This window comes from Rhodohalobacter halophilus (assembly GCF_001715195.1).
GTDB lineage: Bacteria > Bacteroidota > Rhodothermia > Balneolales > Balneolaceae > Rhodohalobacter > Rhodohalobacter halophilus.
On sequence record NZ_MDWE01000001.1, the window covers coordinates 1 to 57,671 of the forward strand.

Below are 57,671 nucleotides of genomic sequence, written 5' to 3' on the forward strand. Positions count from 1 at the left end.
TTATTCAAAACTCCCATCTCATCATTACGTTGAGATTTTGTCCCGGCATGGGGGCGTTCCGGTTTTCTACCCGGCTTAGGTGATCTCGGTATCTCTCATTAAGTAAATTATCCAGGCGCAAGCTGAGCGTTAACCCTTGCCCAAAGCGATACCCTGTATCTGCTCCCAGCAGGATATATCCGTCCGTTGGCTCTTCATTTGGAGCGGTTTTTTCCTGCTTGTTCACAACTCTGATACGCGGACCTGCATAAAACGAGCCATTATCGTACATCACCTCGGCACTGGTTCGAAATGGAGGAATAAAGGTGAGGTTTTCCCGGTTCCCGGAGCGTTCCCGGCCTCTCACATAGTCAAATCCCAGACCGGCAATCCAGTTGTTTGACAGCCGCACATCCGTGGTAAATTCAAAACCGTACATCAACGCCTCTTTTGAGCGGTATTCAAACACCGGAAGCCCACTGGGTTGATGCGTATCTCCTGTCGGCGAAAAGTCTACAAAATGATCAATCCGGTTTGCAAACAGTGAAAGCTGCCCTGATATTCTGTTTGAGAGATACTCCACAAATGCATCCGTGCCCAGGCTGAACTCATTGTTCAGAGAAGCGTTCCCGATATCAAACGAACCCGCCGCTGCATGAGGCGCAAACGAGTAGAGTTCTTCAATTGTTGGGGTTCGGTAGGCTCTCGCAAATTGCAACCCGGCGGTCCAGCTTGATGATGGAGAATAATTCAGGCCCAATGCACCTGAGAAAATCAGATCTGAACGGTCTTCAAAATCATCAGCGTTGGTAAAAAGATCGTTGGTCGTTACAAACGTCTCTTTAAACTCCAGACGGGTACCGGCTTTTAACGTCAAAGTTTGGGTAAGGCTCAGCTCTTCATAAAGGTATCCGGCAATAAAATAGCCGTTGGCGTTGGGAGTGAGGGCTTCCTCTCCGCCCACTTCTATTTCAGAGTAGTTAAAACTGAGTCCAGCTGCTCCCTCCAGCTTTCCAACGGGACGGTGCCTCAATACCAGCGAACTGCTCAATGATTGTTGTGCAAAGGAGATACCGATATCCTCTGTTGTCTCACTACCCATTCGCTCAATTTCAAACTCATCGTGTTGATAATCGCTTAGGTGCAGACGAAACTCGGCATGGTCAAAAAACCGGTCCATCTTCAGGGTCGAAATGCTCTGAATATTTGTGCGATTCATTCGGATTTCAATCGATTCATTCGGATCCTCGATCGCCTCCGGCAATCCGTACGTATAATCCATGCCTGAAATGGACAGGCCGGTTTCAAAATCACCCGCTCGATATCCGGCTCCACCGCCAAAGCTGATATTTTGTATAGCGGTATCCGGCAGCCTGCCATCCGGTGTTCTGAGGTCTCCTCCATCGCGGTAGATCAGGCGGCCTGTAACCGCAAAACGATCCGTACCATACTGAGACCTAAGAAGTCCGGCACCCATCTTATTCATCGTTGAGATGTGAGTAGCAATGGATGATGACGTTCCGCTTTCCCACTCTCTCGGCAAATCGTTGCTGAACATATTCACCACACCACCGATTGCGCTGGAACCGTAGAGTAAACTGGCCGGTCCACGTATTACTTCCACACGATCCATCGCCAGCGGATCAAGAGCCACGGCGTGATCGACCGCCGTCCCGGAGAGATCTCCCATCCGTTCACCGTTTTGCATAACCAAAACACGATCCCCGTCAAATCCGCGTATGACCGGCCTCGCGGGAGCAGAGCCAAATGATCGTGTCGTTACTCCCGGGGTTCCGTCCAGAATCTCACCCAAACTTGGAGCCGCCTTCTGCTGAAGCTTTTCCGCATTAATTGATTGAGCTGGCTGATACTGGATGTTTCGGCCAATCGGTGAGCTGGTTACAATTACGTCATCAGACTGAATCGTCTCAATTTCCATCTCTATCAAAAGATGATTCTCCAAAGGAAAATCAACCTCAAGTGTTACGGTTTTAAAACCGACTGATGAAACAATCAGAGTATAAACTCCTTCCTCAAGTTCCATGAATTCAAATTCACCATTTTCGTCTGTTGAAACTCCCAACCCTTGGTTCTCCAATACGACAGTTGCTCCCGGAATTGGCTCTAAAGCAGATCCTTCCACTATTTTCCCTTTTAATACAGAATCTGCCGGAGTCGCTATTGATCTTTCTATCACGGATAAAAAGATCAAGGTGACAAAAAATATCGTTGCTGAAACAGTAGAACTATTCTTGCCACTCATAATTTTTAGATTAAATAATATTATTTTTAGTCTTGTCTAAAAATAATATTATTTATACGAAAGAACAACATGGAAAAGCGGGAACATCTCTATAGATATTAAAAAGGGTTGAGATGTCTACGTCTAAAACAACGGTGTAACAGACTAGTGATCCCTTGAAATTATGTGATCCAAGATATCGCTGCTCAACAGGGAGGCTGGCTTGTAAATTCTAAACTTCGATCAGACTATAACAATGAATACAGCTTACGATTGACTCTCCACACAGACCGAACACTCCACCCACTCCTCACTCGGAATTTCCCGAATGGCACGGGGACTGGTTCCTCTCTCAAAAACCGGTTTAAACAGAATCTCTCCCTCATGTTTTGAGGTACCGCAGGTGTGGCAATTTACATCATGATCAGCCTTTACAGGTGTGTACCCGCTGATTACCCATCCGTCGTGATTCTGGTGTGTGGCTAAACTTTCCAGTGCGGCACGTACTGTCTGAGACTTATTTCCGCCATAATATTTTTCGGCAAGTTTACTTAGCAGTTCAACGGTAGAATTATCAAGTGTGAAGTTGAGTCGTTTCATAATCAGTCCTGATGAATGTGTTCTTCTGCTACCGGGTGATGTTTATGGGATGCTACTTTACACGTTCGGTGATGCTTGTAGTTTTTCCAATGGCCGGCAATCAGTATTGTACTCCCGATGATTGTTGAGGTCGTTTCAAACCAGTAGCCGATCCAGAAGTGCCCGGCCAGCCAGCCAACCAGAATCAAAACAAACCCGACTCCAAGAAGCCTTACAATGTCACGGTCGTAGTGGCTTCTGCGTGCCGCATAAAATATTGTAGGGGCAATGAGCAAGATAAAAATAGGATGAGCCCAATCATGCAAAATCGGGGATAGTGAGGTTAGCGGTAGAACGGCAACAAGCACAGGTAAAAAAAGGCAATGAATTGCACAGATTACAGAAACGCTAATGCCAAATCGGTCCCACAGAACCGAATTTGTGATACTTTTTTCAGACAAGGAGTGGAAATTTGGGTCTTGTTTTTAGTGTGTACTAATATACACACTTTTATCACACTTTATCAATTCCCACTTTTAGGGCTCCCTTCATCTGAATCATCGGGATTCTTTTCACCGGATAGTTCTTCAGATTCCTCACCATTTTGTTCAGGATCTTCCCCTTCGTGTTCCCCAAATTTATCGAGAAACTCTTCCAGAATTTCATCGGCTTCATCGGTCTCGTCTATCTCCATTTGCCGTTCCATCAGCAGTCGACGATGCTCGGCCATGTCATCATCTTTCAGAATTTCATCTATTTCACGCGGTTTCGGCAGTTCTGTCACCGAGTTTATCCCAAAATGCTTCAGAAAATAGTCGGTGGTTTTATAGAGCAGCGGTTTACCGGGAGAGTCTGCCCTGCCGGATACTTTTACAAGCATTTTTTCCAAAAGCTGACGCAGGATATACCCGGAGTCCACCCCGCGGATCTGGTCTACTTCGGGCTTGGTAATAGGCTGACGGTAAGCAACGATTGCCAGCGTTTCAATGGCCGATTGTGAGAGCTTACGATAGGCATTCTCATGCTGAAAAATACTGAGCCAGGGATGATAACGCGGCTGGGTGACGAATGTATACCCACCGCCTGTTTTTTCAATCCGAAAGCTCAAATCATTCTCTTCATACCGATTATTGAGTTGATCCACGATTCTCTGAATGACTGTTTCATCCGGCTCTATCTCCTCTTCACTTTCGTGAATGATAGATGATAGCTTATCCCATGATATGGGATCAGGACTGGCAAAGATCAATGCCTCAACTACGGATGTGAGCCGGGTACCGTCAACAAATCGAAAATCTAACATTTCTCAGAAGTAAATTGATATGTGTGAATCGAGTGTGCAAAAGATAGTGCGAATCAGTTTAAGGCAAAAGTAAAGATCAAACCTCTCTGACGATAAAAAAGCCATCATCTCCCTGGTCCTGGTAAAGCGGCATCAGCATGTAACCTTCGCAGGGTGAAAAGATTTGCCCCGACTCGTCATTCGCCAGCCACTCACCCTTTCTCACCCGCTGAAAGTTCTCGAACCCCGGACGCATGACAAACTGATCTTCCGGTTCAATAATGTGTTTGTACACAAGTTCAACCTTTTGTGGCAGATGCATTGCCTCTTTCCGAATATGCTTGCGATACGCCCCAAAATCCTTGAGCAGGGCAGGCTGAATCAACCCAAATCGTTCACTCAGCAGAAGCAAAAACGCAACCATGTTCGTCAGCGTACGACTTTCGTGGTGCATCCCTCCCTCAAATGCCATGGCTGTGTGTCCCCGCTCGTGGAAATATCGAAGAGCCGTACCCTGCAGGGCATCATCAATCCCAAAAATCATTGGGGTTGATAACCCAACCAGTTTATCACTCCGTTCTCCACGCGGGGTAATGAGAAATAGCCCACCCGGGGCCGAAAATGAGTGCAGGTCCACAAAGATAACTTCACGTTCCGATTGCAGAATGTAGGGGTCGAGCTCTTTCAGTAGCTCTTTGATCTGTTGCCGTTCGCTGGTCAGCATCTTCCCTGTTGGGGTTCTTCGAATTTTATCAAGGATGCTTGGATACCAGATACGGTTCATATCCTCATCCAGATATCGCACCCGTTTTTGCAGTGCCGGCATATTGGCTGCAATCCCCAAAAATTCACCGGCGGTTAATCCGCCCGACTGCTCCAGCAACTCATTCACTTTTCGAACGGCGGCCACACCGTAATTTTCATTTCCATGCATGCCGGCCAGTGCCACAATCACAGCACCGTCCCGATCCTTTTTGAAATGGGAAAGCAGCCGGTAATTCCGGTCTACTTTTTCTTTTTCAGCTGCCTGACTCATTCCTGCTCGTTTTTCCGTTTATCCAATACCCTGAGCAATCTTTTGGTGATTGTCATGTAATTCTGTTCCGTAATTACTCCTACTAAACGGTTATTCTTCACTACCGGGAGGCAGCCAATCTGCTGTTCATCCATAATTTCGATCGCTTCCAGAATGGATGCCTCCGGGTGAATCGTAATCGGGTTTTTGATCATAATATCGTCTACCGAGGTACTTTCATCCGATTTCCCGTGGATCACATTGTTGTATTCGCGAAAAACCTTCCGCATGGTAATCAGCCCAACCAGATGCTTGCTGTCGTCCTCAACCGGTACGTAACGAATTCGACGCCAGTCGATCAGGTTTGCCACAAGTTCCAGAATGTCATCTTTTTGAACAGTGAAAAGATCGGTCGTCATAAACTCCTCAACCAGCAGTGTATGAGGCTGCCAGTTCTCCATATCGTCCACTTTGGCAAGTCCCCATTTGTGAACCGGTTCACCCTTTTTCTGATTTTTCACCATGGCGTTGGTCACCGCTGTTAACGCCTGTTCACGAGATACCTTTTTCGAAAGCTCATTATACGACTTGACCATCCAGAAACTTCCGGTCTGCCCCGAATCTGCCCGATCTTCAATTATATCGAGATAGCTGGAAATATCGCCGCTGTCTACGCCGGCCTTCTCCAGACCTTCACGGGCGATAGGAAGCAACTCTTCATTGATCAGCTCCACGGCAGAATAGCGCTTATCGTTCATCCACCGGAATTTCGTATCCAGCCCCATCTTGGAGGCTGCAAAAAAGTTCATTCGAACATCATCAAAATCGAGTTTTGTGTGAATATTGGGATAGTGATCCCCCATTCCGTTCAGCAATCCGAGCCAGAATGCGGCATTGGCAATTTCGTCGGATACGGTTGGCCCGGAAGGAAATACCCGATTTTCAATTCGAAGGTGAGGTTTTCCGTCACTAATACCGTAACACGGACGATTCCACCGGTATACGGTGCCATTATGAATTTGCAGAGCCCGAAGCTCCGGGATCTCACCCTTTTCCAGCATCTCCTCTACATTTTCATTTACATCGGAGCTCAAAATTACACGATACCGCGCAATATCTTCGCGATAGATCTCCAGAATACTCTCCTTCACCCAGTCATTCCCAAAGGTTACCCTTGGGCTGGAATCGCGTAGATGATCTCCAACCTGGCGTGTATCCACAGACTGATGAAATAGGGCAATCCGGGTTTCACTCCATAAACGCTTTCCAAACAGTAGCGGAGAGTTGACCGCCGCCGCCAAAACCGGTCCGGCAATAGCCTGTGCCAGATTATACTTTTCTACAAACTCGTCGGGACTCACCTGAAGATGAACCTGAAAACCGGTATTTGAGGCCTCCAGAAGTGGCGTATCAAAACGCATCAGAAGTTCATCAGCTCCCTGAATTCTGAGGTCATACTCCTCACCTCGAAGTTTGTTGATCGCATCACAGAGTGCACGGTAGCGCGGCAAAGGAGTCAGGTTTTTGATATCAAGATCAGACTTACGAATGGTCGGCAAAACTCCGGCCAGGGCTATATCCCCTTTCATCTGCTGAATGGCATTTCGAATCTTCTCAAGCTTTTCAAGAATTTCATCTTCGAGCTTGCTTAGACATTTCCCCTCAAACCGCTGCGGGGTCAGATTGGCTTCCAGGTTGAATCGGGCAAGCTCTGTAGTGAAACCATTCCCGTCCAGCTTATCCATCAGCTCCATGGCAATGGGCGACGGTTTTGCATGTTCATCAATCAGGCATACTTCCTGCTCTGCTCCTATCCGAATATTGTCGATTTCGAACCAACCTTCGTTCAGCATTTTTTCCATTGCACGAACGTCGCGCAGCAGATATTTAAGAAATTGCTGCGACTGCTCTTTCGATTCCGGTAGTTGTACTCGTTCGTCGCCCATAGACAATTATTTTAAGGTTGTTTCAATAATTGAATAAATGCGGCGTAAAGCAAGTCTATTTTTTTGAAGGGGTGTTAATTATTACTTTGTCCTCTACTAAACATTTCGAGATACTACGGAGCCATTTTGATCATTCACTTTGAATGAAATATTGTACGATGTTCCATCTATTGTAGAGAGCTCAACATCTGCCTCCAATTGGCTGATAAATGTATCAATCAACGTATGGCCAAGTGATGAGGGGTCGCGGTTCTCCGAGTCAAACCCTACACCGTTATCCGAAATATTAAGAATTACCCGCTCATCTATTTGTTTTAAATTGATGTACACTTTCCCATTCTCTCTGCCTTTAAAGGCATGTTTCAATGAGTTGATTAAAATTTCGTTGACCAGTAACCCAACCGGCATGGCCTGATTTATACCGATCGATACATCGTCCAAGTCCAGTTGAAGGTCAATGTCTGTAGAGTACTCATCATCAAAAACATCGAAAATACTTTCAGTCTGTTTTAGGATATTCTCTTTCAGGGAGATATCGGAAAAGTTTTCAGACTGGTAGAGCTGTTCATGAATAAGCGCCATCGACTTGATCCGGTTGATGCTTGAGTTTAATATATCTGCAACTGCATCATCTTTGGCTGAATAAATTTGCAGTTGCAGTAAACCGGAGATGACCGCAAGGTTGTTTTTTACCCTATGGTGAATTTCTGATAAGAGTGCCTCCTTCTCCCGGAGTGACTCAATGACTTTTTGTTCTGCTATCTTCCGGTCGGATATGTCACGCCACACTACATACATCTGTTCACGCCCACTCTGTTCCGGCAACATCGTGATTACAACTTCAACATGTACAGGAGTCCCGTCTTTCTTTTTATGAACCCATTCAAATCGTTGAGATTCATTCTGCTCAGTCTTATTGAGAATCTCTTGCTGCCGCACTTCCGATAATGTTCCGTCCGGCTGTTTTTCCGGAGAGATATCAACCGGAGTCTTGCCTACGAGATCATGTTTCTTTTCATAGCCCAGAAATTTAATTGCTGCCCGGTTACAGTCTACAATGGTATTCCCAAAAAAGACTAAACTGGGATCAGATGAACGCTCAAACAGATTCCGGTACTTTTTCTCAGACAGCTGCAGTGCCTTTTCGGCCTTCACTCTCTCGGAAATATCAATATGGGTACCCGAAAGACGGATCGGATTCCCCATTTCATCCCTCTCCACAATTTTGCCCCGATCATTAATCCACACCCAATGCCCCTTTTTGTGCTGCATTCGAATTCGGGTTTCGAAGTAGGGACTTTCATCATCCCGAAGTTCATTAATCAACCTCACCGTTGACTTTAAATCAGTGGGGTGCATCAGATTTTTCCAGGTATCGATATGAAATTCAAGCTCTTTCAGATCATACCCGAGCATTTTTGCCCACCAATCGTTTATAATCAGCTCATCAGTCCGTAAATCCCAATCCCATGTCCCTGCTTTCATCGCCTCCAGCGCCAACTCAAGGCGTTCATGCGTTCGATTGATTTCTTGCCGGAAATTAACTTCTGAGGTGATGTTTCTCGACACTCCAAGAATATCCGTTCTTCCACCATGCTCCAGCAGATTCAGACGGGTGTGATAATACGTTTTAGCCTCTTGATCCTTCTCAACACTCCATTCATAGCTTAAGGGCCGGCGAGTTTGCAGTACCTGCTTTACGGCATCCAGGTGAACTCTGCCCCTCTCCTCACCAAATATTTCAATCGCATCCTTACCGATTAAAAAATCCGTATCAATCTCATCTGACCACGCCCCATAGAGGGCTGTGTGCCGTCCCTCAGAGTCTAATGTAAAGACGATGTCATCAAACGAATGGACCAGTTTTTCAAATTTTTCGACATTCCGGCGTAGCTGTGCCTCGCGCTCAACCTCTTCTGTCACATCCCGCACCGAGCCAATAATCCTGATGACCTCCCCTTCCCGGTTTTTAACCGCCCTGCTTTTGGTTCGAACCCACTTCTTATTTCCTTTCAGATCTATGAATTGAACGGTCAAATCGTAATCTCTGCCATCATTCAAACATGCTCTAAACGCTTCCTAAACTCTCTTTTGTGCTTCAGGCGGGTAACACTTCAAACTCTCCTTATCATGCTCTTTAATATTCCGTTTTTCAAAACCATGGATCCGATAAAGCTCTTCTGACCAGAAAAACTCACCTTCTGCAACATCATACTCCCATCCGCCCGTATTACTGAGCTGCTCAATGCTGTTTAAAATCCTCTCGCGTCTTTCCGAACTCTGCAGACGTTCTTTATCTTCGGTTACATCCTGCTTAACGGCAATATAATTAACTACCTCATCCGCTTCATTCAATACCGGCTTGATGGTAGCTTTCTCCCAGTAAAGTGAGCCATCCTTCTTTTTATTGAGCAGTTCACCTTTCCAGGTTTTTCCGGACTCTATTGTGCTCCATAACTGTTTATAAAGTTCATCAGACTGATAACCGGATTTTAATATCCGAGGATTTTCACCCAGTAACTCATCCATAGAATATCCGGTCAGTTCGGTGAAAAATTTATTCACATAGATAATCTTCCCATCTCTGTCTGTAATCACAATAGAGGCCGGAGTCTGTTCCAGTGCCGAACGGAACAGTGTAGAATTTAACTGTAAATGAGATTTCATTTGAGAACTTGGTTTCCCCTCTTCAAAGAGAGTGATCTTTTATAGTAACTCCCTCATCTCTATTAACCTAATAAAACATTGTTAATATTTTATAAACCAAACTTTCATTGCCTGCCTTTAGGCTCATTCACCTTACCCGTACACCTGTTGTTTGATTAACCCCACTTTTTAATTTGGAACATTTTCGCCTCTCAACGAATAAAATCCCAAACGTAAACCCCAACAAACGATTACTTGATTATGCGACGTTTTAGCTACATAACCACACTTTTTGCAATAGCAGGATCCCTTCTGCTCATGTCGTGCAGCAACACTACCGGTTCGTTCGAAGATCAACCTCCACATTTACCGCCGGCAGAGTCGATGAATATGGATTTCTCCCTATTTGAGGATGAAAATTCTGATACCGGTAAAGAGAATCTGAGCATTAATAACGAATCGTACAGCCATTTTTTGAATGCCGCCGTTCGGGCAGCTGTTTTAAAAACTATTGTTGATGTAAACCTGATCATTCCTAAATCGCTGTACATCGCTGCAGAAAATGCAGACCCTGAATTAAACGAAGACGGTGAATGGACCTGGACCTACTCATCACAGGCAAGTGGTAACACTTTTAATGTTCGTCTGGTCGCTTCAGAATCAAACGGTGCAATATCATGGCAAATGTATCTGACCGGCTCAGCCATGGAGTTAGATAATATTCTTCTTTTTGACGGTGAGGTATCACCGGACGGAACCGAAGGTCGATGGACCTACTATGCCATCTTTTGTGATCATGCAGGAAGTGCCGTATCCCGGGTTGATTGGTCTGTTGATAATGAGGAGAACCTATCCCTAAGACTGGAAGTTCTATCCGATCGAAATGGTAATCTGGGAGACTACATCGAGTACATTTTTGATGCACCTGTTAAAACAGCCACTTATTACAACGCCGGAGAAGATCAACTGACAGAAATTGAGTGGAACAGCGAAACCAAAGCCGGATTCCTGATTGCACCCAATTACAATAACGGAGAACAGGCGTGCTGGGATAGTAATTTTCAGAATGTAGAGTGTGGTTAAGTTTCTAAAGCAAATATAGTTCTACTAAAACCGCCAGATTAATTCCCCTCCTTATGAAGAGCCTGTCCCGAAAACTATCGGGAAGGGGTTCGAGGTGGTTGGGCCGGTATTTTCTTCTTCGGAAATAGATGAAAATTTATTTTTTTCTTGTTTGAACCACCCCTTAATCCCCTCCTTGGAAAGGAGGGGAAATCTTCTTCAACAAAAGAAAATGTGATGTTGACGCTATGAGATCAGAAATAGCTGACTCATATTGCTGCTTTACTTGAATACCGAGCAGCAATTTATCAATCCTGCTTCTCAAACCTGAGATCATACACCCTTCCCGAACTGTAGATAAACTCCATGACTCCATTACTTCCCGGCACAAATCGGATCAGTCCCAATCCCCGGGCCGAGAAGGTGTTCTCATAAAGCGGTTCGAGTTCAAAGGTGTCGGCCGGTCTGCGATGCGCTATCAGTTGATCACCCCGCAGTTCAATTCTGATTTCTGTTTCTGCATCCGAACTCACATAAACACCTTCAAAATTGGACCAGGACTCATCAAATTCTGGCGCAGGTTTTTCAGGATTCAGAATCTCCTCTTCAAATCCTTCCCGAATCACCTGAATGTGCAGATCTCCACTTCCCTGATCAACGAAGCGATATAAGGTGTCTGAATTTCCGACCCGAACTTCACTGCCGGAAATCGGATAAAGTGTTGTATTGCCGTTCAGTTTTAACTCTCCAGCTTCCCAGGTTATCTCCGTAGCCCGGTAGTTTCTCGGGTCGCTCCAGATTCCGGTCCACTCTTTAAGTTGTTCATCACTGCGGCGAACCGTTCCTTTTTCAGGTTGGGATTCATCACCGTCCGGTTCCTCAAGAAAAACATCCGAAACGGCACTGCCCAGGCTTCCCGGACTAGCACCCGTAACGTTACATAGCAGGGCAACCGCAAGGTCAGATTCCGGGTAGATGCTCAGATAAGCTCTGTACCCGCTGGTGGCTCCGGTGTGGGTAATCTGACGATATCCATGATCCTCATCCACGCGAACACCTGAGGCGTAGGCAATGGTTCTTCCGCTTTCGAGCACTCCCTGTGTTACAAGTTCCTCATGAAAATCCTCACCAAAATAGTTTGATTGAATAGCAGACGTCCAGGTTAGTAAGTCACCAATTGTTGTCAGCAATCCCCCATTTCCGTGCACGTGTTCAATGGGGCGGTTGATGGTGTACTCCTCATCACCCGCACGGCCGCTATAGGCTGAACTTCTCCCTTTCACAATCCGGGTATAGTCGTCCCTCCACTGAGTAGACGTCATACCAAGCGGATCAAATATTTTACGATTGGAATAATCCGCAAACGATGTTCCTGTGATTCGTTCAATCGCAATCGCCATCAGGTTGTATCCGGTGTTGCTGTAGGAGTAGCGTTCACCCGGCGGAAAATTGAGCCGAGTCTGCCGGCTCACAATATCCAGCACATGATCGTGGTTATGGGTTCGGTTAGAACGTCCCCAGCCGGAAATGGACGCCACACTCCCCCAGTCTCTCAGTCCCGATGTGTGGTTCAACAGATGACGCCAGGTTATGGTATCTCCGTAGTCGGGAAGTTCGGGGATGATATTCCGCACATCATCCTCCAGCGAAATCTCACCTTCAAGTGACAACAGAATCAACGAGGCAGCCACAAACTGTTTGGATACCGATCCCGCTTCAAAAATGGTAGAGGGTGTGTTGGGAACCGGGTTTTCCAGGTCCGCCATCCCGTAGGCTCTCATAACGAGTGGGCGTCCTTCCTGCGAGATTCCAACCGCGCAACCGGGTGTGGTTTCAGAATTCCAGTCACTGAAAATGGAATCGAGCTGAGCAATAGAAGAACTGTCGGCAAAGGTTTGAGAAAACAGATCCGACGGAGCAAACAGTAAAAACAGACCGATCAGATTTATTAGTAGAATTTTAATAGAGGCCATTGAATTGGAGTATAGATTGAAAGGTAACCGTTAATCGTAAACCAGCCTTAAATCTAACAAACCTTACTGATCAATCAAGGCCCTTTGCAACTTTTGACAGACTTTCGGTTCGATATAAAGTGGGAAATGAGATTTGAGATTTTTCTTTTGGGAACTAACGGTTCGCCAAATCCGGCATCGAGATTCGAAACCTCGCTGCTTGCTTATAGTCATAAATCTACTGTAGAATTATCCCGAAAGCTTATGGGAGCGTTGATTTGCCTTGATATAATGCGATTCCCCCGATTTCATAGTATCATTGAGCTATGAAATACCACACCTAAATCTGAAGATGAGATTCTACCGAATAAGCTCGGATTAAAAATCCCGAGAAAATCGCAGAAGAAGAATATCGTGGATTTTTGCGAGCTGAAATCAAGTTCGAATCGGAACTGGATAATATTAGCCATTTTAACTGGGAGCTTATTTCATCGATTCACAAAACAGCCTTTAATCATCTGTATGAGTTTGCAGGAGAGTTGCGGCAAATTAATTTGTCAAAAGGTGGATTCATGTTTCCCGCTGTAAAATTTCTCCCATCTGTTGTAGAGGAATTTGAAATAGAATTCCTAAATGCATTACCAGACTCATTTGAAGAGTATGAGCAACTAATCAATCATGTTGCACCACTCCATGCGGAACTTCTATTTATTCATCCATTCAGGGATGGAAATGGACGTACAGCATGGTTTTTTGTCGACCTGATTGCTTTAAAAAGTGGATTCGACCACTTTAATTTTGAAAAGATTACCGAGGAAAGAATGCCGGAATATATTGAATCGGTTCAGGCTGCAGCAGATAAGAATTATGAACCAATGACCCGGCTTTTCAGGAGTTTGAAGAAGTAGAACTTTTTTGAAACTCCTGTACCACTTCACGTCGAATTTGTTCAGCTCTCTTCTTTGGGATATTCATCCCTTCAATTTGAAATGAAGCTCTTTGAGACATCATAGCTTCACGGGAAATGGTATCGATATTTTTCTTTTTGGAAGCTGATTTCATAAATACAATACACGAAAATTTGAGCTCAAACTGTAGAAGTTGATGAGCATTATAACGGTATGGTGTTTCTGCGGCGGGGCTAGATATTAACCATCGAGCTAGCAAATGCTTACCGATCGCACGAACCGCTGGTTATGCCTGAACAGTTTTTAGGGATTTAATGTGTCTATTTGGACGATTTGATGACAGATCGTGCATAGACTGTAAATTCAGCCAAAATTCAGGAGAGGTATCGAACGCCTCGGATAGCAGCCAGGCTGTATCCGGAGAGACTCCTCTTTTACCTCTCACAATTTCATTAACCCGCTGGATCGGTATGTCCAGATGATCCGCCAACTCCTTCTGAGTTAGTCCCATTGGCTCAAGATATTCTTTGAGCAGAATGGTTCCGGGATGTGTGGTTACTCTATTTTTTGGAATCATGATGATTCACCCATGTTATTCATTAATGATAATCGACAATAGCAACGTCATAAGCATTGGAATCCTGCCAGCGGAATACGATTCTCCATTGGGCGTTGATACGAATGCTATGATAACCCTTGTAATCAGCCCGCAATGCTTCTAGCCTGTTGCCGGGTGGAGATCTCAAATCGTCAAGAGAAGTAGCTGCATTCAGTATATCCAGTTTATAGGTGGCGGATTCAAGAATTTGGGTCGGGAGCTTCCTGACTTTGCTGCTTGAAATGCCATGAAACAAGTCTGACGTTGCTTTATCTTCGAATGTTTTGATCATTCTTCAATTTAATGGATTAACGGTATCCATGCAACGAAATTGTTTAGTGAGGGCATAACGGTCTGCGGTTTAACCGGCTTGGCCTTATTGACAAGTAATGTAACTAAAACTGGGAATTTTTATCAGCCAACAAATTTTGAACCGGCAAACAGCGGCCAAGTCCGCGTTGAAACCGTTGTTATGCCCACAAGATAGACTGCTTATAATTTAATGGAAGATCAATGCTCGTGTCCACCTTCTCCTTGTTTCATTTCGGCCAGCAGGATAAGTACAACAGCGTGGTGTTTTAAGGTTGTTGACCTTAGAAATTAAAATCAGCTTTTATACCCCAACAACCTCAACGCATTAAACACAACCACCAGCGTAGACCCTTCGTGAGCCATCACGGCCGGGCCAATACTCAATCCCAAAATTGTTGCGGGTATCAGGATCACAACCATGCCCAGGCTTATCCACAGGTTTTGTTTAATAATGGTTTTGGTTTTGCGGCTCAACCCAATGGCAAAAGGAAGTACGGAAAGCTTGTCGGCCATCAATGCTACATCAGCAGTTTCGAGCGCTACATCCGAACCGGCAGCCCCCATCGCAATCCCTACGGTGCTGTTGGCCATGGCGGGAGCATCATTAACACCATCACCTACCATTGCAACTTCACCCTCGCTATTTCTAAGTTCTTTTATAGCTTCCACCTTGTCCTCCGGCAGCAGGTTCCCTTTGGGATCATCTATGCCTATAGTTTTGGCTACGGCATCGGCTACCCGCTGGTTATCGCCGGTTAGCATAATCAGGTGCGAAAGCCCGATAGTTCGTAATTGTTGAATGACCTTTTTGGCGTCTTCCCGCGGAGTATCCATCAGTCCGATGATTCCAAGGTAACGCTCATTGTAGCGTACCACCATGGTTGTCTTTCCTTCCTCTTCAAGCTTTTTTACCTGGTCTTTTAATTCGTTGGGAATTTTTGTGCCTTCGGCTTCTTCAAAAAGCTTTAAATTTCCAATAAAAACCTGAGCACTATGTAGTATGGCTTTAACCCCCTTACCGGTAACAGATTCCAAATCTTCTGCTTCGGGAAGTTCCGTTCCATTCAATTTATCTTTTCCATCTCTGACTACCGCAACCGCAAGGGGATGATCACTAAGGCTTTCTATTGCTACGGCCGTAGAAAGCAGTTCCTTCTCATCGGAATCGTCAAAAGGAATTACATCTGTTACCCTCGGTTTTCCCTCGGTCAGGGTTCCGGTTTTGTCAAAAGCCAGAGCTTTGAGGCCCCCCAGATTTTCCAGCGGGCGTCCTCCTTTGATGAGCACTCCACCTCGCGCCGCACGCGCCACCCCGCTTAGTACCGCACTGGGTGTGGAAATGGCCAATGCGCAGGGACTGGCAGCTACCAGCACGGCCATTGCCCGGTAAAAACTGTCTGCAAAAGGTTCATCAACGATCAGAAAGGCAAAGTGAAGTACGACCACCAATACCAGTACCGAAGGCACGAAATATTTTTCGAATTTATCGGTGAATTGCTGAGTGGGTGATTTTTGTGTTTCGGCTTCGTTCACCAGCGTTATCAATCGGGAGAGCGTTGAGTCTTTTGAAAGTTTGGTGACTTTAACTTCCAGGCTACCGTTCCCATTGATAGTCCCGGCAAAGACCCGATGCTTGTCTTCAATCGAATCCGGTTTTTGTTCGATGGTGTCCATGTCGGCGAACTCCATTTTGTCTGCCGGTACGCTTTCGCCGGTAATGGGAGCTTGGTTTACGCTGCTTTCGCCGTTGATGATGACTCCGTCAGCGGGAATTTTGCTGTTTGGTTTAATGACAATCACATCACCGATATCGAGCTTTTCCACAGGAACTTCCTCGGTATCTCCGTCTGTTTTTCTCAACGCGGTTTTGGGAGCCAGGTCGGCAAGGCCCTTAATGGCATCGCGAGCGCGACCCATGGCATAATGTTCCAGTGAGTGACCGAGGCTGAACAGAAACAGCAGCAATGCACCTTCGGCCCATTCACCAAGAATAGCAGCTCCAATAGCAGCCACAACCATCAGGAAGTCAATTTCAAAATTTCCTTCTTTTACTTCGGTAAACGATTCCTGCACCAGGTAAAAACCGCCAAAGAAATAGGCACCGATATATATAGCCAGGGAAGCCCATTCAGGAAATCCGTCCACAAACGAAAGTCCGAAGCCTACCCCAAGAAGTCCTCCAGATATCAGCGAAAAGATTAACTCCGTTTTCTCTCCAAATATACCGCCATGTTCGTGTTTGTGGTCATGATCATGAACTTCCGCTGTTTCTTCGTGTTCTTTCTCTTTTGAAGAAGGCGTTTTTTTAACGCTCTTTGAGCGAAACCCCATTTCATACAGTTTACCAAGCAACGCATCATCAAAGGTTGAATCGCGGTTGAACTCGATACGAATCCGGCCCGTCGCAGAGGCGTATGCATCCACAACACCGGGTAGTTTGTTCAGGCGTTGGGTGATAGAGCGTGCGTGGCGGGATTGACGAATGCCGGATACTTCTATCATCAAGTGACCAAAAGTATCGTGAAGTTTGGCTCCAGTAGTTTGGGCTATTTCTTTGATGCGTTGAAGGGTAACCACGTTAGGATTGTAGTGGATGCAAAGAATGGTGTCTCCATCCTCATCCGATTTTACATGAGCGTAAGAGATACCGTTCCTGCTTTCAAGGGCGCCGATGAGACGTGGAACGCAGGGATCATCGCTATCGGGGATATCCGGCAGCAAAACCGGCAATTCAATGGTTAATTTTTTCATAATACCGTAAAATTTTGGGATAGTAGGGTAAAAAACCTGTCAGGTTTCAAGGTTTGTTCGCTGATAACGGATTGCCCAGGCAGCAACCTGACAGGTTTCGTGGATCAATGTTCGTGTCCGCCTTCTCCTTTCTTCATTTCGGCCAGCAGGTAATATGCGCCTTTGGTTACAAAGCGGATATCTTCCGGAAGGGGTTCAAAGAACCGGACTTCCGTGTACCCGCCATCGTTTATACCCGGGCGGACCATAATCACTTCAAATTCCATCTCTTCCTCTTCATGGGCGTGGCCATGATCCTCTTCTGTCTGATCGGGTGTATCTGCCTCATGAAGAGCAAAAACCAGATATTCATCCCCATTGCGGACAACAGCATCTTCCGGAAGTACCATTGACTGAGTAGTCCCGGTTACGATTCGGCCTTCCACAAACATGCCCGGTAAAAGGCCATCTTGTCGTTCTTCAATTTCGGCATGTACTCTTACCGCTCTTGGGTTATCCTCAAAAGCTTTGCCCACCGAGAATATTCGCGCCCGGTAAAATTGGTCATTGGGTTGATTAGTGTACTTGAATAGTACTTCCTGATCCACACGTACTCTATGAATATCCTTTTCATACACTAACAGATCGATGTGAATATGCTCATTATCCACGATTTCAAAAAGGTCTATAGTGGGATCGGCATATTGACCAATGCTGGTTTCGATCACACGCACAAATCCTCCGATAGGGGCTTTCAATTGAATACTTTCCGCTATTTCAGCTTCTAATACTTTTTCTGGATCCAGATTCAGCATTCTTAACTTCGATTGCAGTGATTGCATATCTGCCAGTGCTGATTCATACTCGGAACGAGCAAGCTGAAGTTCTCTTTGAGAACCGATTTCATCATTTACAAGGCGTTCTTTTCTTCGAAAATCTGTTTCCAGGTACCCGATTTGTCGAGCCGTTTTGCGGTATTCGGCTTGCATTTCAGAAAATAGGGGATTTACCAAATCAGCCAGCACATCACCTTCATTAACAGAGTCTCCCTCTCGCACGTAAATGTTCTTGACGATTCCACCCAAAACCGCACTTATTTTGGCCTGATTTTGGGGAGGTAGCTCAAGAAAACCGTTGGTTTTAATGGTCCCGCTTAGTGGTAATGATTCCAATGTACCGAATTCGATTCCGGCAGTTTCTATCTGAAGACCGGTCAGGTGCACGGATTCTTCTTCAGCGTGTTCATCTTCACCTCCTGCTTCAGATATCTCGTTAGATTTAGTTTCATTTCCATTGGCGTGATCATTCGAGCAGCTTGAAAATGTAAAGCCGAGGGTAAGTAAAAGTGCAAATAAATAAATTGTTAGTTTCATAGTTTTATAATCTGATGTTAATGAGTTTCCTGGAAATAATTGAGTTCAATAATGGCCTCATTCAGGCTCAATACTACTTTTTGATAGGTTTGTTCGATCCTCACAGCTTGATTTAAATACTGGGTAAACACGGTATAACTGATGCTTCCCTCTTCATACTGCCGTGTTGCGGATCGTTGGATCTCAGCCGCATCGTGCTCTCGCCTGATCTTATAAAGTTCATATTGACGCCACCATTTATCAAGGTTTTGCTGTGCCTCTTCATATCGGCTATCCAGATTTAGTTGAAGCGTCTGAAAATTGGCTTCGGCGATGCCTTCTTCAATGCGGCTTGCTTTAACTCGTTGGCGCTGGGGACCAAACCAAAGGGGAATTCGAATGCCGACTTCCCAGGCGTAAAATCCATCAGAACCATTTACTCGCTGCCGTTTATACCCTCCGTAAATATTTGGCCAGAACCGCGAACGTTCGATGGCGGTTTCTTTTTCTTTGACTTCCACTAAACTTTGCCCGGTTTCCAGTAATGGATGAGAGGCAGCTATCGAATCATCTTGAGCGCCTGTTATATTCAACGGCTCATAATGATCATCCGACGGAGATAATGGGAGATCTGTCATTATCAGGTTTTGAAGCCGTCGTTCAGCAATGGAAACATTAGCTTTTGCTTCCTCCAGTTTGGCCTGCACTTCGTCATATAATGACTGAGCACTAATCCGCTCCAACCGGTCAATGTCACCGGTTTCATATCGGATTTCTGCTGCCCGGGAAAAGTCGCGGTAGGTTTCGGCAAGCCGTTCCTGCACCTCCAGAATCGACAGGCTGTATCGCCATTGCTGCCATGCCAATCGAACCTCTTTTCGTAGTTCTGCGCGTGATAATGAGAATCGATTACGGGCCAGATCTGTGCGTGCACGTCCGGCCTGTTGCTTTCGGACGGATATCAACGGAAATTCCAATTCTTGTTCAATCCCGAAATTTTCAATGCCGCTATTGCCATTTCCTGCTTCTTCCTGAGACATGTACAGCCGGGTGGCAAAAGGTTCAAATGCAGTTCGCGAAAGGGCCGCTTCTCTGTCAATGGTCAATTCACTTGCTCGAAGCTCGGGATAACGCTCAAGAGCCATCTCCACAGCCTGTTCCTGATGAAGTGTAAGCGTAGAGTCGGCATTGGTTTTTTGTGCTAAAATAGGAGTAGCTGTACCAACAAAAAGCAAGACAATTGTAGTAGCAACTACGGGTTTAAAGTTCCAGCTCCACGAACGATTTTCTACCAAACTGTATAATACAGGTAGCACAATCAGGGTAAGCAGTGTGGCCGTAATCAAACCGCCAATCACTACAGTAGCCAATGGACGCTGTACTTCGGCTCCGGCGGCTGCGGAAAGTGCCATTGGTAAAAATCCAAACAAGTCAGTAGCCGCTGTAAGCAGGACAGGCCTTAAACGCTGACGAGTACCCATCAGAATCTGTCGATTCACATCAGAAATACCGGCTTTTTTTAGTTCATTGAAAAAACTGATGAGAATAATTCCGTTGAGTACGGCAATTCCAAAGAGCACGATAAATCCAACTCCCGCAGAGATACTAAAGGGCATACCCCGCAGCCATAAGGCAAATACCCCCCCAATGGTGGCTAGCGGAATGGCTGTAAAAACCAAAAGGGCCTGTTTTATCGACTTCAGGGAGAAGTAGAGCAGGATAAAAATCAAGGCAAGTGATAGCGGTACTGCAAATAACAAGCGTGTCTGGGCACGTTGCAAATTTTCAAACTGTCCTCCGTAGGTAATGTTATATCCCGTCGGTAGATTCAATTCACGCTCCAGATTTTGCTGGATTTCTTGTACCAGCGATTGTACATCCTGGCTACCTGCATTCACACCAATTACAATTCTACGACGCGTATTATCCCTGGAAATTTGTGCGGGGCCGTCTTCATAGCTGAATTCGACCATTTCTTGAAGCGGAATCTGATCTCCGTCATAAGCTATAGCGTAAAGATTTCGGATAGATTCAAGGTCACTTACATGAGGTTCGGCCAAACGAACCACAAGATCAAACCGTCGTTCTCCCTCATAAATAACACCCGCCTTACCTCCCGCATAAGCGCTTTGAATCAGGTCATTAACCGTTTCAATGTCTACGCCGTATCGAGCCATCTGGTTGCGGTTATACTTCACTTTTAGCTGTGGTAGCCCGGTGGTTTGCTCCAGATTGATATCTGATGCACCGGGTAGTTGGCTAATAATCGTACGAGCCTGTTCGCCAAGATCAGCAAGAATTTGTAGGTCTTCCCCATAAATTTTTACAGCGATATCTTCACGGATTCCTGTCATCAGTTCATTAAAACGCATTTCAATGGGTTGTGAAATAGCAATTTCAATTCCAGGTAGCTGAGTGAGAGTAACACGTATTTTATCCAGGAGTTCTTCTTTAGTGTCCGCACTTACCCATTCATCTTTGTCTTTTAAAATGACAAACATATCCGACATCTCCAGTGACATTGGATCGGTAGGAATTTCTCCCGTTCCGGTTCTGGATACTACCTCAGTTATCTCCGGAAATTCATCCAATAGCATTTGCTCCATTTTGGTATTGTTATCGATGACTCTACTCAGAGAGGTTCCGGGTTTTGTAATGGGGTGAATAGCTAAATCTCCTTCGTCAAGCTGGGGTATAAATTCTCCACCCATACGACTGTATATGAATAAGCTTGTGACCAAGAGTAATACAGCACTTCCGACAACCAAACCTTTATTGCGAAGTGCTGAAATTATTAAGGGACGATATATTCGGTAGGTCATAAAGTCCATAAGGTTCTGCGAAAACTTAAGTTCGCCCTGACCTCCGGGTTTAAGAAAAAGCGCCGATGCAGCGGGTACATAGGTAAGACAGAGCAGAATGGCTCCGATCATTGCAAAAGCGAAAGTTAAAGCCATGGGTTGAAACATTTTTCCTTCAACTCCGGTGAGTGTAAGAATGGGTACAAATACGATTAAGATAATTAACTGACCAAAGAAGGCTGAACTCATCATTCGTCCGCCCGATTCTATGGCCAAATCATCGATACGTTTGGATAGGTTTCTCCCTTTCAATTTTTGGAGTTCCGGTTTTTGAGAGCTGATCAAATAAGCGGTAAACTCCACTATAATGACTGCACCATCAATAATAATTCCAAAGTCAATGGCCCCGAGGCTCATAAGGTTAGCGGTAATCCCAAATGTATTCATCATTCCAATAGCAAAAAGCATAGCCAAAGGGATCACTGAAGCTACAATCAGACCAGATCGAATATTTCCCAAGAGAAGTACGAGGAAAAAGATAACAATCAATGCTCCCAAGATGAGATTTTCTGAAACCGTAGAAGTGGTTTTATTAATAAGTTTCGTTCGGTCAATAAACGGTTCTATGGACACTCCCTCAGGCAGAGACTGCTGAATTTCTGTAATGCGTTCTTTTACATTTTTAACAACCTGATCGGAATTCTGACCTTTCAGCATTAATACCTGTCCACCAACAGCTTCCCCTTCACCGTTCCGGGTCATAGCTCCATAGCGTACGGCATGACCAAACTGAACGTCTGCGATATCCCCAATCAAAACCGGAATCTTATTTTGGGTATCCACCACTATTTTTTTAAGATCATCGGTATTTTCGGCCAATCCCTCACCGCGAATGAAGATTGCTTCCGGGCCTTTTTCTACATAGCTGCCCCCAACATTGCGATTATTACGTTCCAGCGCCTCCATAACATCGGAGAACGTCAAGTTCATGCTCCGTAGTTTTTCCGGGTTTACGGCTACCTCGTACTGCTTTACTTTCCCTCCAGTACTGTTGATTTCCACTACACCGGGAACACCTGCAAGCTGGCGTTTGACAATCCAGTCCTGGATCGTGCGAAGGTCTGTAATGTCGTATTCATCTTTAAGAGCATCATCTACCACAAGTGTATACTGGTAAATTTCTCCTAATCCGGTAGTTATAGGCATAAGTTCAGGCGAACCAAAGGCTTCGGGAATATTGGCTCTTGCCGCTTCCAGTTGTTCGCTGACTAACTGGCGAGGATTATAGGTACCCATATCATCTTCAAAGACAATTGTAACAACAGAAAGGCCCATTTTTGAAACGGAACGCATTTCTTTTACGCCAGGCAGATTTGCCATAGCAAGTTCTACAGGGTAGGTAACAAACTGCTCCACCTCCTGTGTGGCCAGGGTTGGGGTAGTGGTAACGACGCGTACCTGGTTATCGGTGATATCCGGTACGGCATCAATGGAAAGTTGGGTTAGAGACCATGCGCCCCAGCCTATCCAGGCCAGCATAAACAAACTGACAATCAATTTATTGCGCACGGAATAGCGGATGATATTCTCAATCATATCTATTCGTTTAAGGTTAAAAAATGTTGGGAGACGGATTAGAGACCGTATGATTCTCGGGGCTGTTCTATCCGGGATAAAAAATGAATGGGCAGTGTTTTATACTGCCTGAAAAGGAAAGGCGGGTATCAAATAAGCAGGCGGGTAACGCGAAGTACTTTAAGCGAAGCCTTTGGAGGAGGTAAAAATCTTTCTAAAAGGGTAACTGAACCTCTTTCTGATTGGAAAGTTGTAGTAAAAAGAAGTTTAGGAATGGGAATATATTCTATTTGATGGTCAACTTCTTTTTTGGTCTTTACCCAAAAATCATCGTAGCAGCAGGAGCTGTGAAAAGAGTGATATTCATGTTCTTCGTCCTTCGTTAGGTGATTTGGGTCAAGATCTTTGTGATGATCCATGACCAGTTCGTAACAACCTTCATCCGCATTGTAGATGAAGAATATCTGGTGTGATTCACCCATAGCGGCAACTTGCATGGGAACCGCTAAAACAAGTAGTGCCCATGAAAAGGAGAATGAGCCAAGTGCCAACTTAAGAATCGGGTTGATATGTGAACGAATGAATTTCATCAGGTGTGAAGATAAGGAAAAACTGTTAAAGTTAAATTGCGCGATTAAGTGGGCATAACGGCTCAGGGCTTAAGCGGCGAGGCAATCAACTTTAAATGAGGCAAAATCGTAAACTCGTCCGCTTGAAGCCCTTGTTAACCTTCTTTATCGCTGATTTCAACGACATTCTCACCGCTTTGAAGCAACTCTATAGCTTTACGTAAGGCAGATGATAAAATTTCTCTCATCCTGGCGTTAGAAGTGTTGCCACATGTAACCCAGATAAGCTTAGGCGGCGTACCCCTTTGTTCAATAAGCTGTATGAAATCGTCGTCTTTACTCATGACAATCACATTTGCTTTCTTTGCCTCTTCAAAAATCTCAGGATCTGTTGCATCACGAAGACCAAGAGAACGAACCGACTCTGCTTCTATATCATCAAAGGTGCGGTTAATCCACGCTGCTATTGCTGGTGAGAGCTGTGCATCAATCCAAAGTTTCATGCCGCAACGATCGGGTGATCAATTTTCCCACGGGCATACTTGATGGAAGCTTCAATATCTTCTTTTTCCAAATCAGACAATTCTTCCAAAATCTGCTCATGACTGAGACCGGCTGCAAGCAGATCCAATACGTCAACGACACGGATTCTCATGCCCCTTATGCATGGCCTTCCACCACATTGATCGGGATTGGTAGTAATGCGTTTTCTCCAGTCTTTCATTTTGGTAAAATTTTGTTGAACTCTATTGAAATCTACTTAAAACACGGCAGATATCATAGATTGAGGAAAAGGAGGTTAACGACCTTGCGCATAAGCTGCACGCGAATGAACGTTGAATTAGCAACTAACGAAAGACGAGACTCAAAACCAAGAGGGGCAAAGAATTGGCGATGCGTGTCCGCTTAATGCGCGGGTTAGGTTGCTGGCTAAACATTGATTTAAGCTATACTACTCCCAGAATAGAGCTGGATAGTTTTCGGTGGTAACCCAAATTTCTGTCCAGTCGAACTCGGTCATATTATCTTCTGCTGAATTCCCAGTCATTTCAGAAGTTGTAAGACCTGTAGTGCCATCTGATACTCCTCTACCTATACCTTCATTTTGGTTAGAGTTTTCTTTATCCCAATAGCTTCCATTAATAGTAGAACCATTAGTGCCAACTAGACCACCAATATCCGTGTTTCCTAAAACTTGACCTATAGAATAAGAATTTGAAATTGTTCCATCATCCATATTTATGCCTGCTAAACCACCAACTTCTTCATCACCTTCAACCTTACCAAGAGCATAAGAGTTTTCAATTGATGAATTAAGGCCATTTTGGCCAACTAAACCACCAATTTTATTCTGCATGCCTATTACATTCCCGCTAGCAAAGGAGCTAATTATATCTCCTCTTTGATTCATTCCAACTAAACCACCAACCCTTTCTTTACCGTGTACACGCCCTGTTGCATACGAATTCTCAATGTTTCCATCATTCCATCCAGCTAATCCACCAACTGAATATCCACCACTTTCATGGTTTTCGCCTATGTTTTCAACATTTCCTTTTGCATATGAATCTATAATGGAACCTGTATTGCTGCCAATTAGACCACCTGTTCGTCCATATCTACCATCAGCTTTTACAGAAACATCAGCTGAAGAATTAAGAATTTCCCCACCAAATTGAGAACCAACTAAGCCACCAGTTTCTGTACCAGAACTGGAAACTGTACCACTGGCATGAGAATTTTCAATACTCCCTCTTGAATAACCAGCTAAAGCACCAACATTTCGATTATTACTGTGAATCGTGCCATTTAAGGAAATATTTGAAATTGAACTAAAATTTCTACCAACTAAACCACCAACAAAACTGTCTCCCATAACATCAATATTAGTAATATTAATATTCTCAATATTACCATCTTCTGTATACCCAAATAAGCCTACGTTTTCTTGATTAAGCCTATTTATATAAAGATTAGAAATATTAAAATCGTCACCGTCATAAGACCCAGTAAATTTAACGACTTCATCACCTATTGGGTTAAAACCTTTGCCGTCATTCCAATTTTCTGTTGCACTAGCATCAATATTATTGATTTGTACGAAATGATCATTTGTATATTCATTAATGGATTGCAACTGTTCAACAGTTGAAACCTGGAATGGATTTGCTTCTGACCCATTCCCCCCTGCAAATATAGAATGTGTAAATAATGCGTCAATATTAATCGTACTGTCAATTGAAACAGTTATAGGATTGTTGGTTGATGTAGTATCACCATCCCAAGATTCAAACTCCCAGTCTGATGAACTTGGCTCAGCCAATAATTCAACTTCAGTTCCATATTCATATTCTTCCTGATCTGGTGTAACAGCAACAGAACCTTCACCTGATACCTCAATTGAAAGGGGATAAGTAGCAACTTCAAATACCGCCGTTACTTCTTTTGGGTTATCAATTGTTATTTGAGATGGATTTTCGGTTCCACTAAGATCTCCTTGCCACTCTACAAACTCATATCCTTCTTGTGGCTCTGCTGTTAATTCTACTACGGTTCCATGGTCATATTCTGTAGATTTCTGTTGAACAATTCTTTCATTTACAGATCCTTCTCCTTCTTTATTAATCGTTAGTTCATAGCTTTTTATTTCAAAATTTGCTGTAATATTATAATCCTGATCAACAGTTAGCGAGTGTGGATTGTCGGTAGATTCAATATCTCCTGACCATTCTGTAAAAACATATCCATCATTTGGATTGGCTTGTAGTTCAATTTCTTCTCCCTCTTCATAATCATCTTCAGCAGAGGGGGATATTGAACCTGCTTCAGATGGTGATATATCAACAGATACTGAATAAGTGGTAGTATCTTCATTATTGGGACCAGTTCCACTGTCGCTGCATGAAATGATTGATATGCTAAACAAAAGAATAAAGGCAAATAGTAGCTGTCTCATCTAAATATTTTCTTTCTTGAAAATTTGCACCCGTTCAGAAGGTAAACCTTGTGTAGTAGTTAAGCAACCTAACGGTTCTCGGTTTGTGCTGCCGGGCGACCAACACTTAAGTAGGATGAGAATCCTGAACCGGTCAGCACGAAACCGTTGTTATGCAATCTTTTAGGGGGTTTTGAGCAAGTTATTTAAACTCGATCTTTTGAAGTTCCGATAAGAACTGTTCGTCTTCATTTCCAACTGCATTCTGAGGTTCAAAAGTCACCATCCAAACATATACATTGCCTTTGTATTCAAAAGCTACAGCATTCCAAGTTGCTTTTCTTGGAGTATCTGCATCTAGCTTTACGTAAGTTCCTGAAACATTCGCTATTTGAACTTCTCTTTCAATAAGAACATTATGCCCGCGAGTAAATCCTCTCAATATTGTTGCTGTCGGGTTTTCAACTTCAGGTAAATTTTCATATACAATTGAAGCATAATTTAAATGTGAATTGTTGGGAGAATAAACATAATTCGCCATTATGATATCCCCTCCCATATTTTGTTTTGTTTCATTTGGAGTTCCTGGAAAAGGTAATATTACATCATAAACTTGGAATCCATCTTCAATAATATTGTACTCATTAAAGTCAGTAGCATTTATTGCAAATATGGAAGCAATTAGAAGTAATGGCAATTTACTTTTTAGTCCTTTACTATTTTCATGAGTATTATCGCTTACATCTGAAGTTTGCTGTTTTTCATCCTCATCTTCTTTTGATTTTTTTGAAAACGCACTCAAAAAAATAAGAGCAGGAATCACCATCCAAGGTCCATCAAGCCCTATAGCAACCATTATAGGGACAAGAAGTAAACCTGTAATTAGTTTTGGGTAGTTTATATTCATGATTTTTAGATTTACAGGTGTTTGTTTAAGAAGCAAGGTTTCCAATAAGGTTCAAAAATCCTATAAGTAACCAAGCTACAAGAAATGTCCATTTAAAGGATGTTTTATCGAATGACCCTCCAAATATTTTGTAAACTCCCCCCACAATGAAGGATAGAATAGCAGGTATGGCTAATAAAGCAAGAAGGTATCCCAAAAGTGAAGCGATTGCCATATCGAATGTTGTTTGTTGAAAATGTTTAAGGTTCACAAAAAATGAGAAGGCCAAACTCAAAAGAATGATTACAATCCAAAATTTATTTGTTTTCATAACTGAATTAATTGTTTTGATTTACTGACAATCAGATGGATGGACTTCAACTGATCCAATTTCATTTCCATCAAGAGAAAAATAAGTGTACTTGAGAGTATGATGAGATCTTAATTCTTTGATCTTATCATCATTGCAAACATTTGAAGAAATGTAATTTCGAGCCATTTCCATATAAAATTCTCTTGAAAACTCGTCAAATGTAAAACCCTCAGTATTTAAATCGGTATGGTACCAAGTAAAAGTACCGAGAGTGCTATTATCACCAGTACTAAAAGAAACGCTGTCCTGACTTATTCCGTCAATAACCTTTGGTAATTCTAAGTTCAGGTTCTTTGCAACATCAAAGTTATTACGAATTGCGGCCTTTTCTCCCAACAGTCCACCCACATATCTCGAAAGCAAGATCAAAAGAATTACAATACCCCAAAATTTAATAGCGTTCTTCATTCCTCTTAATTAATGGAAAACTGCCAACGATTAAAAGTTGCATAACGACTTTGCGCGTAACCTGCGCCACCAAAGGACACAAAACTAAAACACTAATTCGAGTGGCGTCAGAGTTGACGCGCTTGTTATTTGACGAACTAACCAAAAGCAAAGAATAAGATTATGGAAAACTATAAAATAGCTGAAATGCTAAAAGATAAAATTTATAATGTTGAAGAAAGCAGAAAATCAGAAAACCCGAATGACAGAATAAGCACAGTTCATTTATCGCCAGAAGTATTTTTGAAAATGGCTTATCTGTTTGTAGGCATTCACGGCAAATAACGATTTGGCAAATAAGCGGCGCGGCTAAGTAATTGAATGTAAGCAACTAAAAGCAAACGCGTCCGCTTAATTTGCTTTGTTATATGGCGATTTATTTCAGTCTATGTTAATACTATATAGTATTGATCCCATTTTAAGTTTGAGAGGTGAAAATGTACGATTACAAAAACAGAAACACCCAATTAGTTAACAGGTAAGAGCATTCCTTCTTTGTCCGTTACAAATACAGAAGTATAGTCACCATCTTCCTGAAATTTAGCTTTCAGGGTGTCCCTTCGAATAGAAAAGCGAACATAATTGACCTCTCCTTGGCGCCTTGCTAACATTATACCTGGCAGTCCAATTTCTGAAGGTAATTTAGTAATAGGTTCAAGTCTTCTTTCTCGATCGATACGAAAATGCCGATGATTAATTAATACATCATAACAATCTCCACCTTTTTCACAGCCACTCAATTGAAGATATAGGTTGTTTTGATCATCGAAACCAACAAAGTGTCCCGAAAATGATTCCCATGTTGCATCATTCGCTGATAATTCTGCTAACAGCCGGGACACTCGGTCTTTCGCATGCACTTCGTATACTTTTACTTCCTGACTTAAAATTCGGGGTACTCCTCCGTTAGGAAAAGTGTTTAAAAATCCAGTTGGACTGCGAAATACCTTAGACTCCACCAGCACATATGCTGTGTAAGTGTCTCCCGATCTAACAACCTGATCAATCACCACTCGACGTTCCTCGGGGCTGTAGGTACAGGCCGAGATACCAAAGTAGATCACTGTTAAGAGGATTACCCGGACCAACCCTTGTTTAGTTTGATATTCAATTATCATTTAAGAGCCTCCAAAAGTACGCGAAGGTTTAAAATTCCAGTGTTTATTGAATTAGAATTAGGCCATATAACATCTATTTCCCGGCATATTTTAGATAGTGCCTTTGTCCGATAATAATCCAATAATACTATCAAAGCAAATAAACACAAGGTTTTGTCCGAATAATATTTATCGGCAAGATCAGAATGTCCGAATAAAACGCCGATAAAAATCAATGTAGTGTAGATAAAAGATTTCAACCCATAGAAAGGCAAGCGATATGGATTATTAAGGTTAATCTTACATAAACGTTACGACAGGTTGAAAGAGTAACAGCTCCCCAATCTCACCTCTCAAGTCTCAAATCGCATATCTCAAATCTCACATCTAAAATCTCATCTCTGCCTCTACTCCACCGCATCCACATCCACATTAATGCGAACCGCGCCGGCCCCTTTCGGCTTGATGGTATCGTACTTTTTGAAGATGGTATCCAGTAGCTTCTCAATCGCCGCAGCATTGTACTTTCGGTCCAGTTTGATGTTGGCTTCCCACCGATGCTGGCCGTTCATCCACTCAATCACCGAAGGGGATGGGCCCATCACCGGATTTTCACCGACCACCATTCTCATGGCATCACAAAATTTATCGGCTACCTGTTGAACTTTACTCCATGAGGGGCTCTTAAACTGAAAAACAATCATCCGCGAATAGGGTGGAAACATCAGCATCTCACGCTGATGGAGCTCATGGCGGGCAAACGTCCTAAAGTCGTGCGTTCTAGCATATCGAATGGCCGGATGCTCCGGTTTCCAGGTCTGAACATACACCACTCCCGGTTTTTCCGCACGGCCGGCACGGCCTGCCACCTGGCTCAGCAACTGATACATCCGTTCGCCTGCCCGGAAGGATGGGAACGCCAGCTCGGTATCGGCATTGATGACACCAACAACCGTTACATTTGGGAAATCGAGGCCTTTCGCCACAATCTGCGTCCCGATCAGAATATCCGCCTCACCCGATAGAAACTGATCATAAATCTTCTGATGGCCGTCTCTGCCTGACGTGGTATCCATGTCCATCCGTAGCAGCCGGGCCTGAGGAAACAGCTCCTGAACCTGCTCTTCGACCTGCTGGGTTCCGCTTCCTTTGGTTTTCAAATTGGTGGAACCGCACATCTCACAGCGGCTGTCGGCACGGCGGGAATAGCCGCTGTAATGATCCAATAAAATATTCTTTCTCTTGTGATAGGTCAGGCTGGTTGAACTCTCCGGGCTTTCGGGGATATGCCCGCAATCTTCGCACTGCATAAATGAGGCAAATCCGCGCCGGTTGTAAAGAAATATCACCTGCTCTTTTCGGTCAAGTGCTTTTTGAGTCTCTTCATACAGCTCCACGGTCAGAGGTCCGCGCATGGCCGACTTATACTCTTTCATATTTAAAATGATCACTTCCGGCATGGTGCCGGTGGGGCGCATCGGAAGATGAAGCAGTGTGTGTTTCTCCTCTTTCACGGCCTGAACCGAAACCATTCCCGGTGTGGCCGATCCCAGAATGGTTACCGCTCCTTCCATATGAGCCCGCATGATGGCCACATCCCGGGCGTGATAGCGCGGCGCCGGATCGTGCTGTTTGTAGGAGTTGTCGTGCTCCTCGTCCACCACAATCAGCCCAAGATTTTCGACCGGTGCAAAAACCGCCGAGCGGGGACCGATGGCAATTCGTTTCTCACCCGATTTCAAACTCTGCCACGCCTCATACTTCTCCCGCTCATTCAAACGGCTGTGGAGAACCGCAATCTGATCTCCGAATATCTGGTAAAATCGTTTCACGGTTTGAGGAGTGAGCGCAATTTCCGGAACCAACACCAGTCCGCCCCGCCCCTGCTCCAGTGTGTGCTTCAGCGCGTGGATATAGACTTCCGTTTTGCCCGATCCGGTTACGCCAAATAGTAAAAAGCTCTTGAACTCTTTCGAGTCGAGCGCGTCACGGATCTGATCAAACGCATCCTCCTGTTCTCCCATCAGCCGGTTCAGCTTATCAGGCTCAAATTCACCTTTATAAATCTCCTCACCCTTCACCGGCAGATCCACCGATTCAATCCACCCCTCCTTTTCGATTCGGTTGAGGGAGTAATTTGTAAACAGCTCATCCATCTCCTTCAGATCGATGTTTGGAATCGGCAGATCCAGAGTCGTTAACTTCTCAAAAGCTTGAACCCATTTGGTCTCTCGTTCTTTCTCGGACAATTCTTCCAAAATAGAGTTTGGCTCAATTCCATCTTTGATCTGCCAATGCTTCACTTTCCTGAAATCCACTTTCTGCCGGGGTTCTTCCCAAATGGAGATCCAGCCGTGTTGCAGGGCTTTTTTAAAAAATGTTTTACCCTTGCCGTCCCGCCACCGCTTTTCGGCATCTTTCAGGGTGATGGATTTCTCCTCTATCTCCTTTAATATCGCGAGTTCTTCCTCCGTAATTTCACCTTTAAATCCTTTTTTGACCCTGAGTCTTTTTTCGGATGAAAAGTTGAGCCCAACCGGAAGCGCGGCCTGAATCGCCTCACCCCAACTACAGTAATAAAACTTGTGAATCCACCCGGTAAGTTTGAGCATCGTCTCGTTCATGATCGGCTCCGAATCCAGAATCCGCTCGATCGGTCGCGTTTCAAACTCCGGTTTTTGATCGTGCACCCGAACCACCATACCGATGGCAAATTCATTTCGGAGTGGTACCCAAACCCTCATTCCCGGCTTGATGGAGTCATCCCGGGTTTGGTAGGTAAAAACCTGCCGTACGGCGGTAGGAAAAGCTATGTCTGCAAACTGTTTTTTCATCCGGTTCACAAACTATTGATTTCAGCTGTAAAGATTGAGAGAAATTTACAATCATGATGCACCTGCCGCTGCATGGGGCATCTGTCAAATATCAGGGCGGTCTAATCTGCACTACGTACATCATATAGTAGTACCTATCTGACCGCGGGTAGCGGTCTGATGGGGAATTGGACTTTCTTGTTTGTACTTCACCTCCCAAATGAGCCGGACATGCACTTCTGCCGCAATTCATACCCGCTCCGGATGGAGCGGCAAATTTGTACAAAACCTCCGATATAACCATCCACAGCGCGCCGGAGGTGCGCTACCCTGTCTTCCGTTCTAACTGATTCGTAAAACGTACTGCTCTATCCGGAGCAGAATAAGCGCTCGACATCTGTGTACTTCACCTAACCGCTCAGAGGAAACGGAAGGAAGAGATACAATCCTTTGATGCACTAAATTCTGATCTACATCAGATCAATTATCCTGAGGCAAACGGTAGCTCCGGTCCAGACTTCTCAGAACCGATCTGTTTTGATCTAAAAACTCTCGAATTGATCTCGTAGAGATGGCTTGTGTGAGTCCATAGTCGAGACTGGCAATCTCTTTTGCCATGATCGAGCCATCATAAAATTGATAGCTAAGATCAGGATCCAGCTGCTGCTCATCAGGAACAAGATAAAATTCGCGGGTGGCAATGCCTGCATTTGACATTCCAACCCAGTCGAACGTTTTAAAATTATCCTTTGATGCTACAATAATTCCACCGCTGATTCCGCGATTGTAGAGTGCATCGGTCAGAAAATCGGCACGATCATTACGGTTTGCCTGCGTCACAATTCCGCGGGTTACCGTTTCAAATCCCTTCGGATATCCCATCACATAAATAACACTGCCCGATCGTAGATTTTCTGAATACCCCATTGGCACCTTGAGCGGATTCAGATCCTCCCCGATCTGTTCGAAGTCTCTCAGATTAATTTGAATGAGAGCCAGATCGCGAATTCTATCTTCCTGAACCAGCGAATATGGAGCCAGTGTCCGGTCTGTTAGAGCCATGTTTACATGATTTTGCTTTACGGCGATGGTTCTTACATAGGTATTTTCGGGAATTCCCGGTCCGGCTTTAAAACTGAATACCCTCTCCGGAAATTCAACGGTGTGGGCACATGTCAAAAGCATGGCTCGATCGGCTGTTTTTCCCATCACAATGGCGCTGCCTGCAGAGCTCTCCTCAACAGTCGTTTGATCCATAGCAAATTCTGCAGGATTGATGGTATCAGCTTCGGCTGAGGTCATATTTATGCCATCCTCAATCAAATATACCCTGTATCGAGCTGTAGATGTAATTCGAATAATCGATTGCTGAATACTCTCGATTTGATCAGACACATCTGCTATCGGGTAACCGGATGTGTAGAACGGATCGGTTTCAGGTAAATCATCGACGGTAACTTCATAGGTTTGGGTGCAACCGGCACCCAAACCTATAAACAGAGCAATAAGCAACCACCACACAGATCTCTTCATAAAATTAAGGGTTGAGTGAACATTCATTGTTTTGTCTACGTCGTAAATGATTAAATGTTTTTGCACGTGCAATATCAAAACAATAATTGAACCGCCGGAATTTCAATATCGGTTAAATTTGACCTTCATATGAATTGCTTATACAAGATTCACATTGCTTTCTTATTATGGGTTGAAGTAAAAAAATTATCGATTAAAGAGATCCACATTCTATGCGATTCAACTACATATCCCTTTTCATAATTATTACCGGACTGTTTTTAAGCTCTTGTACTACACCGGAACCTGCCGTTGAAATTACAACTGAGGTTAAAATTGATGGAGCCTCAGCTCACTGGGTCTCCTCCGATCTGTTGATTTGGGATCCGGTCATCAAGGACGCCGCACGATACGAAATTCTCTTTAGTGAGGATGCGGACATTACCCTGCGAACTTTCGACATTCCTTCAGGCGAATCAATCTCCATTCGGCCTGATGGAATGCTTACGGCTTACCTTGCTGACAAATTTCGACACATTTCTGATCGACCGGTTTTTAGCGTAGATGCCGACCACCAAACCGTCCGGGATGCTCTGAAGGGACAAATCATAGCGGTGGCTTTCGACTCGAATGGCATTCCGGTTTCCGCAACGCGTGTTCAAACTCATGGAGTTCTTGACGACCTTTACACCTACGACGAACAACTCGGCCCCATTTATTCCGGTGATGATCTCTCACTTAAACTCTGGGCTCCGACCGCTCAAAATGTTACTCTTTCTATTTTTGATAAAGAGAAAAACATCATAACCGAAATAGATCCTACACAGGCTCAACCCGAAAATGGCGTCTGGGAATTTGAAAACCTGATTGAATGGGACAGATATTTCTACCGCTTTAATGTTACCGTCTTTCACCCGGAGAATAACCAAATCAACACCTTTGAAGTGACCGACCCCTATTCGGTCAGTCTGTCCACCGATAGCCGATACAGCCAGTTTGTGAATCTGACAGATGATGATATCAAACCTAACGGATGGGACGAGCTAAAGAAAGAACTCCCTTTTCCTACCGACATCACACTATACGAAGCTCATATGCGTGATTTCAGCATTGCTGATCAATCCGTTCCGCAAGATCACCGCGGAACTTACATGGCATTCACACATAATGGTGAAAACGGACGGAATCTGTCTGACGCAATGGCTCATTTGAAAAGATTGAGTGATTCGGGTTTGACCCATCTTCACCTGCTTCCCATTAACGATATCGCATCCATCAAAGAGGATAAAAGTGATCGTGTTGATCTGAACGATCCATTTACCCGAATTTGTGAAGTGATCGGTACAAATGAGCAATTGACCCGGGATTGTGAAAAATATGGTAATACTCCAATTCGGGAGGTTTTTGAAGATTTAGCCGCAGATGATCCAACCACACTCGAAATTCAGAGAATTTACCGAAGCCCGGAACACAGTAATAAGTTAGCTGACTACGACGCATTCAACTGGGGATACGATCCGTTTCACTTTAACGTACCGGAAGGCAGTTACTCCACAAATCCGGAGGGTGTTCAGCGTATTCTGGAAACCCGAAACATGGTGCAGGCTCTTGATGAAATCGATCTGAACATCGTGGTGGATGTGGTGTATAACCACACGCACGCCACAGGATCCTCCCGCTTTTCCGTTCTTGATAAGGTGGTACCCGATTACTACCACAGGCTAAATCCGGATTCCGGGGATGTTGAAATGTCCACCTGCTGCCCGAACACCGCGGCAGAGTTTAATATGATGGAGAATCTGATCATCGACTCTGTACTGCTTTGGGCAAAGGAGTACAAAATCGACTCTTTCCGCTTTGACCTGATGGGACACCATCCCCGATACGTGATGGAACGCCTGACCGAAGAACTGGCTAAACTCACGCTTGAGGAAGACGGCGTGGATGGGGAGAATATCTACATCTATGGCGAGGGATGGAATTTCGGTGAAGTGGCCGACAATCGCATTTTTGACCAAGCTACTCAATTTATGATGGGCGGAACCGGAATCGGGAATTTCAACGACCGCAGCCGGGATGGTATCCGGGGCGGCAACTACACCAACAATCGCCGTGAACAGGGATTTACCAACGGGCGATATCTCTTCCCAAATGAAGATGCCGGAGATGCTGATAAGGAGCTCGCCGTTCTTCTGGATCATGCAGACCGCATTCGTGTTGGCATGACCGGAAATCTTGCCAAATATCCATATATCAACAGAAACGGAGAAAATGTGACCGGCGGCAATGAAATGATCGGTTATGCGGAACTGCCTCAGGAGTCGGTCAACTACATCGACAAGCACGACAACGAAACACTTTGGGATAATACGCAATCCAAATTGCCACACGATCTGGAAATGAGCCAACGAATCCGGGTTCATCTGCTCAGCCAGGCGATGATCAATTTCGGACAGGGAGTTCCATTCCATCAGATGGGTACAGACATCCTTAGATCAAAATCGATGGACCGGAACAGTTACGATTCCGGCGACTGGTATAATGCTATTGATTTCACCCTGGAAACAAACAACTGGGGAATTGGCCTTCCTCCCGGCTGGGACAACTCTGACCTTTGGGATGGCCAGCGGGAGTTTCTCTCCAATCCGAATATTGAGATTCAAAAAGAGCACATGGAGCTGGCTCATCAGCTATTCCGTGAGCAGCTGGAGGTCCGGTACAGCTCTCCGCTATTTAGATTGCAATCCGGTGAAGAAATAAACACACGGGTTGCCTTTCACAACACGGGCCCCGATCAGAAACCCGGCATCATTGCCATGAGTTATTCCGATGGGGTTTGTACCGGTAATGATCTCGATCCAAATCTGGACGGAATTCTCATCATCTTTAACAGCAGTTTGGATGAGCAATCGATTGAGCTAAACCTCTCCGGAATATCACTTCATCCGGTTCTGGAATCCGGCTCAGATGAAGTTGTAAAAGAGAGCCGGGTTGAAAATGGGTCATTCACTGTTCCAGGTCTTACCGCTGCTGTTTTTGTGAAAGAGCAAAATGGCGGGCAGGGAGAATTTGTGTGTAACCCGGCAGAATAGCTGGTATTCAGTCCAGACCTGTCAGGTTTCCAAAACCTGACAGGTCTTTAGGTTGAAATATTTCCTCTGCGAAAATCAGCGCTACAATCTGCCCGGAATGTTCGGGGCGAGAAAAAAATTCATACCTAAAAATCCTGACGCTTACAGGTACCGATAGCAATCGGCACGCTGTCAGGTCTTTTTCATCAATACTACCCACTGACCGAAGAAGCTACGGTCTGACAGGGGATGAGTTATAGAACGATCTCATTTTCAAACAGGTTTTTATAGTTGAACGTATCAACTAAAAATCAAAAACAAGGAGAACTATGGGAGCAAAAAAAATATTGATGATCGTCGGGGATTACGGCGAAGACCTGGAGATTATGGTGCCATTTCAGGCACTGCAAATGGTTGGCCACACGGTTCACGCCGTTTGCCCGAATAAAAAGAAAGGAGAAACCTGCCCAACTGCCGTTCACGATTTTGTGGGCGATCAAACCTATAAAGAATTAACCGGACACAATTTCACCCTCAACTACTCATTTGATGACGTAAAAGTTGAAAAGTATGACGCCTTGGTTCTGCCCGGCGGGCGTGGACCCGAATATTTGAGACTCGACAACAACGTGATTGAAATGGTCCGTCATTTTGTGGAGGAAGACAAACCGATTGCGGCCATCTGTCACGGATTGCAAATACTGGCGGCTGTAGGTGGAATTGAGGGTAGAACGCTGACTGCCTACCCGGCTTGCGGACCCGAGATGAAGCTGGCCGGTGCGAATTACAAAGATGTGGAACCTACTGAAGCCGTTCGGGATGGAAATCTGGTGACTTCACCTGCCTGGCCAGGACATCAAAAATGGCTTGCAGAATTCCTGGATGTTCTGGGAACGAAAATATCACACAATTAATAATCAATACTCCTCGTGGCACGTTTCCAAGCGGTGCCACGAGTGTTTTTAAACCACTCCAACTCCACACAGGAGGCTCCGATGGAGCCGGTTAACTACTCAGTCCGGTTGGCTAAACTAAGGCAACTCCTGACGGAGTTGAATAGTGATTGTGGTCAATAAATAAATTGAACTCTTAATTCAATTTATTTCACTTTCAAAAAGCCTTTCTGCACTAGAAGTTCAGCATTTAAAATCGCTCCGCCGGCAGCACCCCGAACCGTATTGTGAGCCATCGCAATATAGCTCACATCCATCACATGAGCCTGGCGTATTCTACCTACAGCCGTCTGCATCCCGCCGTCGCTATCCGCATGAATTCTGGGCTGTGGATGTCGGGGATCATCATGAACCTTAAGCGGAAATTTGGGTGCCGACGGAAGATTCAGATCGTGAATCGGACTTTTCCAGTTCTCCATCATCTCCCGTACTTTTGTCAATCCTGCTTTTTGTTTCAGGCTCACAGTCACAGACAAAAGATGACCGTTAATAACCGGAACGCGGGTCGCTGTTGCCTGAACCGGAAAGTCTGCATATCGAACTGCCCCATTGTGCAGTTTTCCCAAAAGCTTGAGTGGCTCCTGGCGAATCTTAGACTCTTCCCCGCCAATGAACGGAATTACATTTCCCATGATATCCAGGCTTGGAACTCCCGGATATCCGGCACCGGAAATTGCCTGCATGGACGTCACTACTACGGATTCAATTCCAAAAGCGTCGTGCAGCGGCTTTAGTGATGTGGTAAGAGGCACAGCTACACAGTTTGGGTTGGTTACAATCCAGCCTGAACCGTCATCGGTAAATCTCTGCTCATTAATCAACTCGATATGATCCGGATTGACTTCCGGAATTAACAGTGGAACGGAGGGATCTGTTCTGTAATTTTTGGCATTGCTAATCACCGGAATGCCGGCTTTAGCAAAATCTGCCTCAATATCTGTGGCCACGGACGAATCGAGCCCGGAAAAGACAAAATCGACCTCCTGAAACTTTTCTGATCTACACTCCAGAACTGTAATATTTTTAACTCGTTCCGGCATTGGAGTATTTTCAATCCAATTTGAGGCCTCTTTATACTGCTTTCCTGCAGAACGGGTTGAAGCACCTAAGGCCGTAATGGTAAACCAAGGGTGTTGATCAAGTAATCGAATAAACTTCTGACCTACGGCGCCGGTTGCGCCTAATATTCCTACTTTAAATGAATTCATGTCTGTTTTTACACTATCAATTTTCAGAAGTTCCTGAATTAGCTTCACTTAAACAAAGTAAAATTGAACAGTTAAACGATCTGAAATAGAATTACACACCAATTATCGAATAGAGCGTCTCTCACTCCAAATGCAAAGGGACTCAAAAATAAGAAATCCTGAATACAATCGATTCACGAAGGGCAAGATTTTTCATATCTTTGATACTTCGATCTGAACCAGAATTTCAAATTGAATTAACAGACTAACCATCAGAATTTTATGCCTGAAAAGAATTTAGATTCACTGGACAAAATTGTATCCCTGTCGAAAGCAAGAGGGTTTATATTTCAATCATCTGATATTTACGGCGGCCTCGCCGCGGTTTACGATTACGGGCCGCTGGGTGTTGAATTGAAACGAAATATTCAGGAAAACTGGTGGAAGTCAATGACCCAGCATCATGATAATATCGTGGGTGTGGATGCGGCCATTTTCATGCACCCGAAAGTGTGGGAGGCCAGCGGTCATGTGGAGGGATTCAACGATCCGATGATCGATGATAAGCAGTCGAAAAAAAGGTATCGGGCCGATATGCTGATCGAGCAGCACATCCACAAACTTCGGGAGAAAGGGAAAGATGACAAGGCTGATGAACTCCAGGAGCAGCTCGACACTACCGGAACCCGTAAAGGTTTGTGCGAAGACCTTTACGATATCATCATGCAGGAAGAGATTAAAGCTCCCGATTCCGGTGCCTTTGACTGGACCGAAGTACGTCAGTTCAACCTGATGTTTAAAACCCATTATGGAGCCACTTCTTCAGGCGATGAGGATGCAATTTACCTCCGTCCTGAAACGGCCCAGGGTATTTTTGTGAACTATAAAAATGTTCTCGACACCGCACGGGTTCAGATTCCATTCGGAATTGCGCAGGTCGGAAAAGCTTTCCGGAACGAAGTGGTTGCCCGGCAGTTTGTGTTTCGTATGCGCGAATTTGAGCAGATGGAGATGCAATATTTTGTAGAACCCGGAACAGATGAAGAGAATTATGATAAATGGCTCAGCAATCGAATTGAGTGGCACAAGAGCTTGGGAATTCGTGAGGAGAATCTGAGAACCGCTCCGCATCCGGAGGATAAACTTGCGCACTATGCACGTGCAGCGGCCGATATTCAGTTTAAATTCCCCATTGGCTGGCAGGAAGTTGAGGGCATCCACAACCGAACCGATTTTGACCTCTCCCGCCACCAGGAGTACTCCGGTAAAAAGATGGAGTATTACGATCAGAAACAGCAGAAGCGCTACACACCTTATGTGATCGAAACGTCCATCGGGCTGGACCGCTGCACGCTGATGGTGCTTTGTGACGCCTACCGCGAAGAAGAAGTGGATGGCGACACACGAACCGTCCTGAAACTACATCCAAAACTGGCTCCAACCAAAGTCGGAATCTTCCCGCTCATCAAAAAGCCTGAACTGCAGGAGCTGGCCAAAAAGATTGAGCACGAACTGCGGGACGAGTTTACCGTGCTGTATGACGAATCTGGATCGATCGGTAAGCGTTACCGCCGTCAGGATGAAGCCGGAACACCATTCTGTGTGACCGTCGATTTTGATGGACTGGAAGACAACACCGTAACCATCCGCTACCGCGACAACATGGAACAGGAACGGGTTTCCGTTGATAAACTGGCCGATGTTATTCACGACGGAATGAAGAGCTGGAAGCCTGAGTAATCATTTTACCGCGGAGGCGCTGAGATTCACACGCCGTCAGACCGCTTCCCGCGGTCAGACGGTTTTTTTAGTCAGTCTGAATATGTAATGCCACTGCTAAGTAGAATCTAAGAGAGTAGCGCACCTCCGGCGCCCAGGTATTTATTAGCCGGTATGTTTTTTACAGACATACCGCTCCGTCCGGAGCGGTTTTAAGTCTTGCCGTCTGACCGCAGGAAGCGGTCTGACGGTGATATGCTTTTCCGCGTTCACAGCGTCATTGAGGTGAATTCAAATCGAATTAAGCCATTCGATAATAGCTTCTGCAAAACCGGGAGCAAACTCTTTTTCGAGCATCCCGTACTCGCTGGGCAGGCCGCTATTGGCTCGTTGAAACAGATGGTTGGCCGATTCAATTTCCACGATTTGCATCATAAGTTCAGCCTCATCCCGTAACTCTTCCGCTTTTTCACGATTTGGGCCAAAAATCACTTGCGTATCTTTCTCTCCAAAAAGCACCAGAAGAGGAATGTTCAACTCTCGAACATCCTGTGCCGGATCATATTCTATAAATGATTTAAACCAATCCGTTTTTGCGGCGGAGAGCTGTCGATTAATCTGGCTTCGAATGAACGAGTTCATATCTCCCAGGGCTTCACGCTGTTGTTCAGGCAGTTCATTGATTTGTGATTCGAGCCTGTCATATAGATCCTGCTCTATCTCGTCCCAGTTATCCGCATTCCGGATCACATCATAAATTCTCTCCTGAAACTCCAGATTTTGTTCTACGATATCATCAGCAATACCCTGTGCCTCAGAAATGGTCCTGATCTGGCTGTTAATAATTTCATCACCCCGCAAAAATGGTGCACCCATGAATATGATACCATCCACCTCTTTCCGTACTGCAGATATTACAGATACCAAGCCACCCTGGCTGTGGCCGAGCAGAATCGTATGTGTAACCTGATCAGCATATTCATTTTCCAGGTGAGCCAAAACATCCAATAAATCATCTGAAAGGTCATTCAGTGTAGCATCTTGTTCTCCTGTTGATCTGCCCACACCCCGGTCATCATACCGAAAAGAGGAAAACCCGTTTTGATAAAGCAGGTTGGCCATCTCTCCAAAAACTTTAAAACCGGCCACAGTTTCATCCCGATCCTGAGCTCCTGAACCTGTCAGCAAGACGATAAGCGGAGCAGGCTTCTCTGCCAGTCGTAAAGTTCCGCTAATCTCCCCTGCCCGGGTCTCAATTAACAGCTCTTCTCCACCCTGCCCTGAACGTTGATCTGCAGACTCACCATCATTTTTACGAATTGAAAACGGATAAGTCATATTCATCTGATGAAAGGTGCCTGAGATTGTCATACGTTCAGAGTCCAATTCCCCTCTGAATACAGCGGCACCGGTTCCCGTTTGAAACTGAAAAACCAGGGAATCCCCCTCAATCCGGGTAAACTCAACAGGCAGGTTAAACGCCATCTGTTGTGGAATATCAACGGTTCCATCCAGATCATTGTCATGGTAGCTGAATGTAAATTCAGTAATCAGGTTCTGTCCGGTAATCTCTATTGATCCGGCCCAGTTACCTGCAACAGATTCAAGATTCTGACCTGTAACCGTTTGAGCGAAAAGTATAATGGAGGCAATGAGTAGATTTTTCATGCCCGAAATGTAATAAAAACAGATGTACCTTTGTAACAAAAAAACCCCGCTTATTTGCGGGGTTTTAAAGATTTTCAATATTGATCAGTCTAAAATCAAATGTCCATATTTGCAACACCGATTACTCCACACGAGAGTCGCCCGCCGGCATCGCCGGTTGGCTGTGATACCAAATCATCCTCACCTGCATGAATGATCACTCCGCGGCCAAGAATTGAGGTCATACCGGAGAGCTGTAGCTGTGGATCTACAAACTCTGCAGTGGCATTGCCGTCCGCATCAGATTGCAGATTCCCAAGATCGCCTACGTGCCTCATATCATCATCAGGTCCGCCATGTTCTGCTTCTTCAGGATTGAAATGTCCACCGGCAGATGTACCGTCAGATGCCCGGCAATCGCCATACTCATGAATATGAAATCCATGCATCGAATCCGCATCAAGTCCGGAAATATTCGCTTCAACACGAACACCCTGTTCTGTTTGAGTAAACAGTACAGTTCCTTCAACACTGTTGCCATCGGTAGCATGCATTACTGCAACTGCCTGATCAATCGTCTGTGTTTGATATTCCATTTCGGTCTGCTCATGCTCAACTTCTGTGCAGGATGCAAAAAACATCATTGCAGTAAAAATTATAGCTGTGTACTTAATCATAATATGTGAGATAGTTTTGGTTGATTTTTCGATTCGATTGTAGAACTCTTTGAAAACCCGTCCAACCAGAACAGAAGGTTTTCAAAAACTCTAATCAAAGAAAGTAACAAACTTTAAAGATAAATGGATGACCACTCTGCTATGATGCTGCCGGCATACCGGCTGTAGGTTTCATCCAGGAGCAGATGGTCTGCCTCATGCAGAGATATAAAACTCTTCGGATGTTTGGCAGTTTTATAAATATGTGCAGCATTATCCAGTCCAACCGTATCATCCAGCGGAGAGTGCATCACCATCAATGCACGATCCAGGTTTCTGATATACTCATCCATTTTCGACGCTTCAAGGTCATCCAGAAACTGTTTTTTGATTCGAAACGGTCGTCCTGCAAGATTAACAATTGCGGCGCCCTCTTTTTCAATTTCCTCTTTTTTCGATTCAAAATGCTTGGCAACATGCTCCGGGCTCGAGGGCGCGCCGATGGTAGCTACAGCCTTTACAGAGTCTATTTTATGAGCAGCCTGAATAACTGCCGCACCTCCCAGTGAGTGCCCAATCAGAATTGACGGCGCCCCCATTTCTTTTTTCATATACTCTGATGCTGCAACCAAGTCATCAACATTGGAACTGAAATTGGTATCTTCAAAACTGCCTTCACTGTCTCCCAGGCCTGTAAAATCAAACCTGAATACAGCCACACCTTTCTCGTTCAGAGCTTTTGCAATATTACCTACGGCTTTTAAATTTTTTGAACAGGTAAAACAGTGAGCAAACAGTGCACAAGCTTTGTGATCCCCGTCCGGCATATCCACTTTTGCGGACAACATTTCCCCGAGTGCTCCTTTAAATTCAATCTTGTTTGATGGCATAATTTCTTAATTCGTTGTTGCTTAGTTTCTTAATCTAATGATAATCCGATGATATCCGTTCGGATAAAATTTCTGCGGAAACCTCATTATTATCATCATTTTACATTCGTGTTGGATATTTTCATTAAATAAATATATTCCAACTTAACATAAACCAATAAAACCGTTCTACATGATTCAATTCATACAAAAGCTCTCTCTTTTGATGCTTGCTGTGGTTTTGGTTGCCGGCTGTGCCAGCACCGATAACGTACAGGATTCTCAGGCACCGAGCGAGAGACCTTCACGAACCGCACCTTCATCTGACAACGGCCCCAAGCCTTTCTCTGAGGTCATCAAAGACAGCTTTGATAAAGATGAGGGTTTATTCAACGTTTATAAAGACAACTCTACATACTATTACGAAATTCCGGATGAAATGCTTGGCCGGGAGATGCTGATGGTATCCCGTATTGCCCGAACGGCAGACGGTATTGCCTACGGCGGAATGAAAAACAATACCCAGGTTCTACGCTGGGAGAAGCGTGATAACAAGATCCTGCTTCGCCGTGTATCTTTCAGCAATACCGCAAGTGATACACTCCCCGTTTACGAAGCGGTTCGAAATTCAAACTTTGAACCAATTCTGGCATCATTTGATATCGCAGCGATCAATGAGGATTCCACTGGGTCTGTTATTGATGTAACCAGTCTTTTTACAACCGATGTGCCCGCTTTAGGTCTGCAACAAAGTTACAGATCTCGATTTCAGGTACGCAGAGTTGATGGAAACCGAACATTCATAGAAAGTATCCGCAGTTTCCCTGAAAATGTGGAAGCGCGTCATCTTCTGACATATGATGCTCAGAATCCTCCATCCAACTCAGACGCAAACACAATTTCGCTTGAGATAAATCATAGCATGCACCTGCTCCCTGAAGAGCCCATGCAGCGCCGTGAGCCTGATGCACGTGTAGGATATTTTACAGCCAGCCAGACCGATTACGGCTCAGAAGAGCACCGTGCCAAACCGGTCAGCCATGTAACCCGGTGGAAACTGGTACCAAAAGATAAAGAAGCCTACATGAGAGGAGAGCTGGTTGAACCTGAAGAACCAATCATTTTCTACATCGACCCGGCAACTCCGGAAGAGTGGAGAGAGTGGCTGATTCAGGGTGTGGACGACTGGCAGGTTGCGTTTGAAGAAGCCGGGTTTAAAAATGCGATCTATGGCAAAATGGCACCAACCGATGACCCGGACTTTAGCCTGGAAGATGCACGCTATCCAACCATCCGCTACTTTGCATCACCGATTCAGAATGCATTCGGACCGCACGTTCATGATCCGCGATCGGGTCAAATTATGACCTCTGCTATTGGGTGGTATCACAATGTGATGCGCCTGCTCAGAAACTGGTACTTTATCCAGACAGCGGCTGCCAACCCGGAAGCACGTGCTACTCAGTTTGATGATGACGTAATGGGTGAGCTGATTCGATTTGTATCTGCTCACGAGGTAGGACACACACTTGGTCTTCCTCATAACTTTGGTTCCAGCTACGCCGTACCCGTCGATTCACTCCGGTCTCCAACATATACCGACAATCACGGTACCGCTCCATCCATCATGGATTATGCCCGATTCAATTATATCGCGCAGCCGGGCGACGGAGTCACAAACTTCTTCCCGCGAGTTGGCGAATATGATAAATGGGCTGTAAAATGGGGTTATACATGGTTTGGAGATACTCCACTCGAAGAGCAGAAAGAGATTCTTCACGAGTGGACGAAAGAACGTGCTGACGATCCGGTTTACTTCTATGGGCGTCAGACCAGCTCTAAAATTGACCCAAGATCTCAAAATGAAGATCTGGGCGACAACAGCATGAAGGCAAGCACCTACGGCATTGCTAACCTTCAGGTAATTACTGAAAACCTGATCGACTGGATTGGCCGGGACGGAGAAGATTTTTCGGAACTGGATGAACTCTATGGTCAAATTCTGGGTCAGTGGAGCCGATATATGGGCCACGTTACGCAAAATGTTGGCGGTGTTTACGAAACCGATAAAACCTTCGATCAGGAAGGCGGTGTGTATGAACCAACGCCTAAAGAGCTCCAGAAAGAAGCGATGGACTTCCTCAGAACGCATGCATTTGCTGATCCATCCTGGGTACTGAATCAGGATATCCTGAGCCGTGTAAACCAGGCCGATTTTGTAGATAACTTCCGCGGCCGGCAGGTTTCTGTTCTGAACAACCTGATCGATCCCCAGCGAATAGCACGATTAATCGAGTATGAAAACCGTCTTGGCGGAGATGTTTACTCACCATACGAATTCATGGACGACGTTCGCGGTACCATCTGGACCGAACTCGACAGAAATCGTACAATTTCCGTTTACAGACGAAATCTTCAGCGTGCTTATATCGAGCGAATGGAGTATTTGATGACGGAAGAGCTTCCAAATGTACCGGCTGCATTTCGTGCATTTGCTGGTTTCACATCCATTAACGTGAGTCAGTCAGATATTCGCCCGATGGTTCGTGAACAGCTTGAAATTTTGCAGCGCGACATCAACAATACGGTAAACCGTGTGAGCGACCGTGCTACAAAACTTCACCTCGCTGACGCAGAGCGACGAATCGACAACATTCTGAACCCGAACTAATCCGGATCAGAACAGTTTAAAGTATACAGCCCCGAATTGGCATCAGCCGGTTCGGGGTTTTTTATTGTTCAGAGCATATCTAGTACTTACAACCTCGTGAGGCATTATAAATAAAATACAATCAATTGCATACACTCACATCTTTATGCTATTTATTATTGAACTCATTCCATTTTAATTATAGGGGTACCAATTCTTTACAAACTAAATCACTTTTATGATGGACATAATCTACAAAATCACCATCGCTACTGTTCTAATATCAACTTTCACAATATCGAATGGACTGGCTCAGGAACCTGAACAATCCTCTCCATTTCATGAGGGTGCAAAAGCACTTCAGTTTCAAATTTCCGAGAACTTTAATCTCGAATCATTTTCCGGAACACTCTTTGCTTACAAGCGTTATCTATCGGAAGACAGAGCTAACAAGATTGGTTTAAGTTTAAACTCTCAATATATAACCAGTGATTTTCCCGACAATGAAAACGACCGTGAGGATTCACTCACAGATTTAAATCTGGGAGTGGAGTACACCCGGATGCACTATACAAATCCAGACTCAGAGATTAAGTTTTACTATGGATATGGTCCCGGAATCAATTTTGGATACGACAGAACGGTTATTGACGAAACCAATTCAAAATTAACCAATCAGTCCACTTTATATGGTATTTCGGGAATTGGTTATGCCGGGGTGGAGTTGTTTTTTCACTCTTCAATGAGTTTACATGCCGAATATCAAAGTTAAGTTCGGTTAAGCCACAGGCGTATCAAACAGACGAATGAGCAGAATACAACAGAAAATACTTCGAGAACCAACACCACAATATTCAGTTTAGGGGGAGATGGAGTGAAATTTGGTTTGTCTGTATACTTTTAGATTGAAAGGTTATTTGAAGCTCAAACCACTTTTTGTTTTTCGCAAATTATCGCAGAGTTAAACGCAGAAATACGCAGATTTTCTGCGAGACTCAGCGAAGTATTTCTGCGTTGATCAGCGAGAATGAACACAGATTTCATTTTGAGCCTTATATTTTTTAGTTGTGGAAGATATCCACCTTAATCGTTGAGTATTTAATGAATTCTCAAAAGATCACAATACACCTGATGGTGTTCACAGTCCTTCTCTCCTTTCTTTTTATGATGAGTTGTGATGAATCCATTCAACAGGTAGACCATCCCGTGCTTCCCCGTCACAGTTTACACATTGATGGAGACGTTCAGCTTCATGCAGAAATCCAGTGGGACGAATCAAGCCAATCATTGGAAACCAATATTCGGGCTGAAAATATCTCTGCGGATACAACGGAGATTGAAACCGGACCCTGCGCGTTTCAGATTCTGGCGTATTCTTCAGCCGATACCGGGAAATTGCTGATCTGGCACAGTCAAATGCCTGAGGATTTTGTTTGTTTTGATGAGCTGTTGGTGTATCAAATCCCGCCTGATGAAACTCTTTCCCTTGACAGACAGCAGTACATCAGCGGAGATAGATGGAAGCGGCCCATTCCAAAAGGTGAATGGGAGTTTGAGCTTCGTGCAAAATCGGAGAACGACGAGGTGATACGAATACCCGCAAACCGGTTGACGATCAAAGATCTTCTCGCTCTTTGATCGTCTCAATCAAATCCCCATCTTCGTAGCTCTTCTGCTCAATAATAGCACCATCCTCATCATAAACGGTGGTCAGGCCATGCCTTTCTCCGCCAGGAACCATCATCTGGAACTCCCAGGCCAACTGCCCATTAGGGTGCCATGCTTTAGTGGTTATTAACGAATCCGTATCAATTTTTTCCATATTCAGTACCAGACTATCGGTATGCTGGTCGCTGTAATACGAAGAGACTGTATTACCGTCTTCATCCAGGGAAGGAATAACTACGGATCTGTATTGATAAGCTCCGGTGCTGTCATACCTGGGAAACTCAGACCGCGTTACTTTTCCATCAACGATGGTTTCTGCGTAGATGACTGAATCTGTATCGACACTATACGTATTTCGTTCTCTGGAATAAGGCTCTCCATCAGGACCGATCAATATACCGGTGCGCTCATCAAGTGGATGATATAAACCAGTAGGTCCCTCGGATTCCAATTCAACATCGTAATAGGTTGTGGGTGGCAAGGAGTCCCAGATCTCCTGCATGCTGATGGTTTGAGGGTAACTTTCTGATTGCGCTGAAAAAAAGATGATCAAGGCTACAGATACCGGAAGAATGAAAAGCCAAATAGCACCAACTTTTATCTTAGAAATGCTTTTGCCCATCATTTTGATCCGTTTTTTGGTCAGGGAGAAATTTATGTTACTGGTGGTCTTCAACGAGGAATTCCCAGAACTCACGCGGATCAGTAATTCCTGATAATCGCTTATGGCTGAGCCGCTGCGGACCACCGCTTCATCGGCCATGAACTCGTGGTTGAGCTGGATCGCATGTTTGTACAGATACATCAGTGGGTTGAACCAAAAGATGACTTTCAGGAATTCGATCAGTAGCACATCAAATGAATGGAACTGGCGAACATGAGTGAATTCGTGATCCAGAATCTCAGGTTCAATGTTCCCCAACTCGAACTGTTTCTTTTCCAGGAAAATGTAATCAAGAAATGATTGTGGAGTGATCGGTTCATCCAATAAAACCAGTGTGGCATGATCTGTCTTTTTATGGGTTCCGGCTTTAACTTTATTTCTAATTTCGATCAACCCGGTCACAAATCGGATCAAAAGTAAAAGAGTGATGGCTCCATACATCAATAGCAAAACATCTAAGGTACTTATCGACCAGCTTGGCTCTTCGGTAACAACCGGGGTGCTTTCAGCTTTGGGTAAAGCTTCCTGTGTTTGTTGAGGTACGATCAACGGTTCAACAGATCTGCTTACCGCTTCAGCCGGTGCGTTGACAACGCGTTCCATCTGCTGCATATTTACACCGACGATGGATGTTTCCGGGCTCAGGTCAAAAGAGATCAACGGAGCCGTAAGTCCAAATACCAATGCGAACAACAAAAAGAACCGGTTGAAGCGGTGCATCTTTTCATTTTCAAGAAACAGCTTATAAACCCCGTAAAGTAATCCAAGCAGTAAGATTGATTTAACTAAATAGATAATCATGACCTCTTACTCTTAATTTTTTACCAAAATGAATAAATCAGTTTTTAGATACCATTAATTTTTCTCCGGAGGTACAATCGATAGCTTCATTGGATAGGTCTCCCGGATAGTCTCTCTATCGGAACTGTTCTCTTCCAGATTTGAAAATGACGTGCCAAACTGAGCTTGTGCAGCCTCATTTCTTAGTTCACCGTATGCCGCCCTGATTTCATCCAATAGTTCATTGTACTGATCATATGGTGTATAGGGATCTGTCTTAATTCCTATTACCGCCTGGGATGGAGTTGAGGCACTTGTTTCCACAAACTTTTTAATATTCTGTCTCACGTCATTCAGTTCAGCCGGCTCTTCGTTCATCAAGAGCATTCCCTGACGGTTCATCAAAATCTGCATCAGGTCTCCTTCTTTCACAGGGGCAGGTGGTGCAGGAGGAGCTGGAGGTAATGTAAGATCCCCGCTGATTTCCAGATTCCCGCTGATATCCAAACGCTTTTCAGGTGATGGTACCAGCGGTGGCGGCGGAGGTGAATTCGGATCATCAGTTTCTAAAGACTGAATTGCCTCATAGAGCTCCAAAACTTCGTTATATTTTTGAATCAGCTCTTCTGCATTTGACGGATCCGCCTCAATCTCCATATACCGATTGGCTGCTTCCAAAAATTCGTTGGTAACTCTTTCCAATTCATTGCTTCCCTCAACTCCGGTTGTCGAGTAGTTTATCCTCAATGCTTCGTATTTGCGAAGGACGGTTTGCACGTCTGTAACCGTTCCAAAAGCAGCGTCCGGATCAACTTTCATCCGAACCAAGTCGGGGCTTTCGGGCAGATCTGACAAATAGCTCTCCAGCTCAGTTAACGTCATTTGATTGCCGTTTACCAGCAATCCTTCATCATTTAAGATTTCAATACTGACCTCATCTACGACTTCAACTTCATCAGAAGCCTCGGTGGTTGTGGAATCGCAACCCGGCAGCAGGGTGATGGCTGCAAGCAGCGGCATGAGTGCCAGGACTTTCAATACGGATCGGAAGGCAGATTTTGATTGTGTCATCATTTGGAGTCGTTTTTTGGTGAGGGAGTAGTTCAGCGTACTCGTCAGACTATGGGCCGGACGAATCAGCATCGTTTTTAGCAAAATATTTTGATACGCTTTCACGCTTTTCCCATGTGAAAGGACGGCCTCATCTGCCAGAAACTCGTGATTTAGCAGAATGGCTTTTTTATAGAGATAGAGCAGCGGGTTAAACCAGAAGAGAATCTTCAAAGACTCAATCAATAACACATCCAATGTATGTTTCTGCTTTGCGTGGGTCATCTCATGAATAATCACCTCTTCCGGAATCTCTCCATTCAGATAGCTCTTTTTATTCAAGAAAATTTGATTAAAAAAAGTGTAAGGAACGTCATTCTCATTCAGAAGAATAATTTCACAACCATGCAGCAGTCTTTTCTCATTCCGATCGGCTTTTAGCTGAATTCTGTCAATGATTCGAATCAGACGAATAAACAGCCCTGCAGAAACAATCAGATAAACCAGTAATACGGTCATCCAATAAGAATAGGCTTGCGGGCCGGGCACTTCTTCATTTGCCGCCAAAGATTCTGCATCAGCATTCACCCAATCACCGTCAAGCATTACGAAACTACCGGATTCCTGAACTGTTGTTTGACTAAAGAAATTCAATTGATCAGTTGGCAGATCAATTAATCCAATCGGTATCAGAGGAATTGTAAAGGAAAAAAGCAGACTGAAGATCAGAAATCCCCGGTTCACCTTGTGCATCCTCTCTTTTTCCAAAAACAGATGATAAAAAAGCAGGAGCACTCCCAGACTTATCATTGAATAGATCAGGTAAATAATCATTTTTTCCTCCTCTCCAGTTCTTGCTCAACAATATCCTGCAGCTCTTTAAGCTGATCCTCCGTCAGGTCAGTTTCCCGAGTAAAAAAGGAAGCAAATGTGGAAGGCGAATCGTCAAAGTATTTTCTGATCAGTCCTTTTAAATGGCGCGAAAAGTAGTCCGATTTATTTACCGTGGGATAGTATTGTCGTGATCGCCCCATCTGCTCATAATCGATGTAGCCTTTGTCTTTCATCCTTTTTAATAGGGTGGCTACTGTAGTGTTTGCAGGTTTCGGCTCAGGATACATCTCCAGCAGTTCATTCATAAACGCCTTTTTGCGTTTCCAGATGTACTGCATCAGTTGTTCTTCAGATTTTGATAGTTTCATAACTCTACATTGTTAGAACTGTTTCTACAAGTGTAGAATATAAATTCCGTAAAAGCAACTGAAAATTATTTCGCACAAAAAAACCCGACTCTGCAAAGAGTCGGGCTCGGTCAATCAAAATAAAAGGATAGTGATTAATAGCCTGAATTGTCTTCCGGTGGGAGAATTACTGCGTCAATCACATGAACCACGCCATTTGATGCTTCTATATCAGCTGAAGCAATATTGGCGTCATTTACTTTTGCTCCGTAATCACTCAAAGAGATGGTTACTTCTGAACCCTCCACAGTTTCGGCCATCATGCCGTCACTCAAATCGCCGGACATCACTTCTGCAGGAATCACATGGTAGGTAAGAATTTCAACGAGTTGATCGCGGTTTTCCGGCATCAATAGACTTTCTAACGTTCCATCCGGGAGTGCATCAAACGCTTCGTTTGTTGGGGCAAATACTGTAAATGGTCCGTCACCTTTCAGTACATCCACCAATCCGGCTGCTTCGATCGCAGCGACCAGTGTGGAAAGATTATCTGTATCCTGAGCAAGGCTCACAATATCGTGATGATCGTGATCTGAGGTTGAAATAGTATACGGTGCCATGGCCATAAAGCAAACTGCCAGAGCAAGCATACTCGTCATTTTAAATCATTTCATAACTGTTTCTTTTATTTGGGGTTAAGGATCTGATTTAAATTCGTTTTGTATCAGATTGCACACATAACCCCCTTTCATAAATTGAGCGTTCCCAAGCAGAATCAAACAATTTTTGGGAGGTTCAGGCTAAACAGTTGACGCATAAGTAGGTAGTTGATTACGCCAATTTTTTAACAAAGATTAGATTTGAACGGGTTTTCTGCTTCTGTAATTCATAAACGACTCTTTTGTAAGATTTTTGCCGACCGAATCAATTTTTTATGGGAACGAATTCGCAATGTCAAGATCGTTGCTAATCCCAGCCTTTCTCTCCAATAAGCGGTACAAATTTAAAATGATTCAGTCTCTCTTCTTTAAACTCATCCTCACCGGTACGGGTAATCCGGATCATCACCTGGCTTTTCTGATCTCCGACCGGAACCACCAAACGTCCGCCAATTTTTAGTTGGTGCATCAAATCTTCGGGAACCACAGGAGCACCGGCGGTCACCACTATGCCATCATACGGTGCATATGCACTCCAGCCGAGGGTTCCGTCACCCAGCTTCAAATGAGGCCGATAACCCAATTCCTGCAAGATCTCTTTGGCACTTCGGTAAAGCTTATCGTGCCGTTCCACACTATATACATCAGCTCCCAGTTCGCATAGTACAGCAGACTGATACCCCGACCCGGTACCAATCTCAAGAATTTTATCTCCCTCTTGCACTTCCAGCAGCTCTGTCTGAGCTGCAACTGTGTAGGGTTGCGAGATCGTTTGCCCGTTCCCAATCGGAAGAGCGGAATCCTCATACGCCCTGTTCTCAAAAGCGGTGTCAACAAAAAGATGGCGAGGGATGGAGTGAATTGCCTGCAATACCTGCTGATTCTTAATCCCCTTCTCCTCAATGGTTTTAACCAATGCAGCACGTCTTCTGCTAAATCGCTTTTTGGATCTGTTGCCTTTTGTCAATGATTTATTTCAATTTTGTACCCGATTAAGGCGCTACTATTGCATCGCCAATGTCTTCTAAACATATCAAAATTCGGAATGACTATCGACCGGTGATCGGCCAATACCGCAAAAGAGTCAGATATTCACTAAAAAATGTAACTGAACTCTTTTTGGGGATTGTATTTAATGACAATCCTTCTATTTTCAGAGCAGAAAAAATGTTTACCCATAACGCTCAGTGATGAAAAAATTTGGCTTTTTAATCGGCTTTATCCTCCTCTCCACCTTGTTGTTCGGTTGGTTCGATGTACACGCAATGATGCAGGCAGAACCAACCGAAAATGGATATTACGGAACATGGATCAGTTTAATCCCACCCATCGTGGCAATCGGGCTGGCCTTGATTACCCGCGAAGTGGTATTATCACTCTTTGCGGGGATATGGATCGGCGCCCTCTTTCTTGTCAGTCTCAACCCGTTTGCCGGAACGGCCGAATCACTCGACCTTTTAGTTAATGCCCTGGTAGACGCGGATCACATTGCCATTATCGTTTTCAGTTTACTTCTCGGCGGAATGGTTGGGGTAATGTCTCGCGGTGGAGGTACTCAGGGTGCCGTTGATGTTCTTGGAAAATTTGCCACCAGCCGGAAAAAAGGCCAGCTTCTCTCCTGGGCATCCGCACTGTTTATCTTTTTTGATGATTACGCCAACACGCTGATTCGGGGAAATGCACTGAGACCCATGACCGACCGGCTTAAAATCTCCCGAGAGAAACTGGCCTATATTGTTGACTCCACCGCTGCACCCTTGGCAGTAAGTGCTGTGATAACCACATGGATTGGTTTTAAAATCACACAGATTCAAAACTCACTGTCCGGTATTGCTGACCAGACAGCTGACCCGGAGTTATCTGCTCAACTGATGGCCGGTGCTGAAAACGCTTTTACGATCTTTCTTCACTCCGTTCCCTACCTGTTCTATCCTATTCTTGCCCTCGCCTTTGTGCTGATGACGATTATTATGAGAAGAGAATTCGGCCCGATGTACGATGCTGAAAAAAGAGCCGCATCAGGTGGCGGTGTGATTCGTCCGGGCTCTATGCCGGCAACCGATACCAGTCTTTCGAGCCTTCAGCCCAAAGAAGACAAACCCAAGCGGTGGTACAATGCGGGGCTTCCGGTAATCTCTGTAATTTTAGTAGCCCTCTACGGACTTTACTCCACAGGCAGCGCCGGTCTTGCGCCGAGCGAAGGCGGACTGACAAACATTATCGGAAATGCCGATCCGTTTGCAGCCCTGCTTTGGGCCTCATTTACCGGGTGTGCTGTAGCGATAGGATTGGTTGTATTTCAAAAAATTCTGACACTCAACCAGGCACTCGAGTCTTGGGTTGGCGGTATGCAATCAATGTTAATGGCCGTCATCATTCTGATATTAGCCTGGGGACTTGGAGGTGTTACGCAGGAGATCGGAACCGGAACTTATCTTGCCGGACTTCTGGAAGACTCACTGCCGCTGGCACTTTTACCCGGTCTTGTCTTTTTTATAGCTGCCGTTACCGCATTCTCAACCGGAACATCATGGGGAACCATGGCTATTCTTTTCCCGGTCGTTGTGCCATTGGCTGTTGCAATGGGCGCCGGAGTTGGGTTCGCAGGTGGCGAACACTACGGAATTCTGCTTGGATCAGTCAGTTCTGTGATGGCAGGTGCTGTATTTGGTGATCACTGTTCCCCAATTTCAGACACCACGGTTCTCAGTTCGATGTCTTCTGCCTGTGATCTGATTGACCACGTAAGAACTCAGCTACCCTATGCGCTGGTTGTGGCTTTTGTAGCCCTCATTGTCGGTGAACTACCGGCGGCATTCGACTGGATTCATCCGTTTTGGGGACTGCTGGCAGGATTGGTTATCCTCTACTTCATTCTGAAGTTTTTTGGGAAAGATCCAGAGGCCGCAGCCCCACAAGCGTAGCAGTTAGTTAATGTATAGGAGGCTCTTTTTGAGCCGCACCTACGGCGCTAACTTGGTATACGGGGTTCCTGCTGTTACAAGTATACTGCTCCATCCGGAGCAGTTTTAGTTTCGTTCAAAAATTTGACGAATTACGCTAGATTAGCTCGACCCATCGGGACGAAACATGGGTAGAATAAGATCTGATCTCAAATTTCTGAAAAAGCTCCGCAGGAGCGACACCTACTCACACTGTTTGAAAACCGAGCCGGAGATCGGATTTGAACCGACGACCTATTCTTTACGAGAGAATTGCTCTACCCCTGAGCTACTCCGGCATAAAAAAGTGATGTAAATATAAAGAGATTTCTAAATGCAGATCAATATGAGCAATAAATTACGGTAAAGTCACACTCCTTAATCAACCATCAATCCTGAAATTTATTACCTTTTTCATCTATCGAATAGAATAGAAATGACTCCGTAGTTCAACAGGATAGAACGAAAGCCTCCTAAGCTTTAAATCTGGGTTCGAGTCCCGGCGGGGTCACTTAGAGTTTTTCCGCACCCATAATTTTGATTAAACCACTATCGCCAACATACTTCAGATTCAGGGACGAGAAGCCTGTCCCGATGTAGTTAATCGGTAAGTACCGGCAATGATACTCGATCTTTTCCTACTTCTATAAAGAATTAAGTTTTCTCTTTCTTACCCCAACCGAATGGTTTTCCTGCCAGTTTAAGCGGTGCAGTTCCGATATATTTCACAACAAGTTTGGTTCCATCTAACACGATTCCACCGAGCAGCCTGGCCGCCTCTGCCGTTGCCGAATTCCGAATTGACTGACGGCGTTTTTTAACAAGCGTGCCGCAATATTGTTGAGCAACCTTGCCTACTCTCAATGTTAAGAATGCGTTCGAACTCCCGGCCAATACCGAGCTGACTACCATCTGTGTTCCCGGTACCAGGGAAAATGCAGCCCCTACACCCTGACTCATCGACGACTCCACAATTTCATAATACTCCGCCTCATCTATACTGCTGGCGATAAAGGCTGTCACCATCACATTGGTGTAGAGATAACCTAAATCCTTTATGGTAGGCCGCTGGGCATAGATGTGGGCAATATCCCAAATCAAACGGACTTGAAGACCCAGTATAAAAAGCGCATCAAGTGCGCCGTTTTGTGAGATGGCAGTTGTGATAAAAGCTCGTTTAGCTGTGCGTTTGATTGACTTGTCAGACTCTTGATTTAATTGATGGATCGCCTGTTGAACATGATCCACGCCCTCAATCTGATCCAATTTCACAATGGGGTTCTGCCTCAGCCGAATGGTCAGTTTTTCTATGTAGCGATCAAATTCAGGTCCCTCATCGGAGTCGGGAGGAATCAACCTGCCGGGAAGTTTGATGTAAAGCCAAACCGGGGCCAATACCGCTACAGTGGCAATCAGCAAAAATACTACAAGTGAAACCTGTCCCAGCACCGGGTGAAGGTCTCCCAAATAGTTTGCAAACTGAATAATCTGGTTGATTATAACAATCAGTATCAATGTAGAAAAGGCAAACGCCGTGATGGTTAAAACTCGTCGGATCTCTCTTTTCATATCACTCTTCAGTATAATGTGGATTTACGCATTTAATCACTTCAAGATAAAGTATACTTATTGTTAAATCTTTCATTACTTCAAATTGGAAAATATTTCTGATTCATCAGCCGTTCCTGTCTTAACCTATCTACTACAACCGTGGGTGTAATGAAGTGTCTAATCTTTATTTCGATCACTTTTATGCTGTATTCCATCACAGCACAATCCATCAACGCCCAATCAGACATTCTTAAACCGGGATCAACTGTTCGGGTGAGCTCGTTACTGACTGATGAAGGCCCCATTATTGGGACAATTGAAGAATTAACTGAATTTGATATAGCCGTTAATTACCGAAATCGAATCATTTATATTCCATATCATACTATTGAACAACTTGAAGTTCATACGGGAATCAGGAGAAGAACCGGTCGCGGTGCATTAATCGGTTTGGGAAGCGGAGCTGTACTCGGCGGACTGATTGGAGCGATAACATACACAGAGTGTGTATCAGAGGGTTGGTTTGATTGTATGTTCACGTATGATAGCAGAGCTGAATCTGCCGGTTTAAATGCCTTACTTTTGGGTGCAGTTGGTGGGTTGACAGGGGCCATTATCGGAGCAACGAAAAAAAACTGAACATTGGCTTTTTATCTCGAATCCGCGTTATTTATCTTCCGGGAGTAGCTTCAGCTCCTTCCTATCCGATCAAAAGAATCCCTATCCATATATTACCGTAAGGCTCAAATTTTGATAAAACAACTATACCATCACTTTTGCTGATTATCAATCATCCTCAATACGCTGCCTGTA

The 57,671-nt window shown here is 44.6% G+C and carries 47 protein-coding genes, 2 tRNA genes and 1 pseudogene (1 of these 50 running past the window's edge); 12 read left to right on the forward strand and 38 right to left on the reverse strand.

What is annotated here, in order from left to right:
• Positions 1-4: 4 nt before the first annotated feature.
• From BG260_RS00005 to BG260_RS00040, 9 genes and pseudogenes are all read right to left on the reverse strand, one after another.
• Positions 5-2,176 carry a TonB-dependent receptor gene (locus tag BG260_RS00005; RefSeq protein WP_176719385.1) on the reverse strand — a complete coding sequence of 724 codons (2,172 nt, stop codon included), beginning with the start codon at positions 2,174-2,176 and terminating at the stop codon, positions 5-7.
• A gap of 312 nt (positions 2,177-2,488) precedes the next feature.
• On the reverse strand, positions 2,489-2,821 hold the full coding sequence (locus BG260_RS00010; protein ID WP_069129892.1) for a ribbon-helix-helix domain-containing protein: 333 nt from the start codon (positions 2,819-2,821) through the stop codon (positions 2,489-2,491).
• Between the two features lie 2 nt (positions 2,822-2,823).
• On the reverse strand, positions 2,824-3,261 hold the full coding sequence (locus BG260_RS00015; RefSeq protein WP_069129893.1) for a MerC domain-containing protein: 438 nt from the start codon (positions 3,259-3,261) through the stop codon (positions 2,824-2,826).
• Positions 3,262-3,323: 62 nt separating this feature from the next.
• Positions 3,324-4,103: an SMC-Scp complex subunit ScpB gene (scpB, locus tag BG260_RS00020; protein WP_069129894.1), complete on the reverse strand. Its 780-nt coding sequence runs from the start codon at positions 4,101-4,103 to the stop codon at positions 3,324-3,326.
• Positions 4,104-4,179: 76 nt separating this feature from the next.
• Complete coding sequence (locus tag BG260_RS00025) at positions 4,180-5,118, reverse strand: M14 family metallopeptidase (protein WP_083750000.1); 939 nt, start codon at positions 5,116-5,118, stop codon at positions 4,180-4,182.
• Positions 5,115-7,043, reverse strand: coding sequence for a CBS domain-containing protein (locus BG260_RS00030; protein ID WP_069129895.1), 1,929 nt, complete (start codon positions 7,041-7,043; stop codon positions 5,115-5,117). Before BG260_RS00030 ends, BG260_RS00025 begins: the two co-directional genes overlap by 4 nt.
• A gap of 96 nt (positions 7,044-7,139) precedes the next feature.
• Entirely contained in the window at positions 7,140-8,975 is a 1,836-nt protein-coding gene (locus tag BG260_RS00035) for a PAS domain-containing sensor histidine kinase (RefSeq protein ID WP_342672930.1), read from the reverse strand.
• A pseudogene (locus BG260_RS14500) lies at positions 8,970-9,107 on the reverse strand (hypothetical protein); the annotation flags it as partial. The pseudogene BG260_RS14500 and the gene BG260_RS00035, both read right to left, overlap by 6 nt.
• A 15-nt stretch (positions 9,108-9,122) precedes the next feature.
• Positions 9,123-9,710: a PAS domain-containing protein gene (locus BG260_RS00040; protein ID WP_069129897.1), complete on the reverse strand. Its 588-nt coding sequence runs from the start codon at positions 9,708-9,710 to the stop codon at positions 9,123-9,125.
• A 240-nt stretch (positions 9,711-9,950) separates the two neighbouring features.
• Here BG260_RS00040 and BG260_RS00045 point away from each other — a divergent pair, with 240 nt between their 5' ends.
• Complete coding sequence (locus tag BG260_RS00045) at positions 9,951-10,772, forward strand: hypothetical protein (protein ID WP_141691483.1); 822 nt, start codon at positions 9,951-9,953, stop codon at positions 10,770-10,772.
• A 287-nt stretch (positions 10,773-11,059) separates the two neighbouring features.
• Here BG260_RS00045 and BG260_RS00050 read toward each other — a convergent pair whose 3' ends face one another.
• Entirely contained in the window at positions 11,060-12,724 is a 1,665-nt protein-coding gene (locus tag BG260_RS00050) for a serine hydrolase domain-containing protein (protein WP_069129899.1), read from the reverse strand.
• 401 nt (positions 12,725-13,125) lie between these two features.
• Between BG260_RS00050 and BG260_RS00055 the strand changes: the two genes are divergently transcribed.
• Positions 13,126-13,611: a Fic/DOC family protein gene (locus tag BG260_RS00055; RefSeq protein ID WP_176719387.1), complete on the forward strand. Its 486-nt coding sequence runs from the start codon at positions 13,126-13,128 to the stop codon at positions 13,609-13,611.
• On the opposite strand, the gene BG260_RS14085 is transcribed toward BG260_RS00055, so the two are convergent.
• From BG260_RS14085 to BG260_RS00115, 13 genes are all read right to left on the reverse strand, one after another.
• Entirely contained in the window at positions 13,592-13,765 is a 174-nt protein-coding gene (locus BG260_RS14085) for a hypothetical protein (protein ID WP_176719388.1), read from the reverse strand. The genes BG260_RS00055 and BG260_RS14085 overlap by 20 nt on opposite strands.
• Before the next feature lie 132 nt (positions 13,766-13,897).
• Positions 13,898-14,188, reverse strand: coding sequence for a HigA family addiction module antitoxin (locus BG260_RS00060; protein ID WP_069129901.1), 291 nt, complete (start codon positions 14,186-14,188; stop codon positions 13,898-13,900).
• 22 nt (positions 14,189-14,210) lie between these two features.
• Positions 14,211-14,501 (reverse strand): type II toxin-antitoxin system RelE/ParE family toxin, encoded by a 291-nt coding sequence (locus BG260_RS00065; RefSeq protein WP_069129902.1) that lies wholly within the window; start codon positions 14,499-14,501, stop codon positions 14,211-14,213.
• A 314-nt stretch (positions 14,502-14,815) separates the two neighbouring features.
• Entirely contained in the window at positions 14,816-17,272 is a 2,457-nt protein-coding gene (locus BG260_RS00070) for a heavy metal translocating P-type ATPase (protein WP_069129903.1), read from the reverse strand.
• Positions 17,273-17,376: 104 nt separating this feature from the next.
• Positions 17,377-18,624, reverse strand: coding sequence for an efflux RND transporter periplasmic adaptor subunit (locus BG260_RS00075; protein WP_069129904.1), 1,248 nt, complete (start codon positions 18,622-18,624; stop codon positions 17,377-17,379).
• Positions 18,625-18,641: 17 nt separating this feature from the next.
• On the reverse strand, positions 18,642-23,000 hold the full coding sequence (locus BG260_RS00080; RefSeq protein ID WP_069129905.1) for a CusA/CzcA family heavy metal efflux RND transporter: 4,359 nt from the start codon (positions 22,998-23,000) through the stop codon (positions 18,642-18,644).
• 128 nt (positions 23,001-23,128) lie between these two features.
• Positions 23,129-23,569: a hypothetical protein gene (locus BG260_RS00085; protein WP_069129906.1), complete on the reverse strand. Its 441-nt coding sequence runs from the start codon at positions 23,567-23,569 to the stop codon at positions 23,129-23,131.
• Between the two features lie 134 nt (positions 23,570-23,703).
• The gene (locus BG260_RS00090; RefSeq protein WP_069129907.1) at positions 23,704-24,051 is read right to left on the reverse strand and encodes a DUF5615 family PIN-like protein; all 348 of its coding nucleotides are present in this window, start codon (positions 24,049-24,051) and stop codon (positions 23,704-23,706) included.
• A complete protein-coding gene (locus BG260_RS00095; RefSeq protein WP_069129908.1) occupies positions 24,048-24,272 on the reverse strand; it encodes a DUF433 domain-containing protein in 225 nt (74 codons plus the stop codon). Before BG260_RS00095 ends, BG260_RS00090 begins: the two co-directional genes overlap by 4 nt.
• A gap of 228 nt (positions 24,273-24,500) precedes the next feature.
• Positions 24,501-26,504, reverse strand: a complete 2,004-nt coding sequence (locus tag BG260_RS00100) for an InlB B-repeat-containing protein (RefSeq protein WP_069129909.1) — start codon at positions 26,502-26,504, stop codon at positions 24,501-24,503.
• A gap of 181 nt (positions 26,505-26,685) precedes the next feature.
• The gene (locus BG260_RS00105; RefSeq protein WP_141691484.1) at positions 26,686-27,390 is read right to left on the reverse strand and encodes a hypothetical protein; all 705 of its coding nucleotides are present in this window, start codon (positions 27,388-27,390) and stop codon (positions 26,686-26,688) included.
• Positions 27,391-27,415: 25 nt separating this feature from the next.
• Entirely contained in the window at positions 27,416-27,700 is a 285-nt protein-coding gene (locus BG260_RS00110; RefSeq protein WP_069129911.1) for a hypothetical protein, read from the reverse strand.
• Positions 27,701-27,721: 21 nt separating this feature from the next.
• On the reverse strand, positions 27,722-28,150 hold the full coding sequence (locus BG260_RS00115) for a hypothetical protein (protein ID WP_069129912.1): 429 nt from the start codon (positions 28,148-28,150) through the stop codon (positions 27,722-27,724).
• A 162-nt stretch (positions 28,151-28,312) separates the two neighbouring features.
• Here BG260_RS00115 and BG260_RS14090 point away from each other — a divergent pair, with 162 nt between their 5' ends.
• A complete protein-coding gene (locus BG260_RS14090; protein WP_176719389.1) occupies positions 28,313-28,474 on the forward strand; it encodes a hypothetical protein in 162 nt (53 codons plus the stop codon).
• Positions 28,475-28,656: 182 nt separating this feature from the next.
• Here the strand turns inward: BG260_RS14090 and BG260_RS00120 are convergent, their stop codons facing one another.
• The 3 genes from BG260_RS00120 to BG260_RS00130 all read right to left on the reverse strand — a co-directional run bounded on the left by BG260_RS00120 (position 28,657) and on the right by BG260_RS00130 (position 33,632).
• The gene (locus BG260_RS00120) at positions 28,657-29,253 is read right to left on the reverse strand and encodes a hypothetical protein (protein WP_141691485.1); all 597 of its coding nucleotides are present in this window, start codon (positions 29,251-29,253) and stop codon (positions 28,657-28,659) included.
• Positions 29,254-29,693: 440 nt separating this feature from the next.
• Positions 29,694-32,120 carry a replication restart helicase PriA gene (gene priA / locus BG260_RS00125; protein WP_069129914.1) on the reverse strand — a complete coding sequence of 809 codons (2,427 nt, stop codon included), beginning with the start codon at positions 32,118-32,120 and terminating at the stop codon, positions 29,694-29,696.
• Between the two features lie 459 nt (positions 32,121-32,579).
• Positions 32,580-33,632 carry a S1 family peptidase gene (locus BG260_RS00130; RefSeq protein ID WP_176719390.1) on the reverse strand — a complete coding sequence of 351 codons (1,053 nt, stop codon included), beginning with the start codon at positions 33,630-33,632 and terminating at the stop codon, positions 32,580-32,582.
• A 212-nt stretch (positions 33,633-33,844) separates the two neighbouring features.
• Here BG260_RS00130 and pulA point away from each other — a divergent pair, with 212 nt between their 5' ends.
• Positions 33,845-36,703, forward strand: a complete 2,859-nt coding sequence (pulA, locus tag BG260_RS00135) for a pullulanase-type alpha-1,6-glucosidase (protein ID WP_069129916.1) — start codon at positions 33,845-33,847, stop codon at positions 36,701-36,703.
• Positions 36,704-37,011: 308 nt separating this feature from the next.
• Entirely contained in the window at positions 37,012-37,596 is a 585-nt protein-coding gene (locus BG260_RS00140) for a DJ-1/PfpI family protein (RefSeq protein WP_069129917.1), read from the forward strand.
• A 185-nt stretch (positions 37,597-37,781) separates the two neighbouring features.
• On the opposite strand, the gene asd is transcribed toward BG260_RS00140, so the two are convergent.
• Positions 37,782-38,843, reverse strand: a complete 1,062-nt coding sequence (asd, locus tag BG260_RS00145) for an aspartate-semialdehyde dehydrogenase (protein ID WP_069130024.1) — start codon at positions 38,841-38,843, stop codon at positions 37,782-37,784.
• A gap of 261 nt (positions 38,844-39,104) precedes the next feature.
• Between asd and BG260_RS00150 the strand changes: the two genes are divergently transcribed.
• Positions 39,105-40,562, forward strand: coding sequence for a glycine--tRNA ligase (locus BG260_RS00150; RefSeq protein ID WP_069129918.1), 1,458 nt, complete (start codon positions 39,105-39,107; stop codon positions 40,560-40,562).
• A gap of 270 nt (positions 40,563-40,832) precedes the next feature.
• On the opposite strand, the gene BG260_RS00155 is transcribed toward BG260_RS00150, so the two are convergent.
• The 3 genes from BG260_RS00155 to BG260_RS00165 all read right to left on the reverse strand — a co-directional run bounded on the left by BG260_RS00155 (position 40,833) and on the right by BG260_RS00165 (position 43,734).
• Positions 40,833-42,209, reverse strand: a complete 1,377-nt coding sequence (locus tag BG260_RS00155; RefSeq protein WP_069129919.1) for an alpha/beta fold hydrolase — start codon at positions 42,207-42,209, stop codon at positions 40,833-40,835.
• Positions 42,210-42,304: 95 nt separating this feature from the next.
• Positions 42,305-42,865: a superoxide dismutase family protein gene (locus BG260_RS00160; protein ID WP_087148667.1), complete on the reverse strand. Its 561-nt coding sequence runs from the start codon at positions 42,863-42,865 to the stop codon at positions 42,305-42,307.
• Between the two features lie 113 nt (positions 42,866-42,978).
• Positions 42,979-43,734 carry an alpha/beta hydrolase family protein gene (locus BG260_RS00165; protein WP_069129920.1) on the reverse strand — a complete coding sequence of 252 codons (756 nt, stop codon included), beginning with the start codon at positions 43,732-43,734 and terminating at the stop codon, positions 42,979-42,981.
• A gap of 172 nt (positions 43,735-43,906) precedes the next feature.
• Here BG260_RS00165 and BG260_RS00170 point away from each other — a divergent pair, with 172 nt between their 5' ends.
• The 3 genes from BG260_RS00170 (at position 43,907) to BG260_RS00180 (ending at position 48,001) form a co-directional block, all read left to right on the forward strand.
• Entirely contained in the window at positions 43,907-46,384 is a 2,478-nt protein-coding gene (locus tag BG260_RS00170; protein WP_069129921.1) for a zinc-dependent metalloprotease, read from the forward strand.
• Between the two features lie 217 nt (positions 46,385-46,601).
• Positions 46,602-47,135, forward strand: a complete 534-nt coding sequence (locus tag BG260_RS00175; protein WP_069129922.1) for a hypothetical protein — start codon at positions 46,602-46,604, stop codon at positions 47,133-47,135.
• Between the two features lie 329 nt (positions 47,136-47,464).
• Positions 47,465-48,001, forward strand: coding sequence for a hypothetical protein (locus tag BG260_RS00180; RefSeq protein ID WP_141691486.1), 537 nt, complete (start codon positions 47,465-47,467; stop codon positions 47,999-48,001).
• Here the strand turns inward: BG260_RS00180 and BG260_RS00185 are convergent.
• From BG260_RS00185 to BG260_RS00205, 5 genes are all read right to left on the reverse strand, one after another.
• The gene (locus BG260_RS00185; RefSeq protein WP_069129924.1) at positions 47,979-49,496 is read right to left on the reverse strand and encodes a M56 family metallopeptidase; all 1,518 of its coding nucleotides are present in this window, start codon (positions 49,494-49,496) and stop codon (positions 47,979-47,981) included. The genes BG260_RS00180 and BG260_RS00185 overlap by 23 nt on opposite strands.
• Positions 49,497-49,550: 54 nt before the next feature.
• A complete protein-coding gene (locus tag BG260_RS00190) occupies positions 49,551-51,359 on the reverse strand; it encodes a M56 family metallopeptidase (RefSeq protein WP_069129925.1) in 1,809 nt (602 codons plus the stop codon).
• Positions 51,356-51,727 (reverse strand): BlaI/MecI/CopY family transcriptional regulator, encoded by a 372-nt coding sequence (locus BG260_RS00195; protein WP_069129926.1) that lies wholly within the window; start codon positions 51,725-51,727, stop codon positions 51,356-51,358. The genes BG260_RS00190 and BG260_RS00195 overlap by 4 nt, the downstream gene beginning before the upstream one ends.
• A gap of 134 nt (positions 51,728-51,861) precedes the next feature.
• Entirely contained in the window at positions 51,862-52,365 is a 504-nt protein-coding gene (locus BG260_RS00200; protein ID WP_069129927.1) for a fasciclin domain-containing protein, read from the reverse strand.
• A 307-nt stretch (positions 52,366-52,672) separates the two neighbouring features.
• Positions 52,673-53,332: a protein-L-isoaspartate(D-aspartate) O-methyltransferase gene (locus tag BG260_RS00205; RefSeq protein ID WP_069129928.1), complete on the reverse strand. Its 660-nt coding sequence runs from the start codon at positions 53,330-53,332 to the stop codon at positions 52,673-52,675.
• A gap of 223 nt (positions 53,333-53,555) precedes the next feature.
• Between BG260_RS00205 and BG260_RS00210 the strand changes: the two genes are divergently transcribed.
• Entirely contained in the window at positions 53,556-55,289 is a 1,734-nt protein-coding gene (locus tag BG260_RS00210; RefSeq protein WP_069129929.1) for a Na+/H+ antiporter NhaC family protein, read from the forward strand.
• A gap of 245 nt (positions 55,290-55,534) precedes the next feature.
• Here the strand turns inward: BG260_RS00210 and BG260_RS00215 are convergent.
• Positions 55,535-55,606, reverse strand: a tRNA-Thr gene (locus BG260_RS00215).
• 139 nt (positions 55,607-55,745) lie between these two features.
• Between BG260_RS00215 and BG260_RS00220 the strand changes: the two genes are divergently transcribed.
• Positions 55,746-55,818, forward strand: a tRNA-Arg gene (locus BG260_RS00220).
• 143 nt (positions 55,819-55,961) lie between these two features.
• On the opposite strand, the gene BG260_RS00225 is transcribed toward BG260_RS00220, so the two are convergent.
• The gene (locus BG260_RS00225; RefSeq protein WP_069129930.1) at positions 55,962-56,876 is read right to left on the reverse strand and encodes a DUF697 domain-containing protein; all 915 of its coding nucleotides are present in this window, start codon (positions 56,874-56,876) and stop codon (positions 55,962-55,964) included.
• 150 nt (positions 56,877-57,026) lie between these two features.
• Between BG260_RS00225 and BG260_RS00230 the strand changes: the two genes are divergently transcribed.
• The gene (locus tag BG260_RS00230; protein ID WP_141691487.1) at positions 57,027-57,497 is read left to right on the forward strand and encodes a hypothetical protein; all 471 of its coding nucleotides are present in this window, start codon (positions 57,027-57,029) and stop codon (positions 57,495-57,497) included.
• Positions 57,498-57,644: 147 nt separating this feature from the next.
• On the opposite strand, the gene BG260_RS00235 is transcribed toward BG260_RS00230, so the two are convergent.
• On the reverse strand, positions 57,645-57,671 hold the end of the coding sequence (locus tag BG260_RS00235; RefSeq protein ID WP_069129932.1) for a hypothetical protein. Its footprint extends 192 nt past the window's final position; 27 of the gene's 219 nt are visible here — the last part of the coding sequence; the start codon falls outside the window, past its right edge; the stop codon is at positions 57,645-57,647.

Excerpts from the sequence above, each read along its gene's own strand:
- BG260_RS00050 (WP_069129899.1), bottom strand. The coding sequence starts at position 12,724 with ATGGCCTCTATTAAAATTCTACTAATAAATCTGATCGGTCTGTTTTTA.
- BG260_RS00075 (WP_069129904.1), bottom strand. The coding sequence starts at position 18,624 with ATGAAACTAACAATTTATTTATTTGCACTTTTACTTACCCTCGGCTTT.
- BG260_RS00180 (WP_141691486.1), top strand. The coding sequence starts at position 47,465 with ATGAATTCTCAAAAGATCACAATACACCTGATGGTGTTCACAGTCCTT.
- BG260_RS00065 (WP_069129902.1), bottom strand. The coding sequence starts at position 14,501 with ATGATCAAAACATTCGAAGATAAAGCAACGTCAGACTTGTTTCATGGC.
- BG260_RS00225 (WP_069129930.1), bottom strand. The coding sequence starts at position 56,876 with ATGAAAAGAGAGATCCGACGAGTTTTAACCATCACGGCGTTTGCCTTT.
- BG260_RS14085 (WP_176719388.1), bottom strand. The coding sequence starts at position 13,765 with ATGAAATCAGCTTCCAAAAAGAAAAATATCGATACCATTTCCCGTGAA.
- BG260_RS00150 (WP_069129918.1), top strand. The coding sequence starts at position 39,105 with ATGCCTGAAAAGAATTTAGATTCACTGGACAAAATTGTATCCCTGTCG.
- BG260_RS00195 (WP_069129926.1), bottom strand. The coding sequence starts at position 51,727 with ATGAAACTATCAAAATCTGAAGAACAACTGATGCAGTACATCTGGAAA.
- scpB (WP_069129894.1), bottom strand. The coding sequence starts at position 4,103 with ATGTTAGATTTTCGATTTGTTGACGGTACCCGGCTCACATCCGTAGTT.
- BG260_RS00165 (WP_069129920.1), bottom strand. The coding sequence starts at position 43,734 with ATGCCATCAAACAAGATTGAATTTAAAGGAGCACTCGGGGAAATGTTG.
- BG260_RS00210 (WP_069129929.1), top strand. The coding sequence starts at position 53,556 with ATGAAAAAATTTGGCTTTTTAATCGGCTTTATCCTCCTCTCCACCTTG.
- BG260_RS00070 (WP_069129903.1), bottom strand. The coding sequence starts at position 17,272 with ATGAAAAAATTAACCATTGAATTGCCGGTTTTGCTGCCGGATATCCCC.
- BG260_RS00200 (WP_069129927.1), bottom strand. The coding sequence starts at position 52,365 with ATGACGAGTATGCTTGCTCTGGCAGTTTGCTTTATGGCCATGGCACCG.
- asd (WP_069130024.1), bottom strand. The coding sequence starts at position 38,843 with ATGAATTCATTTAAAGTAGGAATATTAGGCGCAACCGGCGCCGTAGGT.
- pulA (WP_069129916.1), top strand. The coding sequence starts at position 33,845 with ATGCGATTCAACTACATATCCCTTTTCATAATTATTACCGGACTGTTT.
- BG260_RS00080 (WP_069129905.1), bottom strand. The coding sequence starts at position 23,000 with ATGATTGAGAATATCATCCGCTATTCCGTGCGCAATAAATTGATTGTC.
- BG260_RS00155 (WP_069129919.1), bottom strand. The coding sequence starts at position 42,209 with ATGAAAAATCTACTCATTGCCTCCATTATACTTTTCGCTCAAACGGTT.
- BG260_RS00105 (WP_141691484.1), bottom strand. The coding sequence starts at position 27,390 with ATGAATATAAACTACCCAAAACTAATTACAGGTTTACTTCTTGTCCCT.
- BG260_RS00110 (WP_069129911.1), bottom strand. The coding sequence starts at position 27,700 with ATGAAAACAAATAAATTTTGGATTGTAATCATTCTTTTGAGTTTGGCC.
- BG260_RS00190 (WP_069129925.1), bottom strand. The coding sequence starts at position 51,359 with ATGATTATTTACCTGATCTATTCAATGATAAGTCTGGGAGTGCTCCTG.
- priA (WP_069129914.1), bottom strand. The coding sequence starts at position 32,120 with ATGAAAAAACAGTTTGCAGACATAGCTTTTCCTACCGCCGTACGGCAG.
- BG260_RS00100 (WP_069129909.1), bottom strand. The coding sequence starts at position 26,504 with ATGAGACAGCTACTATTTGCCTTTATTCTTTTGTTTAGCATATCAATC.
- BG260_RS14090 (WP_176719389.1), top strand. The coding sequence starts at position 28,313 with ATGGAAAACTATAAAATAGCTGAAATGCTAAAAGATAAAATTTATAAT.
- BG260_RS00185 (WP_069129924.1), bottom strand. The coding sequence starts at position 49,496 with ATGATTATCTATTTAGTTAAATCAATCTTACTGCTTGGATTACTTTAC.
- BG260_RS00130 (WP_176719390.1), bottom strand. The coding sequence starts at position 33,632 with ATGAAGAGATCTGTGTGGTGGTTGCTTATTGCTCTGTTTATAGGTTTG.
- BG260_RS00160 (WP_087148667.1), bottom strand. The coding sequence starts at position 42,865 with ATGATTAAGTACACAGCTATAATTTTTACTGCAATGATGTTTTTTGCA.
- BG260_RS00170 (WP_069129921.1), top strand. The coding sequence starts at position 43,907 with ATGATTCAATTCATACAAAAGCTCTCTCTTTTGATGCTTGCTGTGGTT.
- BG260_RS00115 (WP_069129912.1), bottom strand. The coding sequence starts at position 28,150 with ATGAAGAACGCTATTAAATTTTGGGGTATTGTAATTCTTTTGATCTTG.
- BG260_RS00140 (WP_069129917.1), top strand. The coding sequence starts at position 37,012 with ATGGGAGCAAAAAAAATATTGATGATCGTCGGGGATTACGGCGAAGAC.
- BG260_RS00030 (WP_069129895.1), bottom strand. The coding sequence starts at position 7,043 with ATGGGCGACGAACGAGTACAACTACCGGAATCGAAAGAGCAGTCGCAG.
- BG260_RS00175 (WP_069129922.1), top strand. The coding sequence starts at position 46,602 with ATGATGGACATAATCTACAAAATCACCATCGCTACTGTTCTAATATCA.
- BG260_RS00040 (WP_069129897.1), bottom strand. The coding sequence starts at position 9,710 with ATGAAATCTCATTTACAGTTAAATTCTACACTGTTCCGTTCGGCACTG.
- BG260_RS00230 (WP_141691487.1), top strand. The coding sequence starts at position 57,027 with ATGAAGTGTCTAATCTTTATTTCGATCACTTTTATGCTGTATTCCATC.
- BG260_RS00010 (WP_069129892.1), bottom strand. The coding sequence starts at position 2,821 with ATGAAACGACTCAACTTCACACTTGATAATTCTACCGTTGAACTGCTA.
- BG260_RS00090 (WP_069129907.1), bottom strand. The coding sequence starts at position 24,051 with ATGAAACTTTGGATTGATGCACAGCTCTCACCAGCAATAGCAGCGTGG.
- BG260_RS00095 (WP_069129908.1), bottom strand. The coding sequence starts at position 24,272 with ATGAAAGACTGGAGAAAACGCATTACTACCAATCCCGATCAATGTGGT.
- BG260_RS00025 (WP_083750000.1), bottom strand. The coding sequence starts at position 5,118 with ATGAGTCAGGCAGCTGAAAAAGAAAAAGTAGACCGGAATTACCGGCTG.
- BG260_RS00045 (WP_141691483.1), top strand. The coding sequence starts at position 9,951 with ATGCGACGTTTTAGCTACATAACCACACTTTTTGCAATAGCAGGATCC.
- BG260_RS00060 (WP_069129901.1), bottom strand. The coding sequence starts at position 14,188 with ATGATTCCAAAAAATAGAGTAACCACACATCCCGGAACCATTCTGCTC.
- BG260_RS00085 (WP_069129906.1), bottom strand. The coding sequence starts at position 23,569 with ATGAAATTCATTCGTTCACATATCAACCCGATTCTTAAGTTGGCACTT.